This window comes from Pseudomonas sp. 01L34, assembly GCF_056400265.1.
Genome location: NZ_JBFTSX010000004.1, coordinates 688,146 through 744,747, shown reverse-complemented (window position 1 = coordinate 744,747; position 56,602 = coordinate 688,146). Strand labels below are relative to the sequence as shown.

Here is a 56,602-nt window from a genome sequence, read left to right as displayed (position 1 = left end):
AGCCCAAGCCGATGATCGAGATCGGTGGCAAGCCAATTCTTTGGCACATCATGAAACAGTACTCCGCCCACGGGATTCATGACTTCGTGATCTGCCTTGGCTACAAGGGCTATGCGATCAAGGACTTCTTCGCCAACTACTTCCTGCACACCTCCGACGTCACCTTCGACATGTGCAACAACCGTATGGACGTTCACCAGAATTACAGTGAGCCGTGGCGCGTCACGCTGATCGACACCGGTGAGGAAACCATGACTGGTGGTCGTTTGCGACGGGCCGGCCGCTATCTGGAAAACGAAGAAGCGTTCTGCTTTACCTACGGCGACGGCGTGTCTGACTTGAACATCAGCGCCCTGGTGGATTTTCACCTTTCCCACGGCAAGCTTGCCACGGTCACGGCGGTCCAGCCGCCCGGTCGTTATGGCGCCCTGGAGCGCGAAGGTTATCTGGTTCGCGGTTTCACTGAAAAACCTCGTGGGGACGGTGGCTGGATCAATGGTGGTTTCTTTGTGCTGTCGCCTAAGGTGCTGCCGCTGATTACCGCGGATGAGACGGTTTGGGAGTCCGAACCTTTGACCGGCCTGGCCAGCGATGGCCAGCTTGCTGCTTTCCAGCACGACGGCTTTTGGCACCCGATGGACACTCTGCGCGACAAGAACCACCTCGAAGCGCTGTGGCAGAGCGGGGAGGCCCCATGGAAGCAATGGGCCTGAGTCCGGAGTTCTGGCGTGGCAAACGGGTGCTGCTGACCGGCCACACCGGTTTCAAGGGCAGCTGGTTGACGTTGTGGCTGCAAAGCCTCGGGGCCGAGGTCAGCGGGTTTTCGCTCGATCCGTCCACCGAGCCGAGCCTGTTCGAACTGGCGCGGGTACACGAGGGCATCAACGATCAGCGTGGTGATCTGCGTGATCTGGGCGCCTTGCTGGAACTGATCGTCGAAACCCAGCCGCAAATCGTCCTGCACCTGGCGGCCCAACCGCTGGTGCGCGAAGGCTATCGCGATCCGCTCGGCACCTATTCCAGTAACGTCATGGGCACGCTCAATCTGCTCGAAGCGATCCGCCAGGTCGGCGGCGTGCGTGCCTGTGTGTTAGTGACCACCGACAAGGTCTACGCCAACAAGGAATGGCTGTGGCCGTACCGCGAAGACGAAGCCCTGGGCGGTCACGATCCTTACAGCAGCAGCAAGGCTTGCTGCGAATTGTTGGCGCAGTCTTATGCCGCATCGTTTTTCCCGGCCGACAAGTACGCCGAGCATGGCTTGGCGTTGGCCACCGCCCGTGCTGGCAATGTGCTGGGCGGCGGTGACTTTGCGCCGGAACGCCTGATTCCCGATGTGCTCAAGGCCTGGTCGGCCGACCAGCCAGTGACCCTGCGCTACCCGCAGGCCGTGCGCCCATGGCAGCACGCTCTTGAGCCTTTGGCAGGTTACCTGCAATTGGCTGCCGGTCTCTACGAACAAGGCCCACAGTTTGCCGGCGCGTGGAACTTCGGTCCGAGCGAAGCGGACATGTGCAGCGTCGGCGAAGTGGTCGAGTTGCTTGCCAGCCGCTGGCCGCAAGCACGCGGATTGCGCATCGAGCCGAGTGATTTGCACGAAGCCGGCCTGTTGCGCCTGGACAGCAGTCGCGCCCGTCAACGGTTGGCCTGGCAACCGCGCTGGTCGTTGCAGCAGTGCCTGACCCAGACCCTCGATTGGCATCTGGCGTGGCAGAACGGTGATGACATGCGTGAAGTCACCCTGAACCAGTTGAACCTGTACCGAGGCGCGTTGTGAGCGAGTTTCTGTTGAAAGCCTTGCCGCTGGCCGGTCTGTTCAGCGTGCAGCACAAACGCTTCGAAGATGATCGTGGGCATTTCGCCCGGCTGTTTTGCGAAGGCAGCCTGAGCGCTTTCGGCCAGCCGTTTCATATCCGCCAGATCAACCACTCCTGCACCCGTGCGCGGGGCAGTGTGCGCGGTCTGCATTATCAAAATTCCAATGCGCCGGAAGCCAAGTTGATTACCTGCCTGCGCGGCGAAGTCTGGGATGTGGCGGTGGACTTGCGCCCCGATTCCGAAACCTTTCTGCACTGGCACGCCGAGCACCTGAAGGCCGGTGACGGTCGCAGCTTGCTGATCCCGTCCGGGTTCGCCCACGGCTTCCAGACGCTGACCGATGACGCCGAATTGCTCTACCTGCACAGCGCTGATTACACGCCTGCGTACGAGGGCGGGTTGTCGGTGAACGATCCACGGCTGGCGATTGCCTGGCCGTTGCCTGTCAATAATCTGTCGGCCAGGGATTCCAGCCATCCCTTGCTCGATGAACACTTCGCTGGAGTGCGTCTATGAACTGCCGTGGTTGCGGTACTCCTCTGGCCTTGCCGCTGATCGATCTCGGCACCTCGCCGCCATCCAACGCCTATGTGCACGCCGATCGCCTGGAACAAGCCGAGCAATGGGTGCCATTGAAGGTCGCGGTGTGTCAGCAGTGCTGGCTGGTGCAGACCGAGGATTACACCAGCGCCGACAGTCTGTTCGACGCCGAGTATGCGTATTTCAGTTCGTTCTCCAGCACCTGGCTGGCCCATGCCGAGCGCTATGTCGCCGAGATGGTCGAACGCTTCGGCCTGACTGCCGACAGTCGCGTGGTGGAAATCGCCGCCAACGACGGTTACCTGTTGCAGTACGTTGCCGGGCGCGGCATCCCCTGCCTGGGCGTTGAACCAACCCGCAGCACCGCGCAAGCGGCGCGGGAAAAAGGCCTGGAGATTCGCGAACTGTTCTTCGGTCGCGACACCGCCGCGCAGCTGAAAAGCGAAGGCTGGGCCGCCGACCTGATGGCCGCCAACAACGTGTTGGCGCATGTGCCGGACATTAATGATTTTCTCGGTGGGTTCTCCACCTTGCTCAAGCCGACCGGTGTGGCGACGTTCGAATTTCCGCAACTGCTGACGCTGATGGCCGGGCAGCAATTCGACACGCTGTATCACGAGCACTATTCCTACCTGTCCCTGACCGCCGTGCAGACCTTGTGCGAGCGCAATGGCCTGGAAGTGTTCGATGTCAGCCAGTTGTCGACCCATGGCGGTTCGTTGCGGGTGTTCGTCCAGCGGGCCGACGGTGTTCGCCGTGAGGTGCAGCCAGCCGTTCAACAGCAGTTGCAGGCCGAGCTGGCAGCGGGAGTGAAAACCCCCGAGTACTACGCGACCCTGGCGCCAGCGGCCGAGGGCATCAAGCACGAACTGCTGCGTTTCCTGCTGCAAGCCAAGGCCGACGGCAAGCGCGTGGTCGGTTATGGTGCGGCAGCCAAGGGCAACACCTTGCTCAACTACGCCGGGGTCAAACCGGACCTGTTGGCCTGGGTGGCCGATGCCAACCCGCACAAGCAGGGCAAGTACTTGCCGGGCAGTCGAATCCCGGTGGTTTCGCCCGACCGCATCGATCTTGAAAAACCCGACTACATCCTGGTTTTGCCCTGGAACCTGTTGACTGAGATCACCCAACAATTCGCCTCGGTCAAAGTGTGGGGCGCGCGGTTTGTTGTCGCCGTTCCGGAGTTGAGCATTCAATGAGCAGAATTCATTACACCAAGCCGAGCGTGGGCGAGTTGGAAGCCCGGTATGCCCTGGACGCCGTTCAGAACGGTTGGGGCGCACGTTGCTACGAATATCTGACGCGTTTCGAGCATGGTTTTGCCGAGCATCTTGGCGCCACCTACGCCATCGCGACCTCCAGCTGTACTGGCGCCTTGCACATGGGGATGGCGGCGTTGGACATTGGTGCTGGCGATGAGGTGATCCTGGGCAACACTAACTGGATCGCGTCGGCGGCGCCCATTACCTACCTGGGTGCCACGCCGGTATTCGTCGATGTTCTGGCGGATAGCTGGTGCCTGGACCCGGAGCAGGTCAGGCGTGCAATTACCCCGCGAACCAAAGCCATTCTCGCAGTGCACCTCTACGGTAACCTGTGTGATATGGACGCCTTGCTGGCGATCGGTCGGGAACACAATATTCCGGTGATCGAAGACGCCGCTGAGGCCATCGGCTCGCAATGGCGTGGTCGGTCGGCCGGTTCTCTAGGCGCATTCGGTGCGTTCTCGTTTCATGGCACCAAGACCATGACCACCGGCGAGGGCGGGATTTTCGTCACCTCGGACAAAGCCTTGTACGAGCGCGTCCTGACCTTATCCAACCATGGCCGGGTCGCTGGCAGCACCAAACAGTTCTGGCCGGAGTTCATCGGCTTCAAATACAAGATGAGCAACCTGCAGGCCGCCGTCGGTTGCGCTCAGGTCGAGCGTATCGATGAGCTGATCAGTCGCAAGCGTGAGATTTTCGCCAATTACGCCCGCGCCCTGACATTACTGCCGGGTGTTTCCCTGAACCCTGAGCCTGAGCACTCGCGTAACGGCTACTGGATGCCGACAGTGGTGTTCGATGCGGAGACCGGGATTCGCCGGGATGAGTTGATCGCCGCTTTCCAGGCTGCCGATATCGATGCCAGGGTGTTCTTCTGGCCGTTGTCGTCGTTGCCGATGTTCAGCGAACACTCTGTCGACACACCGGTGGCTTTCGCCTTGCCGGAGCGCGCATTCAACCTGCCGAGTTATCACGATATGACCGACGCCGATCAGCAACGAGTGGTGGATGTCGTGCGTGCCCTGCTCGCAAAAAGGCAGCTGTCGTGAAGATTTATTTGCTGGGCGCGGCCAACCCCGAAGCGGTGCGCATGCTTCACGCGGTGAAGCGCAGCACCCCCAACGTCGAATTCGCCTTTCTGGATAACGACCCGAGTAAGCAGGGCACGCTGTTTTATGGGGTACCGGTGATCGGCGGCTCGGATCGGGTGAGCGAACTCAAAGGGCCTCAGGCGCGCTTCGTGAACCTGATCACCGGCAGTACCCGGCTGCGCTACGAGACCACCCGCCAACTGGTCGAGGCCGGCGCCACCCTGGGCCAATTCGTTCACCCGGGTATCGACCTGACCATGATTCGCATGGGGCAGGGCAGTTATCTACAGGAAGGCGTGCTCATGCAGGCCGAAGTAACGCTGGGCGACAACACCAGTATCAGTGCCGGCAGCGTGGTGGGGCATGAAGGACGGATCGGCCACTCGGTTTTCATGGCACCTGGGGTGTGTATCGCCGGTTGCGTGGAAATCGGCGACGGGACATTTATCGGTACCAACGCCACCATCCTGCCGCGCCTGCGCATCGGTCGCTGGGTCACCATCGGCGCCGGCGCCGTTGTCACCAAAGATGTTCCGGATTATTCGGTCGTGGCGGGCAATCCCGCCAGGATCATCAAGACCAACGCGGTGCCTTACCCCGACGGTAAGGTATTCAAGTAAGCCGTTTCCCTTTTTTTTTGGAGAGTTGCGATGAATCCCCATGAGCAGTTTCGTGAAGAAGTAAAAGGCAACATCGAAGGTTTGAAGAAAGACAAAGCGCTGCAGGCCGAGTCCCTGGACTGGGTCGGCACCACGGCCAAACACAAGTACACCTACAACTTCAGCTGGATGGGCCGCCCGATCATTCAGTTCCCCCAGGACATGGTGGCCATGCAGGAAATCATCTGGAACTTGCGCCCGGATGTGATCGTGGAAACCGGGATCGCCCACGGCGGGTCGTTGGTGTTTTACGCCTCGATGCTGGAGCTGATCGGCCATGGTGAAGTACTGGGTGTCGACATCGATATTCGCCAGCACAACCGCGAAGCGATCGAAGCCCATCCGATGAGCAAACGAATCCAGATGATTCAGGGTTCGAGCATCGACACCGGGATCGTCGATCAGGTGCGCGAGCGCATTCAGGGCAAGAAAGTGCTGGTGGTGCTGGACTCCAATCACACCCATCAACACGTGCTGGAAGAGTTGCGCCTGTATGCACCGATGGTCTCGGTCGGCAGCTACTGCGTGGTCATGGACACGGTCGTCGAAGACATGCCGGAAGACGCCTTTCCGGACCGTCCATGGGGCAAGGGTGATAACCCTAAAACCGCCGTTTGGGCGTACCTGGAAGAAAACCGGGATTTCGAGATCGATCAGGCGATTCACAGCAAACTGCTGATCACCGTCGCGCCGGATGGCTACCTGCGCCGGGTGCGTTAAACGACAACTTCATTCAAGTGTTCATCAGGCAATAGGTCTGTGGCGGGGAAGGATATGCAAGGCATTTACGGTTCTGAAAACACGTTGCCCCTGAGTGAGCTGTTCACTCTGGTGCTGATTACGCACAATCGTCCGGCGTTTTTGCGCAGGGCGTTGCAGTTCTACAGCACGCTGCCTTGCAGGATCCTGGTCCTTGATTCGTCAGCCGTTGCTCTGGATGGCGCGGCGACGGTTGCAGACACCATCGACTATCGGCATTTGCCGCAGTTCGGCTATTGGGGCATCCAGGCCAAGCTGGTATACGGTGTCGAACAGGTCACCACGCCGTACATGGTGTTCGCCTCCGACGATGATTTCCTGTTGCACGGTGCTCTCACCGAATCGGTGAACTTCCTCGAAGCCAACCCCGACTACGGTTTGTGCCACGGCTATTGCCTGATGTACCTGACCCACGCCAATTATGTGCAGTACTACCGTCGCGACAAGAAGGTGCAGGAGGATTACAACGCCGAACAAGGCCAGGACCGTGTACTCGATTACATGGGGCAGTACATTCCGCCGTTCTATGCCGTGCATCGGACCTCGTTGTTGCGTGACTGGTACGAAGCGATGCCGGAAGGCACGATCTTCCAGTGGCAGGAAATCGGCCACGTGTACTACATGCTGGCACGGGCCAAGGCGCGAATTCTCCCGGCACCCTATGTGGTACGTGAAGTCAATTACGGGCGTTCGGATCACAACACCGAAATCATGACGACCTTGAGTTTCAAGGACGCCCGCTCTGTCGCCGAGCGCGAGCGCTTTGCCGGGTTCCTGTCATCGCTGCCGACGGGTATCACCGGTCTCGACCAACAGCAGACCGCCCAGTTGGCCCTGCAAAGCTTCGCCGCTTTGGCCGACAGCCTGACTGCCCGCAACGCGCTGACCATCGAACCGATATTCGAGTCTTACTGGACCGATCCGACGGTCGGCCCGAAGCGTGTCTTCGGCCCGGAGCAATACGTCGAGATGCCGTTCTACAACAGCGCCTTCTTCGAGCAACTGGCGGAGTGCGAGTTTCTGCTCCATGCAATGCCGGCCGGCCGTTTGCAACTTGAGGAAATGGAAGGGACATTGCTCAAGCAGCAGACACTGCAGCGTACTTACTCCAATGACAGTCCGGCGACGATCCAGACGCGCCTGCTTCAAGCCGTGGAACTCGGCGCCTTCAACCGTCGAGTCGTGCAAAAGCTCGCTCAGCAACTGGTGGACATGGGGGAAACGGCTGATGCCCAAGTGTTGGCCGATTGGGTGCAGCGCCTGGACAGTGTGCCGACCCACGATAGTCGTCAGTTGCTCGACACGATGCCGTCGGGACGTCTGCTCAACTGGTTGCAGGCACGGGAGCCAAATGAGACTGCGGTGAGGAAAATCAACCAGTATCTGGCAGCCAATGACGGTGGACCCCAGTTCGGCATTTTGTTGCTGGACCTGGACGCAGACATGGACAAGCTTCAGGCCAGCTTCGATAGTCTGATGGAGAGCGCGTTCCGGGCCTTCAAAGTGGTGGTCTTCACCACCGGCGATCTGCCGGCAGTCACCACCGAACAAAACACCCTGCATTTCGTCAAGGTCACCACCAGCAACTATGTCGATAAGCTGAACCAGATTGCTCGCCAGTCGACCTCGGACTGGTTGCTGCTGGCCGAGGCGGGCGACGAGTTCACCGCGGCGGGTCTGTTGCGTGCCAGCCTGGAGTTGCAGAACGCCGAGGGTTGCCGTGCGGTGGCGGTGGACGAGATTCATCGTCAGGCCAATGGCACGCTGGTCGATGTCTTCCGTCCCGCCTTCAACCTCGATTTGTTGCAGAGCCTGCCGGCGCTGACTGCGCGGCATTGGCTGATCCGGCGTGAGGTGTTGGTGGAGGTCGGCGGTTTTGCTCGTGAGTTCACTTCGGCGCTCGAGTTCGACCTGTTGCTGCGCCTGATCGAAGCCGGCGGCCTGGCCGGGCTCGCGCATCTGGCAGAGCCTTTGCTGATCACCCAGGCACCGCTGCCGGGGCCTATTGAACACGAACGCCAGACTCTGGTTCGTCATCTGGCGACCCGCGGATATCAGGCCCAGGTCAGTGCCGAAGCGTCGGGAGGCTACCGTATCGACTACCGTCACGCCGATCGTCCGAAGGTTTCGATCATCGTTCACAGCCAGGACAACCTGGAGTGTTTGCAGCGCTGCCTGGTCAGCGTGTTGCAACGCACGCGCTATCAGAACAATGAGATCGTGATCGTCGACAATCACAGCCAGTCCGCCGAACTGCTCGCCTGGCTGGAAAGCCTGGAGCAGAACGGTCGTGGCCGGGTTCGTCTGGTCAGGGCAGAGCAGCGTCTGAGCACTTCGGCACTACTTAACCTGGCTGTAGAACAGGCTCAGGGCGAATACCTGGTGCTGCTGGCGGCGGACGCCGAGGTCGTTAACGCCAACTGGATCGAGGCACTGCTTAACCAGGCGCAGCGTCCTGAGGTAGGAGTGGTCGGGGCCAAACTGGTGGATGCCAATGGCAATGTGACGGGGGCCGGTTTGATTCTGGGCCTCAATGGCGGGGTCGCTTCACCTTTCGCAGGCGAGAAAAAAGATGCCCAGGGCTACATGCGTCGCTTGGTCGTCGAACAGAACTATCAGGCTGTCTCTGGTGCTTGTCTGATGATTCGCAAGCAAGTGTTTGATGACGTCGGTGGATTGGACCAAGAGCATTTCGACGAGGCTTACGCCGATGTCGATCTGTGCCTGAAAGTTGCCGACGCAGGTTTGCTGACGGTCTGGACACCACAAGTGCAGATTACGCACCCCGGGACTTTGCCGGACAATCCGCAGGCGGCAGCTGCCCTGCGTGACAAGTGGCCCGCCCGTTTCGAGCAGGACTCAGCCTACAACCAGAACCTGGCCTTGACTGGCAAGGGCTTTACCCTCGGCGAACCGACCAGCATTGACTGGGCGCAGTTGCTCGCATAAGCCTGGCTGACAGGTAAAAGGACTCAAGGCATGTTCAACGGTAAATCGATTTTCATCTCTGGCGGCACCGGTTCGTTCGGGCGCAACTTCATCCGCCGCTTGCTGGAGCAATACCAGCCCAAGCGGGTGGTGGTGTTTTCCCGCGATGAGCTCAAGCAGTACGAGATGCAGCAGACGTTCAACGCGCCGTGCATGCGTTACTTCATCGGTGATGTGCGCGACGCCGACCGTTTGCGTCAGGCCATGCGCGGTATCGATTACGTGGTGCACGCCGCGGCGCTGAAGCAAGTACCGGCGGCGGAATACAACCCCACCGAATGCATCCGCACCAACGTCAACGGCGCGGAAAACATCATCGCCGCGGCCATCGACAACGGCGTGAAAAAAGTTGTCGCGCTGTCCACCGACAAGGCTGCCAGCCCGATCAACTTGTACGGCGCGACCAAGCTGCTGTCGGACAAATTGTTCGTGGCTGCCAACAACATTGCCGGCGAGCAACAAACCCGGTTTGCCGTGGTGCGCTATGGCAACGTCGCTGGTTCACGGGGTTCGGTGGTGCCGTTCTTCAGCAAACTGATCGCCGAGGGCGCCAAAGAGCTGCCGATCACCGATGAGCGCATGACGCGGTTCTGGATCACCCTCGATCACGGCGTGAAGTTTGTGCTCGACAGCTTCGCCCGCATGCACGGTGGTGAAGTGTTTGTACCGAAGATCCCGTCGATTCGCATCGTCGATCTGGCGCAGGGCATGGCTGAACATTTGCCGCACAAACACGTCGGCATTCGTCCGGGGGAAAAACTCCATGAGCTGATGGTACCGCTGGACGACGCGCGCATGACCCTGGAGTTCGACGATCACTACACCATTCAGCCGTCGATCCGTTTCACCAGCGTCGACGTGGATTTTGCCATCGACAAACTGGGCGAGCAGGGCCGGCCGGTGGGCGAAGACTTCGAGTACCGTTCCGATACCAACCCGTACTTCTTGTCCGTCGGCCAGATCGCCGACCTGCACGCGGAACTGTCGGCATGATTCCCTACGGTCGGCAAAGCCTCGATCAGGCGGATATCGATGCGGTGGTCGCCGTGTTGCAGTCCGACTGGCTGACCCAAGGGCCGACCATCGAGCGTTTCGAACAGGCGATGGCCGAGCGTTGCCAGGCCGATTACGCGGTGGCGGTGTGCAATGCCACGGCGGCGTTGCACATTGCCTGCCTAGCGGCGGGCCTGGGGCCGGGCGATCGGTTGTGGACCACGCCGAACACCTTTCTGGCCTCGGCCAACTGCGGTCGCTACTGCGGCGCCGACGTCGATTTTGTCGACATCGACCCGCTGACCTGGAACCTCGACGCCTACACCTTAGCGTCGAAGCTTGAAATCGCCGAGCGCGACGGCAAGCTGCCGAAAGTGTTGGTGGCGGTAGCGTTCTCCGGGCAGAGCTGCGATATGCGCATGATCGCCGAACTGGCCGAGCGTTACGGTTTCACGGTGATCGAGGATGCCTCCCACGCGGTCGGCGCGTCCTATGCCGGGCGCCCGGTGGGTTGCGGTGAATTCGCGGCAATGACCGTGTTCAGTTTCCACCCGGTGAAGATCATCACCAGTGCCGAAGGCGGCATGGTGCTGACCAATCGCCCGGAACTGGCCGAGCGCTTGCAACGCCTGCGCAGCCACGGCATGACCCGTGACCCCGAACAGATGACCGAACCCAGCCACGGCCCCTGGTACTACCAGCAAGTGGAGCTGGGCTTCAATTACCGGATCACCGACCTGCAAGCGGCCCTCGGTCTGTCACAGCTGAACAAGCTCGATGGCTTTATTGAGCGTCGACGCGAACTGGCGGCGCGTTACGACCGGTTGCTGGCGTACTTGCCGCTGACCTTGCCCAGCACGCAGCCTGAAGCCGAATCGGCGTGGCATCTGTACGTGGTGCGCTTGCAGACGGAGCGGATCAACCTCAGTCATCGACAGGTGTTCGAAGGCTTGCGAGCGGCCGGTGTCGGGGTGAATCTGCACTATATTCCCGTGCACTTGCAGCCGTACTATCGCGACCTGGGTTTTGCCGAGGGTGATTTCCCCCAGGCCGAACGTTATTACGCCGAGGCCATCAGCCTGCCGCTGTTTCCTCTGCTGAGCGATGAACAACAGGACTATGTGGTCGAGCAATTGCGACGACTGATCCTTGAGGAGTAGTGACTCTTGAGCTGTGTTGCGATCATTCCGGCCCGTGGTGGCAGCAAGCGAATCCCGCGCAAGAACCTCAAGCCGTTCGACGGCGTGCCGATGATCGTCCGTTCGATTCGCACCGCGTTGGAGTCGCGCCTGTTCGACCAGGTGATCGTCAGTACCGACGATGAGGAAATCGCCGAAGTCGCACGAGCCAATGGCGCTCAGGTGCCGTTCATGCGGCCAGGGGCACTGGCTGACGATTTCACCGGGACTGCGGCAGTGATTGTGCATGCCTTGAATCAATTGCCACCGTTCGACCATGCCTGCTGCATCTATGCGACGGCGCCGTTGTTGCAAGCGCGTTATCTGCGTCAGGGGCATGAGTTGCTGGTGCAGCACCCGGACAAGTCTTTCGCGTTTTCAGTCACCGGTTTTGGTTTTCCGGTGCAGCGGGCCTTGACCCTCGACGCGCAGGGCGCCCTGACCTCGCTCTATCCGGAGTTTCGTGACACCCGCTCCCAGGACTTGCCCGAAGCCTTTCAAGACGCCGGCCAGTTCTACTGGGGACGCAGCGAGGCCTGGTTGCGTGGTGATGCACTGTTCTCGCCAGCGAGCCTGCCGGTGATTCTGCCGCGCTACCTGGTACAGGACATCGACACCCTTGAAGACTGGAAACGCGCCGAATACCTTTACGCCGCATTGAAGGCTGGTGGTGAGTTGCAATGAGGATACTGATCCGCGCTGACGCGTCGCCAACCATTGGCAGCGGCCATATCGCCCGCTGCCTGACCCTGGCCAGGGTGTTGCGCAAGCAGGGCACGCACGTTGCCTTCGCCTGTCGCCTGCTGCCGGGGCATCGACTGGACAGCCTGGCCAGCGAGGGCTTCGAGACCTTCGCGCTGCCGGCACGCTACCCCGATGAAGATCCGCAGCAGGCCATCGAATCGATGCTGCCCTGGCAGGCGGACATCGCCGCGCTGGCGCAAGCCCTGGAAAGCCATCCGGCTTTCGACTGGATCATCGTCGACCACTATGGCCTCGATCATCACTGGCAGACTGCGGCCCGTCGCTGGGCATCACGGATCGCCGCGGTGGATGACCTGGCCACTCGGCAGTACCGCGTCGATCTGCTGCTCAATCAAAATCTGTCGGGCACCCCAGAGGCTTATGCCTCGCTGCTGACGCCCGACTGCCAGACCTTGCTCGGTCCACGTTTTGCGATGTTGCGCGATGAGTTCTGCTGCCCGGCGGTCGAGATCAAGCCTCGGGCCAGGCGAGTATTGGTGAACTTCGGCGGCTTCGATGCGGCCATGCAGACCCACCACGCGATGTTGGCGCTGGCGGACCTTCATGAGCTGGAGGTCGATTTCGTGGCGGGGGCCGACAACCCGGCCTGGGAGCAGATGCAGGCGCTGGCGGCGTATCGTCCGAACTGGCGCCTGCACAGTTTTGTCAGCGATTTTTATCGGCTGATGACCGAGGCCGACCTGTTTATCGGTGCCGGTGGCGGCACCAGTTGGGAGCGGGCGGCCATGGGGCTGCCGACGATTTGCATTGCGGTCTCGAATAATCAGCAGGCCAACGGTGAGGTGATGGCAACCTCGGGGGCTCATGTGTTCCTGGGCAACCGCGAGCATGTCAGCGTCGAACAATTGCGTCAGGCCATTGGTTTTGTCGTAGGCAATCAAGGTTTTCGTCAAAGTATGGCCGAACGCTCACGGCAGTTGGTCGATGGCCGTGGCGCGCAGCGGGTGGCGGCAGCACTGGCGGGAGCGGTACTGCAGGTGCGTCGAGCCGATCCGGACGATGCGCAATTGTTGTTCGAGGGACGTAATGCCGAGGCGGTACGGCGCTGGTCGCTGGACACCCACGCCATCGATTGGCAGCGGCATCAGGTCTGGTTGGCCGCGAGCCTGAACAACCCTCAGCGACTGCTGTTGATTGCCGAGGCGGATGACGGCCCGGTCGGTATGCTGCGCTATGACCTTGACGGTACTCGGGCCGAAGTCTCGATCTATCTGTTCGAAGGCCGATTCGGCCTGGGCTGGGGCAGGGCGCTGCTGGCGCGGGGCGAAGCGTTCGTCACGGTGCATTGGCCACAACTTGAGGCCATCACCGCTCAGGTGCTGCCGGCCAATCAGCCATCGCTGAAGGTTTTCCGCGAGGGTGGTTTTACTCAGAGTGCTTGCGCGTTCACGCGCGTGTTGAAGGATCCAGAACAATGACCAGTTTCAAGATCGGTAATCGCTCGATCGGTGCCGATGCGCCACCGTTCATCATTGCCGAGATGAGCGGCAACCATAACCAGTCGCTGGACATGGCGATAAAAATCGTCGAAGCCGCAGCCAAGGCCGGCGCCCATGCCTTGAAGCTGCAAACCTACACCGCCGAGACCATGACTCTGGACTTGTCCGAAGGCGAGTTCTTCATCAAGGACCCCAACAGCTTGTGGGCCGGTTCTTCGCTGTATGCGCTGTACGAAAAGGCCCACACGCCGTGGGAATGGCACGCGCCGATTTTCGCCCGGGCCAAAGAGCTGGGCATGCTGGCGTTCTCCACACCGTTCGATGACACCGCGGTGGACTTCCTTGAAAGCCTCGATGTGCCGGCCTACAAGATCGCCAGCTTCGAGAACACTGATCTGCCGTTGATTCGTCGGGTTGCGGCCACCGGCAAGCCGCTGATCATTTCCACCGGCATGGCCAGCATCGCCGAGCTCGATGAAACCGTGCGTGCCGCCCGTGAGGCCGGTTGCAAGGATCTGGTGTTGCTCAAGTGCACCAGCACTTACCCGGCGACGCCCGCCAACAGCAACGTGCGCACGATTCCTCATCTGCGTGAGTTGTTTGGCTGTGAAGTCGGTTTGTCCGACCATTCGATGGGTGTCGGGGTGTCTGTCGCCGCCGTAGCGCTGGGGGCGACGGTGGTGGAAAAACACTTCACCCTCGACCGTGCCGCCGGAGGCGTGGATGCCAGTTTCTCCCTGGAACCGGCCGAACTCGCCAGCCTGGTGGTCGAAACCGAGCGCGCCTGGCAGGCCATGGGCCAGGTGCATTACGGCGTGACTGACGCCGAGCGCAAGTCCCTGGTGTACCGCCGGTCGCTGTATGTCACCCAGGACATGATCGCCGGTGAGCCTTTTACCGCCGCCAATCTGCGGGCCATCCGTCCGGGCCTGGGGCTGGCCCCGAAACACGCTGAAACCCTTCTGGGCCGCCGTGCCCGCCAGGCCATCAAGCGCGGAACGCCGCTGGACTGGTCGCTGGTCGAATAACCGCTTGTGGGGCTGATTCGGCAAAATAGCGTGACCTGCGAGTCATTACGCGCATCTTCACTGTATTGTATAAATAGGGAAGAGGGCGCCTGGCCTGCTTTTGGCTCAGTGATGGCCTTTTACTCTTCCCGCTGTCACCTCGTTGAGGGCGACGTTATTCGTTGTTTGTCGGCGCCCCTCGATTCCTTGCGAGCGGTGGTATTGGGCTGTTTATTATTGGGAAGCCGTAATGATTGGCATAAAGAGCATTGCGAGCTACGTTCCTGTAGCCGGCGTGGACAATTACGCACAAGGTGCAAAATTCGAGAAGGATGAAGAGTTCATCCTGGGCAAGATCGGTTCGGCCTTCCTGCCGCGCAAAGACGCCGGGCAAGAAACTTCGGACTTGTGTGTCGAAGCAGTCAACGCACTGTTCGCCAACAACCCTGAATTGAAGCGTGAAGCCATCGACGTGCTGATCGTCGTGACCCAGAACGGCGACGAAGAAGGCCTGCCGCACACCGCCGCCATCGTTCAGGACAAGCTGGGCCTGCCGACGACCGTGGCCGCGTTCGATATCTCCCTGGGCTGCTCCGGTTACGTCTACGGCATCTACGCCATCAAGGGCTTCATGGAAGCCGCAGGCCTGAAGAATGGCTTGCTGGTGACCGCCGATCCGTATTCGAAGATCGTCGATCCGGAAGACCGCAACACCACCATGTTGTTCGGCGATGCCGCCACCGCCACCTGGATGGGCGAAGACGCTCCATGGCAGTTGGGCAAGGCCAAGTTCGGCACCGACGGTTCCGGTGCGCCGCACCTGAAGGTCACCGATGGCGTGTTCTTCATGAATGGCCGTCAGGTCTTCAACTTCGCGCTGCTCAAAGTCCCTGCGCATTTGCACGAGCTGCTGGGCGACTCGGGCCTGACGGCCGACGATATCGATGCTTTCTGCATTCACCAGGGCAGCGCGGCGATTGTCGATGCCGTGGCGCGACGCTTCGAGGGCGAGCCCGAGAAGTTCCTCAAGGACATGGTCGAGACCGGTAACACCGTGTCGTCGAGCATTCCATTGCTGCTGGAAAAGCACGTGCTCGACTCCAAGTGGAAGCGTGTGGCACTCAGCGGTTTTGGTGTTGGTTTGTCCTGGGGTTCGGCGATCATCTATCGCCCTTGATCTTCTAAAAGCCGGACACAAAAAAAGCGCTCAAGGTGTAACCTTGAGCGCTATTTTTTTGCCCGAATCACAGCGAGGCGCCATGAGCGAGTTTTTTCAACCCAACGCCGAAATCATCCAGCGTCGCTGGCCGGCCGTGGCTGAGCGTCTGCTGTCTGAAGATCCGGGCCCGTTGCAGGCCGATCTGGTGGAAGGGCTCGGCTCGACCCTGAGCATCAACGGCATTCAGCTGACCAGTCGCCATGACCGTACCCGCGAAGCGCAGCTTCAAGCCGCAAGCCTGCCGGTCGACAGTCCGGTGTTGCACGTTTATGGCACAGGGCTGGGTGATCTGCAGCTGGAGCTGCTGCAGCGTTCGGGGCTGATTCAGTTACACGTACATATCCTTAACGGCGCAGTGTTTGCGCTGGTGTTGCAATTACTCGATCAGCAGCCGTGGCTCAGCGATTCGCGGGTCGAGCTGCACTACGCCGGTGATTTGGCTGAGATTTGTTTGCCGTTCTTTGCCCTGCCTTCGGAGCTGGTGCTGGCCGATGACTTCAACGCGAAGATTCGCGACCGCTTGGTCAGCGAAACCCATCTGACGTTCAACAACTGTGAGTTTGATCCGGACAATCCGGAAATCGCCGCGCGCTTGCTGGAAAGTGTCGAACAGATCCGCGTCGATAGCGACGCCGCACAATTGTTCGCCACACACGCTGGCCAGCCGATGTTCGTCATCGCCACCGGGCCGAGCCTGGAACAGCATTTCGTAACCTTGCGATCAATTCGCGGCCAGACCCAGCGACCGCTGTTCGTTTGTGTCGATACCGCTTACCGGCCGCTCATCGAGAACGGTATCAAACCGGATGTCGTCGTCACGATCGACCAGCGTATCTCGCAGCGCCATCTGCCGCCCGAGGACAGCGCAGACATTACGCTGGTCTACATGCCGCTGGTGGCTCCTGCGGTCTTGCAGGCCTGGCAAGGCAAACGCTATGTCGCCTACTCGGCAAGCCCGGTCTTTCGCGATCTGCGCAAGCAGCTCCCACGGGCAGGGTTGTTTGCAGGCGGCAGCGTGATTCATCCGGCGGTGGACCTGGCGGTGAAAATGGGTGCCAGTCAGATCACGCTGTTCGGGGCGGACTTCGCGTTCCCCAACAACAAAACCCATGCCGGTTGGGATGACGGCGACCTTGGCCCGCAATTGGTCGCGGCTCGTCATTGGGTGTTGGATGGGCATGGGCAGCGGGTCAAGACCCAGCTCAATTTCCGTAGTTACCTGTGTGAGCTGGAGCGCTATATCGCTGCGCATCCACACGTCGTCTTCTACAACAGCAGTCGAGCTGGGGCCATGATTGTCGGCACGACATTTCATCCGGAGTTCAGTCGATGAGCGAAGAGCTACTCGTTGATCAGGTCCGGCAATGTTCAGCGTTGTTTCGTCTGGGAAGGGATGTCGAGGCGGCGCTGGTCATGGTCGAGGTAGCGGAGCAGGTGCAGTCGCGGGTCGGCGGAGCAGACAGCCAGATCGCGGCCCGGTGGATGGCATTGCTGACAGGTATGCTGGATAGCCAGGAGCGACAGGACTGGCTGGCGCTCGCGGATTACCTTGAATACGAACTGGTTGATTTACTGATGGCTGTCAATTCCGCGTAATGCCGTGGCAGGTCAACGCAAGCGGGGCATAAGGAAGGGTTGTGGCAGTTCTCTGGCGTCATTTTTTGGTGGCTGGATCGTCGCTATGGCTTGGTTTTACAGGGGGTGGCAGTGTGATGGCAAAAAATTTCAAAAATCCCCTCAAGCAACCTGCATTCGCGACGATAACTATTACGAAGGTTCTCTAGGCCATACCGGGCGGTTGCCAGGGCCGGAAGCCGTAGTACCCAACCAACGAGGAATTCGTCATGGCTTTAACAGTAAACACCAACACTACATCTCTGGGTGTTCAGAAGAACCTGAACCGTGCTTCCGACGCACTGTCGACTTCGATGACTCGCTTGTCTTCCGGCCTGAAAATCAACAGCGCCAAAGACGACGCCGCCGGCCTGCAGATCGCTACCCGTATGACCTCGCAGATCCGTGGTCAGACCATGGCTATCAAAAACGCCAACGACGGTGTTTCGATCGCTCAGACCGCTGAAGGCGCTCTGCAAGAATCGACCAACATCCTGCAGCGTATGCGTGAAATCGCAGTTCAGTCGCGTAACGACTCCAACGGCACTGCTGACCGTACCGCTCTGGACAAAGAATACCAACAGTCGGTTGCTGAACTGACTCGTATCGCTCAGTCGACTAACCTGAACGGCAAGGCGCTGCTGGACGGTACCGCTGGTGCGATGGAGTTCCAGGTTGGTTCCAACACCACCTCCGACAACCAGATCACTCTGACCCTGGCTTCGAGCTTCGACTCCAGCGCCCTGGGCATGACCGGTACTACCATTTCCGGTACCTCCAACGCAGCCAACCACTCTGCTGTAGCGTCGGCTATCTCGGCTATCGACGCCGCTCTGTCGCGAATCAACAGCACTCGTGCTGACCTGGGTGCTGCACAAAACCGTTTCTCCAGCACCATCTCCAACCTGCAAAACATCAACGAAAACGCCAGTGCTGCACTGAGCCGCGTACAAGATACCGACTTCGCTGCTGAAACTGCACAGCTGACCAAGCAACAAACTCTGCAACAAGCTTCCACCGCAGTTCTGGCTCAGGCCAACCAACTGCCATCCGCTGTACTGAAACTGCTTCAGTAATAGCTGATGAGTTTTAGCGGGGGAGTGCGCTTGTCGCGCTCTCTCGCTTTTTACTTTAAGAGGTGATGGACATGGATATGAGCGTCAAGCTGAACTTGTCTTATCCTGCGGCCCAGCAGGCGACGACTGTTGCCGATAAGCCTGCGGAAAAGCCTCGAGCGGAAACTGCGCCAGTGGTTGCCGTCAAGGAAGAAGGTAAAAAAGACCAGACCGAGCAGGAAAAACTGAAGATGGCCGTTCAGGAAATCGAAAAGTTCGTTCAGTCGGTCAAGCGTAACCTGGAGTTCTCGATTGACGAGCCTTCAGGCAAAGTTGTGGTCAAAGTGATTGCCAGTGACTCCGGTGAGGTGATTCGTCAAATCCCCAACGAAGAAGTCCTTAAGCTGGCGAACAGTTTGAATGATGCAAGCAGTCTGTTGTTCAGCGCAAAAGTCTGACAACTGGCACGAATTTTGTTGCTATGTTCTTTTGGGCGTTGTAGTGGTCAAAAGGCCGGCGACACACTGAAGGGAGTTCCACATGGCAAGTCCAATTCTACCGGGCACGGGCTTAGGCTCCGGTATTAATACCGGTGATATCGTCAAGGCTCTGGTCAGCGCCGACAAGGCGGCCAAGCAGAATCAGATCGATCGTCAGACGACCACCAATACTGCGCAGATTTCCGGTATTGGTACTCTCAAAAGTGTCCTGGCGAACTTCCAGGCTGCAATCAAGAAGCTGCAAGATACGCAAGCTCCGCAGTTCCTGGGTTACAACGCCACGTCCGCCGACGCGAAAGTATTGACCGCTGTGGCGAGCAACACGGCTGTCAACGGTTCCTACGTGGTCAAGGTCAATAACCTTGCGACCTCGTCCAAAGTGGCCACCGCGGCCTTTGCCGGCGGTGCCAGCAGCGCCGTTGCGAGCGGCACGCTCAATATCACGCAAAATGGCGTATCCAGTTCTGTCACCATTCCGGCCGGCGCGACGTTGCAGTCGGTTCGCGATGCGATCAACACCCAGCAGGGCGCGAACGGTTTCAGCGCCAACATCGTGACCGACTCGTTTGGCTCACGTCTGGTGATGGGGTCCACGGCGACCGGTGCGGGCTCCGACATCACCCTCAGCGGTATCGCGGGTCTGGAGATCAATGCCGGCCAGCAAATGGGTGCAGCACCGACAGCGACTTCGGCGGGTGCCATCGGAGATTTCGCGGTGGACGCCAGTTTCACCGTGGACGGGCTCGCGCTGACTAGCAAAAGCAACAAGGTTGACTCGGCTATTTCCGGCTTGACCCTGAATTTGGTCGCCGGTGGTACCACGACGGTGACGGTTGGCCCGAACAGTGATGGCCTGAAAAAATCCATCCAAGCTTTCGTTGATGCTTATAACCAGGTTGTGACCAATGTCAATACGCTGACCAAGCCTTCCCTGGATAGCAATGGCAAGCCGACCGTTGCTGCAGCACTGACCGGTGACCCGTTGGCGCGCAGCGTTCTGGCATCGATTCGTACGCCGTTGGTCACAACGGGGGCGGGTGACAAACTCACTGTTCTGTCGCAATTGGGTATCACCACCAATCAGAAAACCGGTGCGCTGGATTTCGATAGCACCAAGTTCTCGACCGCGATGGATACCCAGAAGCTCGGTGGTGAAGTTCAGAAGCTGTTCCTGGGCGATCCGACGGCGACTGGCGATGCCTCCATGGGTCTGTTGACGCGCATGAACGATGCAATCACGCCTTACACGGTCACTGGCAGTGATGGGATCCTGGACACCCGTTCGACCAACCTGGCCAAGGCCAAGACGAATCTGGCCAGCCAGCAGGCAGCCCTGGATCGTCGGGTCGAGACGCTGACGGCGGTGTTGACCAAGAAGTACAACGATATGGATTCCCTTGTCGGCAAGCTGAAGGCAACGGCGAGCAATATTACTTCGATGTTCGATGCGATGAACGCACAGAAGAACGCTTCATAGCGCCTAAACGCCAAAAGCCCGGCAGCGGATTCCGCTTGTCGGGCTTTTTTAGTTTCGGATTAAAGATTTTTGACGCTATGTCGATAGCTTGATTATACGAATCACAGAGTTTTGGATGAGGTAAACATGAACCCGATGTTAGCCCTTCGGCAGTACCAGAAGATTGGCGCGCAAGCCCAGACTTCCGAGGCCAGTCCTCATCGTCTGGTGCAAATGCTCATGGAAGGCGGTCTGGATCGCATCGCTCAGGCCAAAGGTGCCATGGAGCGCAAGGATGTCGCCAATAAGGGTGTTTTTATCGGCAAGGCCATCGGCATTATCGGTGGTTTGCGAGAGGGGCTGGACCTGGAGAAACAGGCGGAGTCCGTCAGTGAGCTGGATAGTCTCTACGCTTACATGATGAAGCGTCTGGCGGAAGCCAACCTCAGGACCGATCCAAAAATCCTCGACGAAGTCGCCGACCTGCTTCGTACGGTCAAAGACGGTTGGGATGCCATTGGCGCACCTGCTCCCCAGTTTTAAGGAGATCACCATGAGTCTTGTATTGCAGCGAATCGAGCATACCCGGGACGCCCTGGTCGAGGCATTGGCCGAGCGTAACTGGGAAGCCATCGGTGAATTGGACCTGGCTTGCCGTTCCTGCATGGAAGACGTCTTGAGTGAAGCTACGGTGGACGAGACCGCGTTGCGCGAAAACCTGGAGGAGTTGCTGGGGGTGTATAAACAGCTCCTGGAAGCGGCGACGGGGGAGCGACAAGCGATAGTCGACGAGATGTCGCAGATCCACCAAGCACAGAACGCGGCAAAGGTTTACCATCTGTTTGGTTAATTAACCCTCAGTTAATCCAAACATAGTGCGCCATAAATTTGACTGTGCACGGTTTTTTGACTTAACTAGTGGCTGGTTCCAGATTTCAGGCGTCTACAGGCACAACGTGTCTGCAAGCGTCTAGCTTGCCCCTCATTTTGGGCATTGAGTTGACTAGGGAAGTTGCTATTGCATGTGGCGTGAAACCAAAATTCTGCTGATTGATGACGATAGCGTCCGCCGCCGCGATTTGGCGGTGATTTTAAATTTTCTCGGCGAAGAAAATTTACCCTGTGGCAGCCATGACTGGCAGCAGGCGGTCGGCTCTCTGTCATCAAGTCGTGAAGTAATCTGTGTCCTCATCGGGACGGTAAATGCTCCTGGTGCACTTTTGGGCCTGTTAAAGACACTCTCAACCTGGGATGAGTTCCTTCCAGTTTTGTTAATGGGCGATAATTCTTCCATTGACTTGCCGGAAGACCAGCGTCGCCGAGTGCTTTCGACGCTCGAAATGCCGCCCAGCTACAGCAAACTGCTCGATTCGTTGCACCGTGCCCAGGTCTATCGCGAGATGTATGACCAGGCCCGTGAGCGCGGTCGTCACCGTGAACCGAATCTTTTCCGCAGCCTTGTCGGCACCAGTCGGGCGATTCAACACGTCCGTCAGATGATGCAGCAAGTCGCCGACACCGACGCCAGCGTGCTGATCCTCGGTGAGTCCGGCACTGGCAAGGAAGTGGTCGCGCGCAATCTGCACTACCACTCCAAGCGTCGTGAAGCGCCGTTCGTTCCGGTCAACTGCGGGGCGATTCCGGCCGAGTTGCTGGAAAGCGAATTGTTCGGTCACGAGAAGGGTGCCTTCACCGGGGCGATCACCAGCCGTGCCGGGCGTTTCGAGCTGGCCAACGGCGGTACGCTGTTCCTCGACGAAATCGGCGACATGCCGTTGCCGATGCAGGTCAAGCTCTTGCGCGTCTTGCAGGAGCGCACGTTCGAGCGCGTGGGCAGCAACAAGACCCAAAGCGTCGATGTGCGGATCATCGCGGCAACCCACAAGAATCTCGAAAGCATGATCGAGATCGGCACGTTCCGCGAAGACCTCTACTATCGCCTGAACGTGTTCCCGATCGAGATGGCGCCGTTGCGTGAGCGCGTCGAAGACATCCCGTTGCTGATGAACGAGTTGATCTCGCGCATGGAGCACGAGAAGCGCGGGTCGATCCGGTTCAACTCGGCGGCGATCATGTCGCTGTGCCGTCACGGCTGGCCGGGCAACGTTCGCGAGCTGGCCAACCTGGTGGAGCGCATGGCGATCATGCACCCGTACGGGGTGATCGGCGTGGTCGAGTTGCCGAAGAAATTCCGCTACGTCGATGACGAAGACGAGCAGTTGGTCGACAGCCTGCGCAGTGATCTCGAAGAGCGGGTGGCCATCAACGGTCATACCCCGGACTTCACCGCCAATGCGCTGCTGCCGCCGGAAGGCCTGGACCTGAAAGACTACCTCGGCGGTCTGGAGCAAGGGTTGATTCAGCAGGCGCTGGATGACGCCAACGGCATTGTGGCGCGGGCGGCCGAACGGCTGCGTATTCGTCGCACGACCCTGGTGGAGAAGATGCGCAAGTACGGCATGAGTCGTCGAGATGGTGATGAACAGGCGGATGATTGACGCCTGTTTTTCAACCCCTTCATTTATAGGCAGTTTTTTTTAGGCACGGGTATTGCTATGTCCCTCGCAACGTTCCGTTTAACTGACGGTCACCACGCGAGAGAGCACAATGCCCCAAGCCGCCCAGATGTCTCCTGTCCCTGATGTTTCGGGGCAACCGTCGTCCGTAGAGCAGGCAAGCCGGCTTGGCCTTGAGCAGGCGTTTGCGCTGTTCAACCAGATGTCGAGCCAATTGACCGATTCCTACAGCATGCTCGAAGCCCGGGTCACCGAGCTCAAAGGTGAGCTGGCGGTGGTCAGCGCCCAGCGCATGCAGGAGTTGGCGGAAAAAGAGCGTCTGGCCAACCGGCTGCAAAACCTCCTCGATCTATTGCCCGGCGGCGTCATCGTCATCGACGCCCAAGGCATCGTGCGTGAAGCCAATCCCGCTGCGTGTGAGCTGCTCGGCTTACCCCTCGAAGGCGAGTTGTGGCGCCACGTCATTGCGCGATGCTTTGCGCCGCGCGAAGACGACGGTCACGAAATCTCCCTCAAGGACGGTCGGCGCCTGTCGATCGCTACCCGCTCGCTGGATGCCGAACCCGGTCAGTTGGTGTTGCTCAACGATCTGACTGAAACCCGTCATCTGCAAGATCAACTCGCCCGCCACGAACGCCTGTCGTCTCTGGGGCGGATGGTCGCCTCGTTGGCTCATCAGATTCGTACGCCGTTGTCCGCCGCGTTGCTCTATGCCAGTCATTTGACTGAGCAGGAACTACCGGTCGCCACGCAGCAGCGTTTTGCCGGCAGCCTGAAAGAGCGACTGCATGAGCTGGAACACCAGGTGCGCGACATGCTGGTGTTCGCTCGCGGTGAGCTGCCGTTGACCGATCGTGTCACTCCAAAAATGCTGATGCAGTCGCTGCAAGCGGCGGCGCTGACTCTTGTTCAGGATCTGCCGGTGCGCTGGCAATGCGACAGTCATGCCGGTGAGTTGCTGTGCAATCGCGATACGCTGGTCGGAGCGATCCTCAATCTAATCGAAAACGCCATTCAGGCCAGCGCCGGCGACGTCCGTTTGAAGGTTCACCTGTATACCCGCGACAACAACCTGCGCGTATCGGTCAGCGACAGCGGCAGTGGTATCGACACGAAGGTGTTGGCACGTTTGGGCGAGCCGTTTTTTACCACCAAAACTACCGGCACCGGTCTGGGTCTGACCGTGGTCAAGGCAGTGGCTCGTGCTCATCAGGGGGAGTTGCAGTTGCGTTCGCGGCCGGGTCGCGGCACTTGCGCGCAGGTGATCCTGCCGCTTTTTGCGGGTAAGCAGCCCAGCGCTCAGGGAGTGAAGTGAAGGATATGACCATCAAGGTTTTACTGGTCGAGGACGATCGCGCGCTACGGGAAGCACTGGCCGATACGCTGGTGCTTGCCGGACACGATTACAAGGCGGTCGGTTCGGCGGAAGAGGCGCTGGCTGCAGTGGGCGCCGAGGCATTTAGCCTGGTGGTCAGTGACGTCAACATGCCGGGCATGGACGGTCATCAGCTGCTTGGATTGCTGCGGGCTCGTCAGCCGCAACTGCCGGTGTTGTTGATGACCGCTCACGGTGCGGTCGAACGTGCGGTCGACGCCATGCGTCAGGGTGCGGCGGATTACCTGGTCAAGCCGTTCGAGCCCAAAGCCTTGCTCGACCTGGTGGCGCGTCACGCCTTGGGCAATCTCGGCGCGACCGAGAGCGAGGGGCCTGTAGCGTTCGAGCCGGCCAGTGCGCAATTGCTGGAATTGGCCGCGCGCGTGGCGCGCAGTGATTCCACGGTGTTGATCTCCGGTGAGTCCGGGACCGGCAAGGAAGTGCTGGCGCGTTACATCCATCAGCACTCCCATCGCGCCAGTCAGCCATTCATTGCGATCAACTGCGCAGCTATCCCGGACAACATGCTTGAAGCCACTTTGTTCGGTCACGAAAAAGGTTCGTTCACCGGCGCCATCGCGGCGCAGGCCGGCAAGTTCGAGCAGGCCGATGGCGGGACGATCCTGCTCGATGAAATTTCTGAAATGCCCCTCGGCCTGCAGGCCAAGTTACTGCGCGTATTGCAGGAGCGCGAAGTCGAACGAGTCGGCGCACGCAAGCCGATCACGCTGGATATTCGAGTGGTCGCTACCACTAACCGTGACCTGGCCGGTGAAGTGGCGGCGGGGCGTTTCCGCGAAGATCTTTACTATCGCCTGTCGGTGTTCCCGTTGGCCTGGCGTCCGCTGCGTGAGCGCACCGCCGACATCCTGCCGCTGGCCGAGCGCCTGCTGGCCAAACACGTCAATAAAATGAAGCATGCCGCGGCAAAGCTTTCGCCCGAGGCGCAGGCCTGCCTGATCGGCTATCCGTGGCCGGGCAACGTGCGTGAACTGGATAACGCGATCCAGCGGGCCTTGATTCTGCAGCAGGGCGGTTTGATCCAGCCGCAGGATTTTTGTCTGGCCGGGCCCGTGGCGTGTGCGCCATTGCCAGCATTGGCGCCGGCGCCTGCACGAGCTGTGGAAGTCGAAGGCGAATCGGCGGGCGCCCTCGGTGATGACCTGCGGCGCCGTGAGTTCCAAATGATCATCGACACCTTGCGCGCCGAGCGCGGCCGCCGCAAAGAAGCCGCCGAGCGACTGGGCATCAGCCCGCGCACCTTGCGCTACAAGCTGGCGCAGATGCGCGATGCCGGAATGGATGTGGAAGCGTATTTGTTCGCCACGTAACGGTCGGCAAACAAAAGCACAGGAGAGCTTTTGTTTAGAGCGGCCACGGAGCTGGCACCCTTGTTGCTAACACCTCACTACTCGCCGAGTGAGTGTCAAAAAATTGCGAGTAGCCAAAGAGAGCAGACCATGAGCCAAGGTATTGAATTCAACCGGTTGATGCTGGATATGCGCGCCATGCAAATGGATGCCATGTCTGCGCCGAAATCGACTGCCGCAGTCCCTGAAGTGGGTGGCAGCAGCTTTGCCGACATGCTCGGTCAGGCCGTCAATAAAGTGAACGACACCCAGCAGGCGTCCAATCAGTTGGCCAGTGCCTTCGAGATCGGTAAAAGCGGCGTCGACCTGACGGACGTGATGATTTCCTCACAGAAGGCCAGCGTGTCTTTTCAGGCACTGACCCAAGTGCGTAACAAGCTGGTTCAGGCTTACCAAGACATCATGCAGATGCCGGTTTAAGGACGAGATTGAGTCATGGCAGAAGCAATCGCCGATAATGTTCCGGCCAAGGCCACTCCAATAGACGGCAAACCGCCGCTGTTCGGGTTGTCTTTCCTGGAAAACCTCTCCGAGATGACCATGTTGCGTCAGGTGGGCCTGTTGGTCGGCCTGGCTGCGAGCGTGGCGATTGGTTTTGCCGTGGTGTTGTGGTCCCAGCAGCCGGACTACCGGCCTCTATACGGCAGCCTTGCCGGCATGGACGCCAAACAGGTCATGGAAACCCTGGCCGCCGCCGACATTCCCTATACCGTCGAACCGAATTCCGGTGCCTTGCTGGTCAAGGCCGATGACCTGTCCCGTGCGCGGCTCAAGCTCGCGGCCGCTGGTGTCACTCCCAGCGACGGCAATATCGGTTTCGAGATTCTCGACAAGGAGCAGGGGCTGGGTACCAGTCAGTTCATGGAGGCGACCCGCTATCGTCGCGGCCTCGAAGGCGAACTGGCCCGGACCATCTCCAGCCTGAACAACGTCAAGGGTGCCCGCGTGCACCTGGCGATTCCGAAAAGTTCGGTGTTCGTGCGTGACGAGCGCAAGCCAAGCGCTTCGGTTCTGGTTGAACTGTATTCCGGTCGCTCGCTGGAGCCGGGCCAGGTCGTCGCCATCATCAATCTGGTGGCGACCAGCGTTCCCGAACTGAGCAAATCGCAGATCACCGTTGTCGACCAGAAGGGCAACCTGCTGTCGGATCAGGCGGAAAACTCCGAGCTGACCATGGCCGGCAAGCAGTTCGATTACAGCCGTCGCATGGAAAGCATGCTGACTCAGCGCGTGCATAACATCCTGCAACCGGTGCTGGGCAACGACCGCTATAAAGCCGAAGTCTCGGCCGATGTGGATTTCAGCGCCGTCGAATCGACTTCCGAGCAGTTCAACCCGGATCAACCGGCGTTGCGCAGCGAGCAGTCGGTCAACGAACAACGTACCGCCAGCAATGGCCCGCAAGGTGTGCCGGGTGCCTTGAGCAACCAGCCGCCGTCGCCTGCCTCGGCGCCGCAAACCACTGGTGGCGCCACTGCGTCGGCCGGCATGGTGCAGCCAGGCCAGCCACTGCTTGATGCCAACGGTCAGCAGATCATGGACCCGGCCACTGGTCAGCCGATGCTGGCGCCGTACCCGGCCGACAAGCGTCAACAATCCACCAAGAACTTCGAGCTCGACCGTTCCATCAGCCACACCAAACAACAGCAGGGCCGTTTGAATCGCCTGTCGGTGTCGGTGGTGGTGGACGATCAGGTCAAGGTCAACGCAGCCAATGGCGAAACCACCCGTGCGCCGTGGAGCGCCGATGAATTGGCGCGCTTCACTCGCCTGGTGCAGGACGCGGTCGGTTTCGACGCCAGCCGTGGCGACAGCGTCAGCGTGATCAACATGCCGTTCTCTGCTGAGCGCGGTGAAGTGATCGCCGAGATTCCGTTCTACTCCCAGCCGTGGTTCTGGGACATCGTCAAGCAAGTGCTGGGGGTGTTGTTCATCCTGGTGCTGGTGTTCGGTGTGTTGCGTCCGGTGCTCAAGAACATCACCGGCGGGGGCAAAGACAAGCAACTCGCGGCCTTTGGCAGCGACGTGGAACTCGGCGGCATGGGCGGCCTGGACGGCGAACTGTCCAACGACCGCGTCAGCCTCGGTGGCCCGACCAGCATCCTGCTGCCGAGCCCGAGCGAAGGCTATGACGCACAGTTGAATGCAATCAAGAGTCTGGTGGCAGAAGATCCGGGTCGCGTGGCCCAGGTCGTGAAAGAGTGGATTAACGCAGATGAGTGATAACCGAGCCGCTGTCGCCAAACTGTCCCGGGTTGATAAAGCCGCGATCCTGCTGCTGTCCCTGGGTTCTACGGATGCCGCACAAGTGCTGCGCCACATGGGGCCCAAAGAGGTCCAGCGTGTGGGCGTGGCCATGGCCCAGATGGGTAACGTGCACCGCGAGCAGGTCGAACAGGTCATGAGCGAGTTCGTCGACATCGTCGGCGACCAGACCAGCCTGGGCGTCGGCTCCGATGACTACGTGCGCAAAATGCTCACCCAGGCCTTGGGCGAAGACAAGGCCAACGGCCTGATCGACCGGATCCTGCTGGGCGGCAACACCAGTGGCCTCGACAGTCTGAAGTGGATGGAACCGCGCGCCGTCGCCGACGTGATCCGCTACGAGCACCCGCAGATCCAGGCGATCGTAGTGGCGTACCTTGATCCGGACCAGGCCGGTGAAGTGCTGGGCAACTTCGACCATAAGGTGCGGCTGGACATCATCCTGCGGGTGTCTTCGCTGAACACCGTGCAGCCGGCGGCCCTGAAAGAGCTCAACCAGATTCTCGAGAAGCAGTTCTCCGGCAACTCGAATGCCTCGCGCACCACCCTGGGTGGCATCAAGCGCGCGGCAGACATCATGAACTTCCTCGACAGCTCGATCGAAGGTCAGTTGATGGACTCGATCCGCGAAGTCGACGAAGACTTGTCCGGTCAGATCGAAGACCTCATGTTCGTGTTCAACAACCTGTCCGATGTCGACGACCGCGGTATTCAGGCGCTGTTGCGCGAAGTGTCCTCGGACGTCCTGGTGCTGGCCCTCAAGGGCTCGGACGAAGGCGTCAAGGAAAAGATCTTCAAGAACATGTCCAAACGAGCGGCCGAACTGTTGCGCGACGACCTCGAGGCCAAAGGCCCGGTGCGTGTCAGCGACGTGGAAACGGCGCAGAAAGAAATCCTCACCATTGCCCGCCGTATGGCCGAAGCCGGAGAAATCGTTCTCGGCGGGAAGGGCGGCGAAGAGATGATCTAAGGTCACTATGTCGTCCAAACATGATGAGTCCCAGACCGACCTGATCCGTGGCAAGAACGTCGCAGGTTTCGATGTCTGGGCGCTGCCCAGCTTCGACCCGTTTGTGCCGGAACCCGAGCCGGAACCGGAACCCGAACCGCCGGAAATGGAAGAAGTGCCGCTGGAAGAAGTCCAGCCACTGACCCTCGAAGAGCTCGAAAGCATTCGCCAGGAGGCCTACAACGAAGGCTTCGCGGTTGGCGAGAAAGAAGGTTTCCATAGCACCACGCTCAAGGTCCGTCAGGAAGCCGAAGTGGCCCTGACGGCCAAGATCGCTGGCCTGGAACAGTTGATGGCCAACCTGTTCGAGCCCATTGCCGAGCAGGACACCCAGATCGAAAAGTCGCTGGTCGACCTTGTACAGCACATCACCAAACAGGTTATTCAGCGCGAGCTGGCCATCGACTCGACGCAGATCGAACACGTCATGCGTGAAGCGCTCAAGCTCTTGCCACTGGGCGTGGGCAATGTGCGGTTGTACGTCAACCCGCAGGATTTCGAACAGGTCAAAGCCCTGCGCGAGCGCCATGAAGAAACCTGGCGCATCGTCGAGGACGAGTCCTTGTTGCCGGGCGGTTGCCGGGTCGAGACCGAACACAGCCGTATCGATGCGACCATCGAAACCCGTGTGACCCAGGTCATGGCCAAGCTGTTCGACCAATTGCACGATCAGGCGTTGCACCCGGCCGCGCCGGACCTCAGCCTGGAATTGCCGATCGACAAGAAGCCTGCCGTCACCCCGGTCGAACCGGAACTGGACCATCCCGATGCGCCTTGATCGCACCAGCTTCGCCAAGCGCCTCGGCAGCTACGCCGAGGCCACGGAGCTGGCTGGCGCGCCGATCCTCGAAGGTCGCCTGTTGCGTATGGTCGGCCTGACCCTCGAAGCCGAAGGCTTGCGCGCCGCCATGGGCAGCCGCTGCATGGTCATCAACGATGACAGCTATCACCCGGTGCAGGTCGAAGCCGAAGTCATGGGCTTCTCCGGCAGCAAAGTGTTTCTGATGCCGGTCGGCAGCGTCGCCGGCATTGCGCCAGGCGCACGCGTGGTTCCCCTGGCGGACAACGGTCGCTTGCCGATGGGCATGAGCATGCTCGGGCGGGTACTCGATGGCGCCGGTCGTGCGCTGGATGGCAAGGGCGGGATGAAGGCTGAAGACTGGGTGCCAATGGACGGCCCGACCATCAACCCGCTCAAGCGTGACCCGATCAGCCAGCCGCTTGACGTCGGTATTCGCTGCATCAACGGTTTGTTGACGGTCGGTCGCGGTCAGCGCCTCGGGCTGTTCGCCGGTACCGGCGTCGGCAAGAGTGTGCTGTTGGGCATGATGACCCGTTTCACCGAGGCCGACATTATCGTGGTCGGGCTGATCGGTGAGCGGGGTCGAGAAGTTAAAGAGTTCATCGAGCACATCCTTGGTGAAGAAGGGCTCAAGCGTTCGGTGGTGGTGGCTTCGCCGGCGGACGATGCGCCGCTGATGCGTTTGCGCGCGGCCATGTACTGCACGCGGATCGCCGAGTATTTCCGCGACAAGGGCAAGAATGTCCTGTTGCTGATGGATTCCCTGACCCGTTTCGCTCAGGCCCAGCGGGAAATCGCCCTGGCCATCGGCGAACCGCCGGCGACCAAGGGCTATCCGCCGTCGGTGTTTGCCAAGTTGCCGAAACTGGTGGAGCGGGCCGGTAACGCCGAAAAGGGCGGCGGCTCGATCACCGCGTTCTACACGGTATTGTCTGAAGGCGATGACCAACAGGACCCGATCGCCGACTCGGCGCGGGGCGTGCTTGACGGGCACATCGTGCTGTCCCGGCGTCTGGCCGAGGAAGGGCATTACCCGGCTATCGACATCGAAGCGTCCATCAGTCGGGTCATGCCGTCGGTGGTCGGTATCAAACACCTGAACCACGCGCAGATGTTCAAGCAATACTGGTCGCGCTATCAGCAGAGCCGCGACCTGATCAGTGTCGGCGCCTACGTGCCCGGCGGTGACCGGGAAACCGACACAGCGATCAATCTGCAACCGGCCATGTCCCTGTACCTGCGCCAGGGCTTGAACGACAACATCAGCATGGGCGCCAGCGAAAACCATCTTGCTTCGGTCTTCGCGCCAGCGCCAGGCGGTTAACCGGTCATGGCCTCGAGTCGCGCGGCACGCCTGGCGCCTGTGGTGGACATGGCTGAAAAGGCCGAGAAAACCGCCGTCCAGCGCCTGGGGCACTTCCAGGGCCAGGTTCGTTTGGCGGAAAGCAAACTCGCCGACCTCGAAGCCTTCCGTCTCGACTACCAGGAACAATGGATCGTGCGCGGCAGTGGCGGCGTTTCGGGTCAGTGGCTGCTGGGCTATCAGGGTTTTCTCGCGCAATTGGGCACGGCCATCGACCAGCAGCACCAGAGCCTGAACTGGCATCAAAACAACCTGAACAAGGCCCGAGAAGCCTGGCAACAGGCATTTGCCCGGGTCGAAGGCTTGCGCAAACTGGTTCAGCGCTACATGGATGAGGCACGGCAACTGGAAGACAAGCGCGAGCAGAAGTTGCTGGATGAATTGTCCCAGCGGTTGCCGCGTCAGGATTCGTATTGAGTGTTGGTTTCAAAGGATTGCAGCCTACGGCAGCACCTGCACGGGTGCATGCAAACCTGATTCAGGAGACGCTGTCGAAGGCTGCGATCTTTTGACCTTGCCCCAGCCCCCGGCAAGTGCTAAACCTTGTACACGTACGTTCGCCAATGACAAGGAAGCCGTGAAATGTCAGTCGTTACAGAAGTATCCCCGGATGGGCAAAAGTTGACGATTTCGGTTAAGGGGCGATTCGATTTCGGTCGTCATCAGGAGTTTCGCGAGTCCTACGAGCGACTCAACCAGAAACCCGAGTCCATCGTCGTAGATCTGAAGGAAGCCACGTATCTCGACAGTTCGGCGCTGGGCATGTTGCTTTTGCTGCGCGATCACGCCGGTGGCGACAACTCCGATATTCGTGTCGTCAACAGCAGTAGCGATGTGAAGAAAATCCTCGCCATCTCCAACTTCGACAAGCTGTTCGACATCAGTTGACTGTCATGCAGCCGCTCGAGCCGCTGACGATTCTGATCGCCGAAGACAGTGCGGCCGATCGTATGCTGCTGTCGACTATCGTCCGTCGTCAGGGTCATGAAGTGCTGACAGCCAGTAATGGCGCCGAGGCGGTCGAGGCGTTTCGCTCGCAGCGGCCGCACCTGGTGCTGATGGACGCCATGATGCCGGTGATGGATGGCTTCGAGGCCGCGCAGCAGATCAAGGCGCTGGCCGGCGAAACCCTGGTGCCGATCATCTTTCTGACGTCGCTGACCGAAAGCGAAGCCCTGGCTCGTTGTCTGGAGGCCGGGGGCGACGACTTTCTGGCAAAGCCTTACAACCAGGTGATCCTCGCGGCCAAGATCAAGGCAATGGACCGCCTGCGGCGTTTGCAGGCCACGGTGCTGGAGCAGCGCGACCTGATCGCCAGGCACCATGATTACCTGCTCAACGAGCAGCGAGTGGCCAAAGCCGTGTTCGACAAGGTGGCCCACTCCGGTTGCCTGAATGCGCCGAACATCCGTTATCTGCAATCGCCCTATGCGCTGTTCAACGGTGATCTGTTGCTGGCCGCGTTTACCCCGGTCGGCGACATGCATGTGTTGCTCGGTGATTTCACCGGCCATGGTTTGCCGGCCGCTGTCGGTGCCATGCCGTTGGCCGAAGTTTTCTATGGCATGACCGCCAAGGGTTATGGCTTGTCCGAAACCCTGCGCGAGATGAACGCCAAACTCAAACGTATCCTGCCGGTCGACATGTTCTGCTGCGCGACCCTGCTGCGCCTGAGCTTTCAGCGAGGGTCGGTGGAGGTCTGGAACGGCGGGATGCCGGACGGCTATTTGCACAACGCCACCAGCGGCGAGCGTACAGCGCTCACGGCACGGCACTTGCCGCTGGGTGTGCTGAGCCCGCAAACCTTCGATGACCGCACCGAGGTGTTCCCGATGGCCGTCGGGGATCGGGTGTTCCTGTTGTCTGATGGAGTGATCGATACTTGCGATGCCAATGAACAGTTATTTGGCGTAGAGCGATTGGAGCAGGTGTTTGCAGCCAATCGTCAGCCCGATGCGCTGTTCGAAGAAATCGAGCAGGCCCTGCGGGACTTTCGCGGCGAGGCTCGCGATGACGTGAGCATGGTTGAGGTCAGCCTGTTGGATGCGGCGCAACTGAGCCCGCCAGCACCGGTATATTCCGACAGCGGTCAGTCCTGCCCGCTGGACTGGTCGGTGAGTTTCGAATTTCGCGCCGCCACCCTCAAACGCTTCAACCCGCTGCCGTACCTGTTGCAATTGCTGTTTGAGGTGCACGGCCTGCGCGCTCAAAGTGGTGCGCTCTACAGTGTGCTGGCAGAGCTTTACTCCAACGCCCTGGAGCATGGCGTGCTAGGTCTGGATTCGAGTCTCAAGCGCGATGCTTCGGGTTTTGCGCGTTATTATCAGCAGCGCAGTGCGCGCCTGGACGAATTGCAGGACGGCTATGTGCGGGTACATTTGCAGGTGACGCCAAAAGGCGAAGGTGGTTGCCTGACTGTTCGAGTCGAAGACAGTGGCAAGGGCTTCGATGTGGTGCGGGTGATGGAGCGTCCCGTCGATGATGTCCGTTTGTCGGGACGTGGAGTCAGTTTGATCCGACAGTTGAGTCATCATGCGAGCTGGTCCGATAATGGGCGCAGTGCTCGCGTGGAGTTTTTCTGGGAGGCTCAGGCATAATCCCGGGCATTCTTGATCAAAGGAGTGAACAAGTGGACAACACACATCTGGATCGTGACGTGCTGAGCGCGTTGCAAGAAGTTATGGAGGATGGGTATCCAGAATTGCTCGATACCTTTCTCAGCGATTCCGAAGAGCGATTGAGCTTGCTGCGCAAGGCTGACGATGCCGATCGGTTAGGTGCCACGGCGCACAGTTTCAAGGGCAGCAGCAGCAACATGGGCGCGACTCGGTTGGCTGAGCTGTGCCATGAGCTGGAGCAGCGAGCCAAAGAGAAAAAACTCGAAGGCATAGAAGCGCTGGTTGGAGAGATCGACGGCGAATTCGCGATTGTTCGACCGCTTTTTGAGGCAGAGCGCCAACGTTCCCTGGCTGAATAAGACAACCATCCAGCGCTTTTGGCGGCCAGCGAACAAAGCTGGCTCGACCCTTGCAGTCAACTCACTCAACTGTACCTACGATCCCAGTGCAGCGGAGACCGTTCCATGCCCGTTACCCCCAACATTCTTATTCAGGCCGCTGCTGCGGCCAAGACTCAAGCCGCGTCCGCCAATACACCGGCGTCGACGGTTGAGCCCGGGGACAAGGCGTCCAGCTTCGCTGAGGTCTACGCCAATCAAGCCCAGAACAAGCCTTCGGCTACGGCGGACGGATCGGCTAAACCTGTACGTGACAAAGCCTCGGACAACACTGGCAAAAAGGACGTGGGCAACGACTCGTCTGCCGCCCAGGAACCGACGGTTGCCGATAGCGGCAAATCCTTGCCCGCCGATAAACCGGCGCAGGCCGATGACAAGACCGCCAGCGATGACGCGCCGGATACCGCTGAGCCGACGACGCCGGTAGTCGATACCGCGCCTGTCGATCCAGCCCTCGATCCAGCCCTCGATCCGGCGTTGATGCAAGTGGTGCAGCCGGTGCTGCCAGCCCCTGTACCGGAAACCCCACCGGTTGTCGCCGCTGTGCAGTCAACCGTACAAGCACCCGTCGCGGCCGCCGTTACCGCAACAGCGACGCCGGCCGTTGCGACCACCGATCCTGATTTCGATCCCGAAGCCGATCCTCTTGATGCGCTGCCGGCCGTGCGTATGGCGTTGGAGCAGAGCGGGCACGTTTCGGCCGCCAGCCAGGCTCAGCCAAAAGCGGCGCCGACTCAGGCTCACGTCGACGGCGAGCTGACCTCGGCACAGAACTTTGCTGCAGGCATGGCGAGCATGCTCGACGTGCAGGCTGATCAGGACAGCACCAGCCAGGGCGGCGAGAAGGCGTTCAGTGGCCTGATCGATGACGGCCTCAAGGATCTCAAGTCCGCCAGCAGCGACACCCGTGTCGATGACTTCGCCAATCGTCTGGCGGCTCTGACCCAAGCGGCAACACCCAAGACTGCCAATGCATTGCCGGTGAACCAACCGATCGCCATGCATCAGAGCGGTTGGACCGAAGAGGTGGTCAACCGGGTCATGTACCTGTCCAGCGCCAATCTCAAGGCGGCGGATATCCAGTTGCAACCGGCCGAACTGGGACGCCTCGATATTCGGGTGAACATGGTTCCGGATCAGCAGACCCAAGTGACCTTCATGAGCGCTCACCCAAGCGTTCGCGAAGCACTCGACGGGCAAATGCATCGCCTGCGGGACATGTTCGCGCAGCAGGGCATGGGCCAGGTCGACGTCAACGTTTCCGATCAGTCCCGTGGCTGGCAGGGCCAGGGGCAGGAACAGGCTCAACAGGGGCAGGGCGGGCGCACCAATGCCAGTGGCGGTCGCCTCGATTCGATGGATGAAGAGCTTCCTGCGACGGTCGCTGATGTGGCCGCCAACACCACCAGCGTGATCGGCACCAGCGCGGTCGATTATTACGCCTGATAAATCAGGACGCCCCCTCAAAAGATCGCAGCCTTCGCCAGCTCCTTGTATCTACGGGTGTACACCATCCAAATGCAGGAGCTGCCGAAGGCTGCGATCTTTTGATTTTCGTTGCCTGCCTGCCGCCTCCACATAGCCCCAGACACTTCTGGCATAACACTTGCTCTTGCCTTGCCGTGCGACTGTGAAAACCCGAATAGTGACGGATTATTGGCATGGCGAAGAGTGAAGCAGTAGTAAAAGACCCCGCAACCAAAGGCAAAATCAAGCTGATCATTGTGATCGTCGTGGCCCTGCTGCTGGCGATCGGCTTGTCCGTGGGGGCGACCTGGTTCTTCATGCACGGCGCCCAGAGCAAGCCTGCCGCCGCGGCTGAAACCGCTGTGGTCGGCAAGCAGCCGGCGATCTTCGAGCCAATGGCTCCAGCCTTCGTGGCCAACTACACCCAGAACGGCCGTCAGCGCTACATGCAGGTGAGCATCACCATGCAGGGGCGTAATCAGGCTGATCTGGAGGCGCTCAAAGTCCACATGCCAGTGATCCGCAATAACCTGGTCATGCTGTTTTCCGGTCAGGATTTCGCCACGCTGGCGACCCCGGTTGGCCAGGAGATGTTGCGTCAGAAAGCCACGGCCAGCGTTCAGGAAGTGGCGCAGAAAGAGCTGGGCAAAGTGGTGATCGAACAGTTGCTTTTCACTAATTTCGTACTGCAGTAGGAACACGACATGGCCGTGCAGGACCTGCTGTCCCAGGATGAGATCGATGCGCTGTTGCATGGCGTCGACGATGGTCTGGTACAGACCGATAACGCTGCCGAGCCCGGCAGTGTCAAAAGCTACGACCTGACCAGCCAGGATCGCATCGTCCGTGGACGCATGCCGACGCTGGAAATGATCAACGAGCGTTTCGCCCGCTACACCCGCATCAGCATGTTCAACATGCTGCGCCGCTCGGCGGACGTTGCCGTCGGTGGCGTGCAGGTGATGAAGTTCGGTGAATACGTGCACTCGCTGTACGTGCCGACCAGCCTCAACCTGGTCAAGATCAAGCCGCTGCGCGGCACCGCGCTGTTCATCCTCGACGCCAAACTGGTGTTCAAGCTGGTGGACAACTTCTTCGGCGGCGACGGCCGTCACGCGAAGATCGAAGGGCGTGAATTCACCCCCACCGAACTGCGTGTGGTGCGCATGGTGCTGGAACAGGCTTTCGTCGATTTGAAGGAAGCCTGGCAGGCGATCATGGAAGTGAACTTCGAGTACATCAACTCGGAAGTGAACCCGGCCATGGCCAACATCGTCGGGCCGAGCGAAGCCATTGTGGTGTCGACGTTCCACATCGAACTCGATGGCGGTGGCGGCGACCTGCACGTGACCATGCCGTACTCGATGATCGAGCCGGTGCGCGAGATGCTCGATGCCGGCTTCCAGTCGGACCTCGACGATCAGGACGAGCGCTGGATCAACGCCTTGCGCCAGGACGTGCTGGACGTCGACGTACCGATCGGTGCCACCGTTGCCCGCCGCCAGCTGCGCCTTCGCGACATCCTGCACATGCAGCCCGGCGACGTGATCCCGGTCGAGATGCCGGAAGAAATGATCATGCGCGCCAACGGCGTGCCGGCCTTCAAGGTCAAGATGGGCTCGCACAAAGGCAACCTCGCGTTGCAAGTGATCGAGCCGATCGAGCGCCGCTGACCGGCGCTCGTACCCCCCCCTACGCATTTAACTGAATTGTTGCCCGCCGAGGACAAATGATGAACGACGATATGAACGCCCAGGACGACCAGGCACTGGCCGACGAATGGGCTGCGGCCCTGGAAGAGACCGGTGACGCCGGGCAGGCTGACATTGATGCGCTGCTGGCGGCCGATGCCGGTACGTCGGGCTCCAACCGTCTGCCGATGGAAGAGTTCGGCAGCGTGCCGAAGAACAACGATCCAGTGACGCTGGACGGTCCGAACCTGGACGTGATCCTCGATATCCCGGTGTCGATTTCCATGGAAGTCGGCAGCACCGACATCAACATCCGCAACCTGCTGCAACTCAACCAGGGTTCGGTGATCGAGCTCGATCGCCTGGCTGGCGAGCCGCTGGACGTGCTGGTCAACGGCACGCTCATCGCCCACGGCGAAGTGGTAGTGGTCAACGAAAAGTTCGGCATCCGCCTGACCGACGTGATCAGCCCAAGCGAACGCATCAAGAAGCTGCGCTGAGTGAACAAGGTTCTTGCGGTTCTGTTGGCCTTGCCATCCAGCGTGCTGGCGGCCGAGTCGGTGACGACTGCTGCGACAGCGGCCGCCGCGCCAGCTGTCAGCAGTGGTGTGGCCGGGCAATTGACGCAATTGGTGTTCGGCTTGCTGCTGGTGTTGGGGTTGATCTTCTTCCTCGCCTGGCTGCTACGCCGGGTTCAGCAGGCCGGCCCGGCGGGCAAGGGGCAAGTGATCGAGTTGATCGGTTCCCGAGCCCTCGGCCCCCGTGACCGCTTGATGCTGGTACAGGTCGGCAACGAACAGATTCTGCTCGGCCTGAGCCCCGGCACCATCACCGCGTTGCATGTGCTCAAGGAGCCGGTACAAGTGCCGGGCGCAACCGAGAAAGCGACTCCGGAGTTTGCCCAGCGTCTGTTGGAGATGCTTGGCAAGGATCAGAAGGATAAGAAGTAATGGGTGCGTTACGCATCGTCTTGACGCTGGCCCTGATGCTGGCTGCGCCACTGGCGTTCGCCGCCGATCCGTTGTCGATCCCGGCGATCACCCTGAGCACCAATGCCAATGGCGCCCAGGAATACTCGGTCAGCCTGCAAATCCTGCTGATCATGACGGCGCTGAGTTTCATCCCGGCGTTCGTCATGCTGATGACCAGTTTTACCCGGATCATCATCGTGTTCTCGATCCTGCGTCAGGCCCTGGGCTTGCAGCAGACACCGTCGAACCAGATCCTCACCGGCATGGCGCTGTTCCTCACCATGTTTATCATGGCGCCGGTGTTCGATCGGGTGAATCAGGATGCCTTGCAGCCGTATCTGGCGGAGAAACTCACCGCTCAGGATGCTGTCGCCAAGGCTCAGGTGCCGATCAAGGACTTCATGCTGGCCCAGACTCGCAGCAGCGATCTGGAGCTGTTCATGCGCCTGTCCAAGCGCACTGATATTGCTACGCCGGATCAGGCGCCGCTGACGATTCTGGTGCCGGCGTTCGTGACCTCGGAACTGAAAACCGCGTTCCAGATTGGCTTCATGATCTTCATTCCGTTCCTGATCATCGACCTGGTGGTGGCCAGTGTGCTGATGGCGATGGGTATGATGATGCTCTCGCCACTGATCATTTCCCTGCCGTTCAAAATCATGCTGTTCGTGCTGGTGGATGGCTGGGCGTTGATCATCGGCACGTTGGCCAGCAGCTTCGGCGGTGTTTCACCATGACGCCCGAAGTTGCCGTGGACATCTTTCGCGAAGCGCTGTGGCTGACCACCATGATGGTCGCCGTGCTGGTGATTCCGAGCTTGCTGGTGGGGTTGTTGGTGGCGATGTTCCAGGCGGCCACGCAGATCAACGAACAGACCCTGAGCTTCCTGCCGCGCCTGCTGGTGATGCTGGTGACGCTGATCGTTGCCGGCCCGTGGCTGGTGCAGACTTTCATGGAATACATTCTTCAGCTGTACCACAGCATTCCTCAGGTCATCGGTTAAGCCATGTCGCTGCTGCAACTGACCGATACCCAGATCAGCACCTGGGTGGCGACGTTCATGTTGCCGCTGTTTCGCATCGGCTCGTTGCTGATGGTCATGCCGATTTTCGGCACGACGCTGGTGCCCAAACGCGTGCGTTTGTACTTCGCGCTGGCGATCACTGTGGTCATCGCACCGGGTCTGCCGCCCATGCCCGCGGTCAACGCGCTGGACTTGAGTGCGATGCTGCTGATTGCCGAGCAGATCATCATCGGTGCGGTTCTCGGTTTCTCCTTGCAACTGTTCTTCCAGGCGTTCGTGGTCGCCGGACAAATTGTCGCGATCCAGATGGGCATGGGCTTCGCTTCGATGGTCGACCCTACGAACGGCGTGTCAGTGGCGGTGATCGGGCAGTTTTTCACCATGCTGGTGACGCTGTTGTTCATGTCGATGAACGGCCACTTGGTGGTGTTCGAAGTCCTCACTGAAAGCTTCACCACGCTGCCGGTCGGTGGCGGGTTGATGGTCAATCATTTCTGGGAACTGGCCGGCAAGCTTGGTTGGGTGCTTGGTGCGGCGCTGTTGCTGGTGCTGCCGGCGATCACCGCGTTGCTGGTGGTCAACATTGCGTTTGGCGTGATGACCCGGGCGGCGCCGCAGCTGAACATCTTCTCGATCGGTTTCCCGCTGACCCTGGTACTTGGACTGTTCATCGTCTGGGTCGGCCTGGCGGACATTCTCAATCAGTATCAACCGCTGGCCGCCGAGGCCTTGCAGTTGTTACGCGAACTGGCACAGGCGCGCTGAGTCATGGCTGAGAGCGAAAGCGGTCAGGACAAAACAGAAGACCCCACGGAGAAACGCAAAAAGGACTCCCGTGAGAAGGGTGAGATTGCGCGCTCCAAGGAGCTCAACACCCTGGCGGTCATGCTCGCCGGCGCCGGTGGGCTGCTGATTTTTGGTGGCGCCCTGGCCCAGGATTTGATGGAGCTGATGCGCATGAACTTCTCGCTCTCGCGAGAGGTGATTCTGGATCAGCGCTCCATGGCGACTTATCTGCTGCATTCGGGACAGATCGCCTTGTTCGCGATTCAGCCGGTGATGATCACCTTGCTGCTGGCCGCGCTGATCGGCCCGATTTCCCTGGGGGGCTGGCTGTTTGCGGCTGGCTCCATGGCGCCCAAGTTCAGTCGCATGAATCCCGCCGCAGGGCTGAAACGAATGTTCTCGGTCAAGGCGCTGGTGGAGCTGCTCAAGGCTCTGGCGAAGTTTTTCATCGTGTTGTTCGTGGCGTTGGCGGTCTTGTCGTCGGACATCGACGATCTGCTGCGCATCGCCCACGAGCCGCTGGACATGGCGATCATTCACAGCCTGCAAGTGGTCGGCTGGAGCACCTTGTGGATGGCTTGCGGGCTGATCATCATCGCGGCGGTCGACGTGCCGGTGCAGCTCTGGGAAAGCCACAATAAGCTGCTGATGACCAAGCAGGAAGTGCGTGACGAGCACAAGGATCAGGAGGGGCGGCCGGAGGTCAAACAGCGCATTCGCCAGTTGCAGCGCGAGATGTCGCAGCGGCGAATGATGGCCGCGATCCCCGACGCCGATGTGGTCATCACCAACCCGACCCACTACGCCGTGGCGCTCAAGTACGATCCGGAGAAGGGTGGTGCGCCGATGCTGATCGCCAAGGGTAGCGACTTCCTGGCCTTGAAGATCCGCGAAATCGCCGTGGCCAACCAAGTGCAGTTACTCGAATCGCCCGCCCTGGCGCGTTCGATTTACTACTCCACGGAACTGGATCAGGAAATTCCAGGCGGGCTGTATCTGGCGGTGGCTCAGGTATTGGCGTACGTCTATCAGATCCGCCAGTACCGCGCGGGCAAGGGTAAACGTCCGGATCCGTTGAAGGATGATTTGCCGATTCCGCCGGATCTGCGGCGCGATTCCTGATTGGGTCTACGGTTCTGAAATCAAAAAGATAGCCGCCTTCGACAGCGCCTACGGGCGCTGATGCCGCCTATTGGCTTTTTCATTGCCGGGCTCTTTCGCGATACTGTTTTCCTGTTTCTTCCTGTCGTCCTGTTGCTTGGGCGCAACCAGATCGAAGCCTTTGGCATCGTTGAATGACTTGACCGCTTTCTTGGGCATGATCGCTGCTCCGGCGCTTGGTATTACCAACGCTGATGATCACCATCCAATACCCATAAGGCCGTTTTGGCTACTATCAAAACTTACGGCTGTGCAGGTCTTTGGACGAATGGTGGGGCAGTGAACTTGAGCGATGTCATGTCCCGCCTCTGATCCACCTTGTTCGTAGCAGCTGCCGAGCTTGCGAGGCTGCGTTCGAGGACGCAGTCCTCGCAAAGGATTTGCGACTGCTGCGCAGCCGAACGCAGCCTCGCGCAGCTCGGCAGCTGCTACCCCGGGCTCAACAAATCTATCTATTTCCCTCCTTGGCAAAAGTTGGAAGGCTTCTTGCAATAGCCGCCCTGCGCCTGCTTCAGGCGTCAAAAGTTTGCTTTAAAGGAACGGGGAAAACCGGTGGATCGCTCTCAGTTAATCAACAGTGCCCGCACAAACGTCGCCGACCTCAGTCGGGGCAATCTGGGCGTGCCGCTGTTGCTGCTGGTCATGCTGGCCATGATGATGTTGCCGGTGCCGCCGTTCCTGCTGGACGTGTTTTTCACCTTCAACATTGCCTTGTCCATCGTCGTGTTGCTGGTCTGCGTGTACGCCTTGCGGCCGCTGGATTTTGCGGTGTTCCCGACCATTCTGCTGGTGGCGACATTGCTGCGACTGGCGCTGAACGTGGCCTCCACGCGGGTGGTGATGCTCCACGGTCAGGACGGCCATGCCGCCGCCGGTAAGGTGATCCAGGCCTTCGGTGAAGTGGTGATCGGCGGTAACTACGTGGTCGGTATCGTGGTCTTCGCGATTTTGATGATCATCAACTTCGTCGTGGTAACCAAGGGCGCCGGGCGGATTTCCGAGGTGAGCGCGCGTTTCACCCTCGACGCGATGCCCGGTAAACAGATGGCGATCGACGCCGACTTGAACGCCGGCCTGATCGATCAGAACCAGGCGAAACTGCGCCGGATGGAAGTCGCCCAGGAGGCCGAGTTCTACGGTTCCATGGACGGTGCCAGCAAATTCGTGCGCGGTGATGCCATCGCCGGTCTGCTGATTCTGTTCATCAACCTGATCGGCGGCATGGCGGTGGGTATCTTCCAGCACGGCATGAGCTTTGGTGATGCCGGCAAGGTTTATGCGCTGTTGACCATCGGTGACGGTTTGGTGGCGCAATTGCCATCACTGCTGTTGTCGACCGCTGCCGCGATCATGGTGACCCGTGCTTCCGGCTCAGAAGACATGGGTAAACAAATCAATCGTCAGATGTTCGCCTCGCCGAAAGCCTTGGCGGTGGCCGCAGGCTTGATGGCGGTGATGGGCCTGGTGCCCGGCATGCCACACGTCTCCTTTCTGTCCATGGCAGCCCTGGCGGCCGGTGGCGCTTACCTGTTCTGGAAGAAGCAGAACGCGGTCAAGGTTCAGGCCCTGCAAGAGGTCAAGCGTCAGCAGGAGTTGCTGCCGTCACCGGCCCGGGCTCAGGAAACCAAGGAGCTTGGCTGGGATGACGTGACGCCGATCGACATGATTGGCCTGGAAGTGGGCTACCGCCTGATTCCGCTGGTGGATCGCAACCAGGGTGGGCAGTTGCTGGCGCGGATCAAGGGGGTGCGTAAAAAGCTCTCCCAGGACCTGGGCTTCCTGATGCCGACTGTGCATATCCGTGACAACCTCGACCTGGCGCCTAGCGCCTATCGCCTGACTCTGATGGGCGTGATCCTGGCTGAAGCGGAGATTTACCCGGAGCGCGAACTGGCGATCAACCCGGGTCAGGTCTACGGCACGCTCAATGGCATCACCGCCAAAGATCCGGCTTTTGGCCTGGAAGCGGTGTGGATCGAAATCAGCCAGCGTGCCCAGGCGCAATCCCTCGGTTACACCGTGGTCGATGCCAGTACGGTGGTGGCGACCCACTTGAACCAGATTCTGTACAAGCACTCCAGCGAGCTGATCGGCCACGAAGAAGTCCAGCAACTCATGCAATTGCTGGCCAAAAGCTCACCGAAACTGGCCGAAGAACTGGTGCCGGGGGTGGTTTCGCTGTCGCAGCTGCTCAAAGTCTTGCAGGCGTTGCTGGCCGAACAGGTGCCGGTGCGGGACATCCGCAGCATCGCCGAAGCCATCGCGAACAACGCCGCCAAGAGTCAAGATACCGCCGCTTTGGTGGCCGCAGTGCGCGTCGGCGTATCCCGTGCAATCGTGCAAAGCATTGTAGGCACTGAGTCGGAGCTGCCTGTGATCACCTTGGAACCAAGGTTGGAACAAATATTGCTCAATAGTCTTCAGAAGGCAGGACAAGGCTCGGAAGAGGGTGTTCTGCTGGAGCCAAGCATGGCGGAAAAACTGCAACGCTCGTTGATCGATGCGGCGCAGCGTCAGGAAATGCAAGGTCAGCCGGTGATTCTGCTGGTGGCCGGTCCGGTTCGCGCGATGCTCTCGCGATTCGGTCGGCTGGCAGTGCCGGGTTTGCACGTGTTGGCTTACCAGGAAATTCCTGACAACAAGCAAGTGACCATCGTTGCGACAGTAGGGCCCAACGGCTGAGGTAGTGGTTTATGCAAGTTAAGCGTTTTTTCGCCGCCGATATGCGTCAGGCCATGAAACTGGTTCGTGATGAGCTGGGCGCTGATGCCGCCATCATTGGCAATCGCCGGATCGCCGGCGGTGTCGAGCTGACGGCTGCCCTGGATTACAAATTGTCGGCGCTGGCCCCGCGTGTTCCGAACATGGAACTCGAGGATGAGCTGCGCAAGACCCAGTCGCGGATCGTCACCGCCCAGGCCGAACTGAGCCTGCGCGGCGATGGCGAGAGCGACAAGACCACCAATCGCCAGTTGTTCGCCGGCCTGCCGTTGACCGCCGCCGAACCGCTGATCGAACCGGCGCTCGCCGAACCTCGGCGTCCGGCCCCCGCGCCTGCTGCGGCGACCGGTGTCGATCCGCGCGCATTCGATTCGATGCGTTTCGAGCTCAACAGCCTGCGTGAATTGATGGAAGTGCAGCTTGGCTCGCTGGCCTGGAATCAGCTGCAAGGCAGCCGTCCGGCCCAGGCCAACCTCTGGCGTCGCCTGCAACGCATCGGCCTGTCCGGCCCGTTGTCGCGCGATCTGCTGGCACTGATTACCGACATTGAAGAGCCTCGTCAGGCCTGGCGCATGTTGCTCGCGCACCTGGCGCGGATGATCGCTACCCCGGAAATCGAGCCGCTGGAAGAGGGTGGGGTGATTGCCATGGTCGGTCCGGCCGGCATGGGCAAGACCACCACACTGGCCAAGCTCGCGGCCCGTTACGTGCTCAAGTACGGCGCGCAGAACATCGCGCTGGTGAGCATGGACAGCTATCGCATTGGTGCCCAGGAACAGCTCAAGACGCTGGGCCGGATCCTTAACGTGTCGGTGACCCACGTCGATCCGGGTCAATCCCTGGTGCAGGCGCTGGAGCCCTTGCTGCGCAAACGCGTGGTGCTGATCGATACCGCCGGCCTTCAGGCCAGCGATCCGGCACTGCGGATGCAGCTCGAAAGCCTGGCCGGGCGCGGCATCAAATCAAAAAATTATCTGGTCCTGGCAACCACCAGCCAGAAACAGGTTCTAACTGCCGCTTATCACAGTTACAAACGCTGCGGCCTCGCCGGCTGCATCCTGACTAAACTGGATGAAACGGCAAGTCTGGGCGAGGTGTTGAGCCTGGCGATCAGTCATGAGTTGCCGGTGGCTTACCTGACCGATGGTCCACGGATTCCGGATGATCTGCATCTGCCACGTCGTCATCAGTTGGTCAGCCGCGCCGTTAGCGTACAAATGCAGGAAGAACCCAGCGAAGAAGCCATGGCTGACATGTTCGCTGATATTTACCACAGCCCGACCAAGCAGGTTGGCTGAGGTGTTAATGAACATTTTTTGTACCTACATCGATGGTCTGCCATGCATTGTTCCGATGGTGAACGCGCAGCCAGTAATGTGGCCTCCGTCTAAGTAAGACAAGGTAAAGAAATAACATGGGCAGCATGCATCCCGTACAGGTGATCGCGGTGACCGGCGGCAAAGGTGGCGTCGGGAAGACTAACGTGTCAGTGAACTTGTCCCTGGCTCTAGCTGAGCTCGGCCGGCGCGTCATGCTGCTGGATGCCGATCTGGGGCTGGCGAACGTCGACGTTCTGTTGGGACTGACACCCAAACGCACGCTGGCCGACGTGATCGAAGGCCGCTGTGAGCTGCGCGACGTGCTGTTGCAAGGGCCTGGCGGTATCCGCATCGTCCCGGCCGCCTCCGGCACCCAGAGCATGGTTCATCTGAGCCCGGCCCAGCATGCCGGCCTGATCCAGGCGTTCAGTGATATCGGCGACAACCTCGACGTATTGGTGATCGACACCGCTGCGGGCATTGGTGACTCGGTAGTCAGCTTCGTGCGCGCCGCGCAGGAAGTCTTGCTGGTGGTGTGCGACGAACCGACCTCGATCACCGACGCCTACGCGCTGATCAAACTGCTTAACCGCGACTACGGCATGAACCGCTTCCGCGTCCTGGCCAACATGGCGCAGAGCCCGCAGGAAGGCCGCAACCTGTTCGCCAAGTTGACCAAGGTCACGGATCGCTTCCTCGACGTCGCCTTACAATACGTCGGCGCAGTGCCTTACGACGAAAGCGTACGCAAGGCCGTGCAGAAGCAACGCGCGGTGTATGAAGCCTTTCCGCGTTCCAAGTGCGCCCTGGCGTTCAAGGCCATTGCGCAGAAAGTCGATACCTGGCCACTGCCGGCCAACCCTCGTGGACATCTGGAGTTTTTCGTCGAGCGCCTCGTGCAACAAACGGCAGGACCCGTGCTATGACAGCCAGCGGTTACAACCTCTACAAGCAGTCGGCACGTGACGCGCAGTACGAGCTGATCGAGCGTTACGCGCCACTGGTCAAACGCATTGCCTACCACTTGCTGGCGCGTCTGCCGGCCAGTGTCCAGGTCGAAGACCTGATCCAGGCCGGGATGATCGGCCTGCTTGAAGTATCAACCAAATACGACGCCAGCAAAGGCGCGAGTTTCGAGACGTACGCGGGCATTCGAATCCGCGGCGCGATGCTCGATGAAGTGCGCAAGGGGGACTGGGCGCCACGTTCGGTCCACCGCAATACCCGCATGGTCAGCGACGCGATTCGCTCGATTGAAGCTAAAACCGGCCGTGACGCTAAAGATCACGAAGTTGCGGCCGAACTCCAATTGAGTCTCGACGATTATTACGGGATTTTGAACGACACCCTGGGCAGCCGGTTATTCAGTTTCGACGATCTGTTGCAGGACGGCGAACACGAAGGGCTGCATGAGGATGGCGCGAGTGCTCATCTCGAGCCGTCACGCGATCTGGAAGATGAACGCTTCCAGGCGGCGCTGGCGGACGCGATTGCCAATTTGCCGGAGCGTGAGCGACTGGTGTTGGCGCTGTACTACGACGAAGAGTTGAATCTCAAGGAAATCGGTGAGGTCCTGGGGGTCAGCGAGTCGCGGGTCAGCCAGTTACACAGCCAGTGCGCGGCCCGTTTGCGGGGGCGTTTGGGGGAGTGGCGAGCGCGCTGAAGGCAGTGTGGGGACACTGCGAATGGAGCTGGTGTGGTGTTGAACCGTACCGGTCTCGATCTGTTGTGCTCCAGACAGTCATTGAGTGCTTTGCCGGATTGATTGAAATGGCGCGTCCAGGTGCTGGGCGCGTTTAAGACTGCTTGGAGGTCGAATTGGACAAGAACATGAAAATCCTCATCGTTGATGACTTCTCAACGATGCGGCGGATCATAAAAAACCTGTTGCGTGACCTTGGGTTCACCAACACCGCCGAAGCCGATGACGGGCTGACCGGGTTGCCGATGCTGCAAAGCGGTAACTTCGATTTTCTGGTTACCGACTGGAACATGCCCGGTATGACCGGCATCGACCTGCTTCGTGCGGTGCGCGCCGATGAAAGGCTCAAGCACCTGCCGGTGCTGATGGTGACCGCCGAAGCCAAGCGCGAGCAAATCATCGAAGCGGCCCAGGCCGGTGTTAACGGCTATGTGGTCAAACCCTTCACAGCCCAGGCGTTGAAAGAAAAAATCGAGAAGATTTTCGAACGCATCGGCTGATGTACTGCGCACGGGGGAGCTATGGAGCATAACGAATCTTCACAGGGCGATTTTGAGTCGACCCTGAAAAAACACGCGGTCGAACTGGTCGACAGCCTTGAAAAAGGCAAGTTTGGCGACGCTGTGCAACTGATCCATGAGCTCAACCAGACCCGTGACCGCGGCCTGTATCAGGAAGTGGGCAAGCTCACCCGCGAGCTGCATAGCGCGATCGTCAATTTCCAGATTGACCCGCACATGCCGCAAGCCGAGGAAGTGTCTCAGATCACGGATGCCACCGAGCGCCTGTCCTATGTGGTCAAGCTGACCGAGGCCGCGGCCAACCGCACCATGGACCTGGTGGAAAACGCCACGCCGCTGATCAACAGCCTGAGCGATGAAGCCCAGGCGCTGAGCACGGATTGGGGACGGTTCATGCGTCGCGAAGTCGGGGCTGAAGAGTTCCGCGAACTGGCCCGGCGGGTCGATGGTTTCCTGACACGCAGCAGTGAAGACAACCGCGTCGTGTCGAGCAACCTCAACGACATTCTGCTGGCCCAGGATTACCAGGACCTCACTGGTCAGGTGATCAAGCGTGTGACCCAATTGGTTACCGAAGTTGAAAGCAATCTGCTCAAGCTCGTGCTCATGGCCAGTCACGTAGACCGCTTTGCGGGTATCGAACACGACCGTGAGGCGATGCTTGCTGAAAAAGATCCACAAAAACATCTCTCTCAGGGTGAAGGTCCGCAGATTCATGCCGATAAAAGAGAAGACGTTGTGTCCGGTCAGGACGATGTGGACGATTTGTTATCCAGTCTTGGATTTTAGTTTTCTGGGTTTTTAGACCTGTAGGAGCACCCCCTTAATGAGCTTCGGCGCCGATGAAGAGATCCTTCAGGATTTCCTGGTTGAGGCCGGCGAGATTCTAGAGCAACTGTCCGAGCAGCTGGTCGAGCTGGAAAGCCGACCTGATGATGCGGACTTGCTCAATGCAATTTTTCGCGGTTTTCACACTGTAAAAGGGGGCGCCGGCTTCCTCCAGCTCAACGAGCTGGTGGAGTGCTGTCACATCGCCGAGAACGTGTTCGACATCCTGCGCAAGGGTGAGCGTCGCGTCGACTCGGAACTGATGGACGTGGTTCTCGAAGCGCTGGACGCGGTGAACAGCATGTTCAGCGAAGTCCGCGAACGCAGCCCGATCACGGCTGCCACGCCTGAATTACTCGCGGCGCTGGCCCGTCTGGCCGAGCCGCAAATGGAAGCTGCACCGGCGCCGGTCGCTGAAGTGGTTGAAGCACCGGTCGCCGAAAGCGAATCGGGCGACATTACCGATAACGAATTCGAACAACTGCTGGACTCGCTGAACGCCGTCAAGGCCCAGGCCGAGGCGCCCGTAGCGGCTGCGCAGCCTGTTTCGCAGCCTGCCGCCGATGCAGCCGCCAGTGACGAAATCACCGATGCCGAGTTCGAGTCGTTGCTCGATCAATTGCACGGCAAAGGCCAGTTCGCCGCCGATGCAGTAGCCGCTGCGCCTGCTGCGCCGGCTGCTCCGAAAGCCGCCGGCGACAGCTCCGACATCACCGACGACGAGTTCGAAGCACTGCTCGACCAGTTGCACGGCAAAGGCAACTTTGCGGTCGATGCGCTGGAATCGGCAATCGCTTCGGCGCCAGCCCCGGCTGCGCCAACCGCCGCTGCGGCCGGTAGCGATCTGATCTCCGATCATGAATTCGAATCGCTGCTCGACGAATTGCATGGCAAGGGCAAGTTCACTGAAGTGGGCACTGCGTCTGCTGTTGCTTCGGTAGCGACTCCGGTTGCCAAGGCACCAGCACCTGTGGCCAAGGCACCCGAGCCAAAAGCCCCCGAGCCCAAAGCAGAAGCACCGAAACCTGCTGCCGCCGCAGCGCCGGCTCCTGCTCGTGCCCCGGCCGCGCCGCCCGCGGAAAAGCCAACCAGCGAAGCCGAGACCACCGTGCGGGTCGACACCGCGCGTCTCGACGAAATCATGAACATGGTCGGCGAGCTGGTACTGGTTCGTAACCGCCTGGTTCGTCTGGGCCTCAACAGCGGCGACGAAGCCATGTCCAAGGCCGTGTCGAACCTCGACGTGGTCACGGCCGACCTGCAAACCGCGGTCATGAAGACCCGGATGCAACCAATCAAGAAAGTCTTCGGGCGCTTCCCGCGCCTGGTTCGCGACCTGGCTCGCCAGCTCAAGAAAGAGATCAACCTGGAACTGGTCGGCGAAGAAACCGACCTCGACAAGAACCTCGTCGAGGCCCTGGCCGACCCGTTGGTCCACTTGGTGCGCAACTCGGTCGACCACGGTATCGAAGAGCCGGCTGATCGCGAAGCGATGGGCAAGCCTCGCAGCGGCAAAGTGATTCTGTCCGCTGAACAGGAAGGCGACCACATCCTGCTGTCCATCTCCGATGACGGCAAGGGCATGGACGCTGACGTTTTGCGCGGTATCGCCGTGAAAAAAGGTTTGATGGACAAGGATGCGGCGGACCGTCTCAGCGAGTCCGATTGCTTCAACCTGATCTTCGCGCCGGGCTTCTCGACCAAGACCGAGATCTCCGACGTGTCCGGTCGTGGCGTGGGCATGGACGTGGTGAAAACCAAGATCGCCCAGCTCAACGGCACCATCAATATCTACTCGACCAAGGGCAAAGGCTCGAAGATCGTCATCAAGGTCCCGTTGACCCTGGCGATCATGCCGACGCTGATGGTCATGCTCGGCAACCAGGCGTTCGCGTTCCCGCTGGTGAACGTCAACGAGATCTTCCACCTCGACCTGTCGCGCACCAACGTGGTGGACGGCCAGGAAGTGGTGATCGTGCGGGACAAGGCGCTGCCCTTGTTCTACCTCAAGCGCTGGCTGGTCAGCTCCGCCGCTCACGAAGAGCAGCGCGAGGGCCATGTGGTGATCCTTTCGGTGGGCACTCAACGGATCGGCTTCGTCGTCGATCAGTTGGTGGGCCAGGAAGAAGTGGTCATCAAGCCATTGGGCAAAATGCTCCAGGGAACCCCGGGCATGTCCGGTGCCACCATCACCGGTGACGGCCGCATTGCTCTGATTCTCGATGTTCCGAGCATGCTCAAGCGTTACGCCGCACGGCGTATTTGATTCTGGGGGAGCGGGGCGCCAGAGCCTCGCCCCGTCTAACGGAGTGTTTATGGTAGTCAAAGTCCTGGTGGTGGACGATTCGGGGTTTTTCCGCCGCCGCGTCTCGGAAATTCTTGCAGCGGATTCAAACATCCAGGTCGTCGGTACGGCGACCAACGGAAAAGAGGCGATCGATCAGGCCCTGGCCCTCAAGCCAGACGTGATCACCATGGACTACGAGATGCCAATGATGGATGGCATCACGGCGGTGCGGCACATCATGCAGCGCTGCCCAACCCCGGTGTTGATGTTCTCCTCGCTGACCCACGAAGGCGCCCGGGTCACCCTCGATGCGCTGGACGCCGGCGCGGTGGACTTCCTGCCGAAGAATTTCGAAGACATCTCCCGTAACCCGGAGAAGGTCAAGCAACTGCTGTGCGAGAAGATTCTCAGCATCTCGCGCAGTAACCGTCGTGTCAGCGCCTACACCCCTCCGGCACCGGTCGCTGCGCCAGCCCCGACGCCTGCGCCTTCGAGCGTCGGCAGCTACGGCAGCAGCGCGCCTGCGCGTCCGGCACCGGCACCGATTGCGGCGCGCCCCCATGCAGCGGCTCCGTCATCTCCCGCGCCGAAACGCAAAGCCTACAAATTGGTCGCCATCGGTACCTCCACCGGTGGCCCGGTTGCGCTGCAACGGGTTCTGACACAGTTGCCGGCCAACTTCCCGGCACCCATCGTGTTGATCCAGCACATGCCGGCAGCCTTCACCAAGGCCTTCGCCGAGCGCCTGGACAAGCTGTGCCGCATCAGTGTCAAGGAAGCCGAGGATGGCGACATCCTGCGTCCGGGCCTGGCGCTGCTCGCACCGGGTGGCAAGCAGATGATGATCGACGGCCGTGGCGCGGTGAAAATCCTGCCGGGCGACGAACGTCTGAACTACAAGCCGTGCGTGGACATTACCTTCGGTTCCGCGGCCAAGTCCTACGGCGACAAAGTTCTGGCGGTGGTACTGACCGGCATGGGCGCCGACGGTCGCGAAGGCGCGCGTCTGCTCAAGCAGGGTGGCAGTGCGATCTGGGCTCAGGATGAAGCCAGTTGTGTGATCTACGGCATGCCAATGGCCATCGTCAAAGCCGAACTCGCGGACGCGGTGTACAGCCTCGACGACATCGGTCGGCACCTGGTTGAGGCTTGCATCTGATGGATGTGCTCAGCCTTATCGGGATCATCATGGCGTTCGTCGCCATCATCGGCGGCAACTACCTTGAAGGCGGTCACCTCGGCGCACTGGCCAACGGCCCGGCGGCGTTGATCGTACTCGGTGGCACCATCGGTGCCGCGCTGCTGCAATCGCCGATGAGTGCCTTCAAGCGTGCCATCCAGATTCTCGCCTGGATTCTGTTTCCGCCTCGCGTGGACCTGGCCGGCGGCATTGATCGCGTGGTGAACTGGAGTCTGACCGCTCGCAAGGAAGGTTTGCTCGGGCTGGAAGGGGTGGCCGACGCCGAACCTGACAGCTACTCGCGTAAAGGCCTGCAATTGCTGGTCGACGGTGCCGAGCCGGAAGCGATCCGCAGCATTCTGGAAGTGGATTTCTACACCCAGGAAAGCCGCGACATCGAAGCCGCCAAAGTCTTTGAAAGCATGGGCGGCTACGCGCCGACCATCGGTATCATCGGTGCGGTGATGGGCCTGATCCACGTCATGGGCAACCTGGGCGACCCATCGCAACTGGGCAGTGGCATCGCCGTCGCCTTCGTCGCTACCATCTACGGCGTGGCCAGTGCCAACCTGGTGCTGTTGCCGATTGCCGCCAAGCTCAAGTCCATCGCGTTACGGCAGTCGCGCTATCGCGAAATGTTGCTGGAAGGGATCCTGTCGATCGCCGAAGGTGAAAACCCTCGCTCTATTGAGTTGAAGCTTCAGGGCTTCATGGATTGATGGGGGAAATGGATCATGGCTCGTCGCAGGCAACATGAAGAACATGTGAACCATGAACGTTGGCTGGTTTCCTACGCCGACTTCATCACCTTGCTGTTCGCGTTCTTCGTGGTGATGTACTCGATCTCGTCGATCAACGAAGGCAAGTACAAGATCATTTCCGAGGCGTTGATCGGGGTGTTTACCGACTCTGACCGCGCCCTCAAGCCGATCCCCATTGGCGAAGAGAGACCGAAGACCGTGACCCCGGCCAAACCGCTGGTCAAGGACAGCGAGCAGATCGACGCCGGCATCGCCCAGGCCGCCAACGATCCACTCAAAAGCATCGCCGATGACATCAGCGCGGCGTTCGGCGACTTGATCAGTTCCAACCAGATGACCGTGCGCGGCAACGAGTTGTGGGTCGAGATCGAACTCAATTCCAGCCTGTTGTTCGGCAGCGGCGACGCCATGCCCAGCGACATTGCGTTCAACATCATCGACAAGGTCGCTGCGATCCTCCGGCCGTTCGACAACCCGATCCACGTCGAAGGTTTCACCGACGATCAACCGATCCGCACCGCGCAATACCCAACCAACTGGGAACTGTCCTCGGCACGTTCGGCGAGCATCGTGCGGATGCTGGCGATGCAGGGCGTGAACCCTGGTCGCCTGGCATCGGTGGGTTATGGCGAATTCCAGCCAGTGGCCAACAACGCCACCGCCGAAGGCCGTGCGCGCAACCGTCGGGTGGTGCTGGTGGTGTCACGCAATCTTGATGTACGCCGTAGCCTCACCGGTACCGGAACGGCTCATGCACAACCGGATGCCGCATTGAAGCGGGCTGGCACACAAACTGCACCGACCCCGGTCAAGTCGCCGGGACGCGAGAGTGCCGTCAATTCTCCGTCACCCGCATTAATACGTTGAGCTATTTCTCGGTCGACGTTTTCGACCGGGAGGAACAATCTGAATGAGAGTCTGGGCAGTTGCCAATCAAAAGGGTGGTGTCGGTAAAACCACTTCCTCCATTGCTTTAGCCGGTTTACTGGCGGAGGCGGGCAAGCGCGTGGTTGTGGTCGATCTCGACCCCCACGGCTCCATGACCAGCTACTTCGGTTACGACCCCGACAGCCTGGAGCACAGCAGCTACGACCTGTTTCTGCACAAGGGCAACGTGCCGCAAGGCTTGCCCGGTCAGTTGTTGATGCCCACCAGCGACGAACGAATTTCCCTGTTGCCATCGAGCACCGCGCTGGCCACCCTTGAGCGCCAGTCGCCGGGCCAGAGCGGTTTGGGCCTGGTGATCGCCAAGAGTCTGGCGCAGTTGTGGCAAGACTTCGATTACGCCGTGATCGACAGCCCGCCGTTGCTCGGCGTGCTGATGGTCAATGCCTTGGCGGCCAGCCAGCAGTTGGTGATTCCGGTGCAGACCGAGCACCTGGCGGTCAAAGGCCTGGAACGCATGGTCAACACGCTGGCGATGATCAACCGCTCGCGCAAACTGGCGTTGCCGTTCAACATCGTGCCGACCCTGTTCGACCGCCGCACCCAGGCTTCGCTTGGCACTCTGCGCGTGCTGCGCGACAAGTACCCGGAAGAAATCTGGCAAGGCTACATCCCGATCGACACCCGCTTGCGTGACGCGAGCCGGGCAGGGCTGACGCCGTCGCAATTCGATGGCAAGAGTCGCGGCGTTCTCGCCTACCGCGCACTGCTCAAGCATCTGTTGGCCCAGCAACTTGTTCCGCAGGTGGCTTGAGATGAGCCTGATTCCTACGATGGTATTCGCATGACCCGGCCGGTGAAGATCACCTCGCGCCCGCAATTGGCCCTTCAGTCTTATCTGGATGGCTTGCTGCAGGACGCGACCGAAGAGCTGTTGCCTGAAGTCGAGGCGCTGCCTGAGGTTGTCGAGGCTGAAGCTGCCCTGGACGAGTTCCAGGCGGCGGTGCTCGAAGAGCAGGCGCGCGATGCGCAGAAGCCGGCAGTGGTCGCGGCCCCCGTTGTTACGCCAGTGGCGAAGGCACCGGTGGCCTTGATCGAAGCGCCGGCACCGATTCTGGCGTCCGTGTCGACGATTGCGCCGTTGCTGCAAGCGTTGGTGCCGCCGGTGGTGGAAGTTCATCTGCCGCCGAGCAACACGCCGCCTCCGGTGGAAAACGACGATCGTCCGGCCTGGGCGGCCGAGCCGTTCGAATGCCTGTTGTTCGATGTCGCCGGGTTGACCCTCGCGGTGCCGCTGGTGTGCCTGGGTTCGATTTATTCCCTGGCCGGCCACGAGCTGACGCCGTTGTTCGGTCAGCCGGAATGGTTCCTCGGGATCCTGCCAAGCCAGGCCGGCAACCTGAAGGTGCTGGATACCGCACGCTGGGTCATGCCGGACCGCTACCGCGACGATTTCCGCCAGGGCCTGCAATACGTTATTTCGGTCCAGGGCTATGAGTGGGGGCTGGCGGTGCATCAGGTCAGCCGCTCGTTGCGCCTGGACCCGAATGAAATCAAATGGAGAAGTCACTGGGGGCAGCGGCCATGGCTCGCCGGCACGGTGATTGAACACATGTGCGCTTTGCTCGATGTCGCCGCACTGGCCGAATTGATCGCCAGCGGCGGGGCGAAGCACATGGGCGGCAGTAAGCCGAACCACAAACCGACATAAAAAACACGCATCGGCATTCAAGTGCCGGTGCACTGAATACACACCGCTAGGGCGGTTTTTCGAGGGGTCAGGGTATGAATGACAAGGCGACGGCGGCAAAAGGTTCCGAAGATCCGATCCTGCAATGGGTCACCTTCAAGCTGGACAATGAAACCTACGGCATTAACGTGATGCGCGTTCAGGAAGTCCTGCGCTACACCGAAATCGCTCCGGTACCGGGTGCCCCGAGCTACGTGCTGGGTATCATCAACCTGCGCGGCAACGTGGTCACCGTGATCGACACCCGTCAGCGTTTCGGCCTGGGCACGGTCGACGTCAGCGACAACACCCGCATCGTCATCATCGAAGCCGACAAGCAAGTGGTCGGGATCATGGTCGACAGCGTGGCTGAAGTGGTTTATCTGCGTCAGTCGGAAATCGAGACCGCACCGAACGTCGGTAACGAAGAGTCCGCCAAGTTCATTCAAGGCGTGTGCAACAAGAACAATGAACTGCTGATCCTGGTCGAGCTGGACAAGATGATGAGCGAAGAAGAATGGTCGGAACTGGAGAGTATCTGATTGATTCTTGAGGTGGCTGTGATTGTCCTGTTCCTTTTGTGGGCAGGCACGCTGGCGATGTTCCTGGCGTACATCCGCGCTCAAAGGCAGGTCGCCGCACAACAGGCTCAGGGCGATGCGCTGCGCGATCAGCGCATCAAGGACCTGGCCAAGCGCGTCGACGACTACCAGAACGGCAACGTGCGCATGGGTGAAGACCTGCACGAACTGCGCGCGGTGGTCGGGCCGTTGCCGGACAAACTGGCGCAGTTGGAACAGCGTGATCCATCGAGCCTTTCATTCGCCCAGGCCGCGCGTCTGGTGGGGATGGGGGCCAGCGTCGATGAACTGACTCAGTCTTGCGGGTTGACCCAGGCTGAGGCGGAGTTGATGAGCAAGTTGCACAGAAACTGAGAAGAGCAAAAGATCGCAGCCTCGTTTCACTCGACAGCTCCTACATTGGGATGGTGTACGCCCTGTAGGAGCTGTCGAGTGAAACGGGGCTGCGATCTTTTTACATTCAACAAAGATTCAATAATCATCCCCGCGCTCGGTGACGTCCTTCTCCACCGTCACCGCATGCGGATCATGCCCCGCCGGAAACTTGCCTTTCAGATTCCAGGCAAACGCAATGATCTCGGCAATCGTGCGGTACAACTCCTCGGGAATACTCTCGCCCAATTCCATCCGCGCCAGCAGTTTCACCAGTTCGGCGTTCTCGTAAATCGGCACTTCGTAGTCACGGGCAATCCGTAGAATTTCTTCAGCCAGTTCTTCGTCACCTTTGGCCGTAAGGGTAGGGGCGTGGCTGCCGTCGTATTTGAGGGCGATGGCCTGGCGCGGTGCGGTGGATTCGTTCATGCGGTTTCGTCGACCCAGCGTTGTTCGAGACGGGTTTGAGGGCCTTGTGGCGGTGTGCCGAGGTGGCAATCCAGATCGCCGACGTTCAGCCCGGAATCCAGCAGGCGCTGGCGCAGCGCGGC

Annotated in this window: 59 protein-coding genes (2 of these 59 only partly in view); 56 read left to right on the top strand and 3 right to left on the bottom strand. The window is 60.0% G+C overall.

The window, feature by feature from the left end:
• The 42 genes from rfbF to flhB all read left to right on the top strand — a co-directional run.
• Window positions 1–713 carry the 3' portion of a glucose-1-phosphate cytidylyltransferase gene (gene rfbF, locus AC1DQM_RS15460; RefSeq protein ID WP_018925018.1) on the top strand. Its footprint begins 61 nt before the window's first position, so only the last 713 of its 774 coding nucleotides appear in the window; the start codon falls outside the window, past its left edge; the stop codon is at window positions 711–713.
• Window positions 695–1,777: a CDP-glucose 4,6-dehydratase gene (rfbG, locus tag AC1DQM_RS15455; protein WP_026286325.1), complete on the top strand. Its 1,083-nt coding sequence runs from the start codon at window positions 695–697 to the stop codon at window positions 1,775–1,777. Before rfbF ends, rfbG begins: the two co-directional genes overlap by 19 nt.
• Window positions 1,774–2,334: a dTDP-4-dehydrorhamnose 3,5-epimerase family protein gene (locus AC1DQM_RS15450; protein WP_018925020.1), complete on the top strand. Its 561-nt coding sequence runs from the start codon at window positions 1,774–1,776 to the stop codon at window positions 2,332–2,334. The genes rfbG and AC1DQM_RS15450 overlap by 4 nt, the downstream gene beginning before the upstream one ends.
• Window positions 2,331–3,557, top strand: coding sequence for a class I SAM-dependent methyltransferase (locus AC1DQM_RS15445; protein WP_018925021.1), 1,227 nt, complete (start codon window positions 2,331–2,333; stop codon window positions 3,555–3,557). Before AC1DQM_RS15450 ends, AC1DQM_RS15445 begins: the two co-directional genes overlap by 4 nt.
• Window positions 3,554–4,675, top strand: a complete 1,122-nt coding sequence (locus AC1DQM_RS15440) for a DegT/DnrJ/EryC1/StrS family aminotransferase (RefSeq protein ID WP_477746452.1) — start codon at window positions 3,554–3,556, stop codon at window positions 4,673–4,675. Before AC1DQM_RS15445 ends, AC1DQM_RS15440 begins: the two co-directional genes overlap by 4 nt.
• A complete protein-coding gene (locus tag AC1DQM_RS15435; RefSeq protein ID WP_018925023.1) occupies window positions 4,672–5,337 on the top strand; it encodes an acetyltransferase in 666 nt (221 codons plus the stop codon). The genes AC1DQM_RS15440 and AC1DQM_RS15435 overlap by 4 nt, the downstream gene beginning before the upstream one ends.
• Window positions 5,338–5,367: 30 nt before the next feature.
• Window positions 5,368–6,096, top strand: a complete 729-nt coding sequence (locus tag AC1DQM_RS15430) for a cephalosporin hydroxylase family protein (RefSeq protein ID WP_477746451.1) — start codon at window positions 5,368–5,370, stop codon at window positions 6,094–6,096.
• 54 nt (window positions 6,097–6,150) lie between these two features.
• Window positions 6,151–9,084: a TIGR00180 family glycosyltransferase gene (locus AC1DQM_RS15425; protein WP_477746450.1), complete on the top strand. Its 2,934-nt coding sequence runs from the start codon at window positions 6,151–6,153 to the stop codon at window positions 9,082–9,084.
• A gap of 30 nt (window positions 9,085–9,114) precedes the next feature.
• Window positions 9,115–10,116 carry a UDP-N-acetylglucosamine 4,6-dehydratase (inverting) gene (gene pseB / locus AC1DQM_RS15420; RefSeq protein ID WP_018925026.1) on the top strand — a complete coding sequence of 334 codons (1,002 nt, stop codon included), beginning with the start codon at window positions 9,115–9,117 and terminating at the stop codon, window positions 10,114–10,116.
• Window positions 10,113–11,276 carry a UDP-4-amino-4,6-dideoxy-N-acetyl-beta-L-altrosamine transaminase gene (gene pseC, locus AC1DQM_RS15415; protein ID WP_428635594.1) on the top strand — a complete coding sequence of 388 codons (1,164 nt, stop codon included), beginning with the start codon at window positions 10,113–10,115 and terminating at the stop codon, window positions 11,274–11,276. Before pseB ends, pseC begins: the two co-directional genes overlap by 4 nt.
• A 6-nt stretch (window positions 11,277–11,282) precedes the next feature.
• Window positions 11,283–11,978, top strand: coding sequence for a pseudaminic acid cytidylyltransferase (pseF, locus tag AC1DQM_RS15410; protein ID WP_477746449.1), 696 nt, complete (start codon window positions 11,283–11,285; stop codon window positions 11,976–11,978).
• A complete protein-coding gene (gene pseG, locus AC1DQM_RS15405) occupies window positions 11,975–13,477 on the top strand; it encodes a UDP-2,4-diacetamido-2,4,6-trideoxy-beta-L-altropyranose hydrolase (protein ID WP_477746448.1) in 1,503 nt (500 codons plus the stop codon). The genes pseF and pseG overlap by 4 nt, the downstream gene beginning before the upstream one ends.
• Window positions 13,474–14,526, top strand: a complete 1,053-nt coding sequence (gene pseI, locus AC1DQM_RS15400) for a pseudaminic acid synthase (RefSeq protein WP_064619507.1) — start codon at window positions 13,474–13,476, stop codon at window positions 14,524–14,526. Before pseG ends, pseI begins: the two co-directional genes overlap by 4 nt.
• 229 nt (window positions 14,527–14,755) lie before the next feature.
• Window positions 14,756–15,682 carry a ketoacyl-ACP synthase III gene (locus AC1DQM_RS15395; protein WP_018925031.1) on the top strand — a complete coding sequence of 309 codons (927 nt, stop codon included), beginning with the start codon at window positions 14,756–14,758 and terminating at the stop codon, window positions 15,680–15,682.
• A gap of 82 nt (window positions 15,683–15,764) precedes the next feature.
• The gene (locus AC1DQM_RS15390) at window positions 15,765–17,057 is read left to right on the top strand and encodes a motility associated factor glycosyltransferase family protein (RefSeq protein ID WP_018925032.1); all 1,293 of its coding nucleotides are present in this window, start codon (window positions 15,765–15,767) and stop codon (window positions 17,055–17,057) included.
• Window positions 17,054–17,320 (top strand): hypothetical protein, encoded by a 267-nt coding sequence (locus tag AC1DQM_RS15385; protein WP_018925033.1) that lies wholly within the window; start codon window positions 17,054–17,056, stop codon window positions 17,318–17,320. The genes AC1DQM_RS15390 and AC1DQM_RS15385 overlap by 4 nt, the downstream gene beginning before the upstream one ends.
• A gap of 248 nt (window positions 17,321–17,568) precedes the next feature.
• Window positions 17,569–18,414, top strand: coding sequence for a flagellin domain-containing protein (locus tag AC1DQM_RS15380; protein ID WP_018925034.1), 846 nt, complete (start codon window positions 17,569–17,571; stop codon window positions 18,412–18,414).
• Window positions 18,415–18,485: 71 nt separating this feature from the next.
• Complete coding sequence (locus tag AC1DQM_RS15375; protein ID WP_026286326.1) at window positions 18,486–18,851, top strand: flagellar protein FlaG; 366 nt, start codon at window positions 18,486–18,488, stop codon at window positions 18,849–18,851.
• A gap of 82 nt (window positions 18,852–18,933) precedes the next feature.
• Complete coding sequence (gene fliD / locus AC1DQM_RS15370) at window positions 18,934–20,370, top strand: flagellar filament capping protein FliD (protein WP_477746447.1); 1,437 nt, start codon at window positions 18,934–18,936, stop codon at window positions 20,368–20,370.
• Window positions 20,371–20,496: 126 nt separating this feature from the next.
• Window positions 20,497–20,892: a flagellar export chaperone FliS gene (gene fliS / locus AC1DQM_RS15365; RefSeq protein ID WP_018925037.1), complete on the top strand. Its 396-nt coding sequence runs from the start codon at window positions 20,497–20,499 to the stop codon at window positions 20,890–20,892.
• Window positions 20,893–20,902: 10 nt separating this feature from the next.
• On the top strand, window positions 20,903–21,199 hold the full coding sequence (fliT, locus tag AC1DQM_RS15360) for a flagellar protein FliT (protein WP_018925038.1): 297 nt from the start codon (window positions 20,903–20,905) through the stop codon (window positions 21,197–21,199).
• Window positions 21,200–21,371: 172 nt separating this feature from the next.
• Window positions 21,372–22,847: a sigma-54 dependent transcriptional regulator gene (locus AC1DQM_RS15355; RefSeq protein WP_026345697.1), complete on the top strand. Its 1,476-nt coding sequence runs from the start codon at window positions 21,372–21,374 to the stop codon at window positions 22,845–22,847.
• A 127-nt stretch (window positions 22,848–22,974) separates the two neighbouring features.
• A complete protein-coding gene (locus AC1DQM_RS15350; RefSeq protein ID WP_477746463.1) occupies window positions 22,975–24,180 on the top strand; it encodes a sensor histidine kinase in 1,206 nt (401 codons plus the stop codon).
• A 5-nt stretch (window positions 24,181–24,185) separates the two neighbouring features.
• Complete coding sequence (locus AC1DQM_RS15345) at window positions 24,186–25,571, top strand: sigma-54-dependent transcriptional regulator (RefSeq protein WP_477746446.1); 1,386 nt, start codon at window positions 24,186–24,188, stop codon at window positions 25,569–25,571.
• 129 nt (window positions 25,572–25,700) lie between these two features.
• Window positions 25,701–26,030 carry a flagellar hook-basal body complex protein FliE gene (gene fliE, locus AC1DQM_RS15340; protein WP_018925042.1) on the top strand — a complete coding sequence of 110 codons (330 nt, stop codon included), beginning with the start codon at window positions 25,701–25,703 and terminating at the stop codon, window positions 26,028–26,030.
• A 15-nt stretch (window positions 26,031–26,045) separates the two neighbouring features.
• Window positions 26,046–27,833, top strand: a complete 1,788-nt coding sequence (gene fliF / locus AC1DQM_RS15335; protein ID WP_477746445.1) for a flagellar basal-body MS-ring/collar protein FliF — start codon at window positions 26,046–26,048, stop codon at window positions 27,831–27,833.
• Window positions 27,826–28,845 carry a flagellar motor switch protein FliG gene (gene fliG / locus AC1DQM_RS15330; protein ID WP_003184041.1) on the top strand — a complete coding sequence of 340 codons (1,020 nt, stop codon included), beginning with the start codon at window positions 27,826–27,828 and terminating at the stop codon, window positions 28,843–28,845. The genes fliF and fliG overlap by 8 nt, the downstream gene beginning before the upstream one ends.
• Before the next feature lie 7 nt (window positions 28,846–28,852).
• Window positions 28,853–29,662, top strand: a complete 810-nt coding sequence (gene fliH / locus AC1DQM_RS15325; RefSeq protein WP_138866119.1) for a flagellar assembly protein FliH — start codon at window positions 28,853–28,855, stop codon at window positions 29,660–29,662.
• The gene (fliI, locus tag AC1DQM_RS15320) at window positions 29,652–31,010 is read left to right on the top strand and encodes a flagellar protein export ATPase FliI (protein WP_018925045.1); all 1,359 of its coding nucleotides are present in this window, start codon (window positions 29,652–29,654) and stop codon (window positions 31,008–31,010) included. Before fliH ends, fliI begins: the two co-directional genes overlap by 11 nt.
• A gap of 6 nt (window positions 31,011–31,016) precedes the next feature.
• Window positions 31,017–31,466: a flagellar export protein FliJ gene (gene fliJ / locus AC1DQM_RS15315; protein ID WP_477746444.1), complete on the top strand. Its 450-nt coding sequence runs from the start codon at window positions 31,017–31,019 to the stop codon at window positions 31,464–31,466.
• A 165-nt stretch (window positions 31,467–31,631) separates the two neighbouring features.
• Window positions 31,632–31,937 (top strand): STAS domain-containing protein, encoded by a 306-nt coding sequence (locus tag AC1DQM_RS15310; RefSeq protein WP_019648106.1) that lies wholly within the window; start codon window positions 31,632–31,634, stop codon window positions 31,935–31,937.
• 5 nt (window positions 31,938–31,942) lie between these two features.
• Window positions 31,943–33,646 (top strand): ATP-binding SpoIIE family protein phosphatase, encoded by a 1,704-nt coding sequence (locus tag AC1DQM_RS15305; RefSeq protein ID WP_064619470.1) that lies wholly within the window; start codon window positions 31,943–31,945, stop codon window positions 33,644–33,646.
• Window positions 33,647–33,678: 32 nt separating this feature from the next.
• Complete coding sequence (locus tag AC1DQM_RS15300) at window positions 33,679–34,026, top strand: Hpt domain-containing protein (protein ID WP_018925049.1); 348 nt, start codon at window positions 33,679–33,681, stop codon at window positions 34,024–34,026.
• Between the two features lie 105 nt (window positions 34,027–34,131).
• Complete coding sequence (locus AC1DQM_RS15295) at window positions 34,132–35,511, top strand: flagellar hook-length control protein FliK (protein WP_477746443.1); 1,380 nt, start codon at window positions 34,132–34,134, stop codon at window positions 35,509–35,511.
• Between the two features lie 215 nt (window positions 35,512–35,726).
• Entirely contained in the window at window positions 35,727–36,227 is a 501-nt protein-coding gene (fliL, locus tag AC1DQM_RS15290) for a flagellar basal body-associated protein FliL (RefSeq protein ID WP_019648109.1), read from the top strand.
• 9 nt (window positions 36,228–36,236) lie between these two features.
• Window positions 36,237–37,205 (top strand): flagellar motor switch protein FliM, encoded by a 969-nt coding sequence (gene fliM, locus AC1DQM_RS15285; RefSeq protein ID WP_007938639.1) that lies wholly within the window; start codon window positions 36,237–36,239, stop codon window positions 37,203–37,205.
• 59 nt (window positions 37,206–37,264) lie between these two features.
• Window positions 37,265–37,723 carry a flagellar motor switch protein FliN gene (gene fliN, locus AC1DQM_RS15280; RefSeq protein WP_007938642.1) on the top strand — a complete coding sequence of 153 codons (459 nt, stop codon included), beginning with the start codon at window positions 37,265–37,267 and terminating at the stop codon, window positions 37,721–37,723.
• The gene (gene fliO / locus AC1DQM_RS15275) at window positions 37,724–38,173 is read left to right on the top strand and encodes a flagellar biosynthetic protein FliO (RefSeq protein ID WP_018925053.1); all 450 of its coding nucleotides are present in this window, start codon (window positions 37,724–37,726) and stop codon (window positions 38,171–38,173) included.
• Window positions 38,173–38,931 (top strand): flagellar type III secretion system pore protein FliP, encoded by a 759-nt coding sequence (gene fliP, locus AC1DQM_RS15270; protein ID WP_477746442.1) that lies wholly within the window; start codon window positions 38,173–38,175, stop codon window positions 38,929–38,931. Before fliO ends, fliP begins: the two co-directional genes overlap by 1 nt.
• Entirely contained in the window at window positions 38,928–39,197 is a 270-nt protein-coding gene (fliQ, locus tag AC1DQM_RS15265; RefSeq protein WP_007938648.1) for a flagellar biosynthesis protein FliQ, read from the top strand. Before fliP ends, fliQ begins: the two co-directional genes overlap by 4 nt.
• Window positions 39,198–39,200: 3 nt before the next feature.
• Complete coding sequence (gene fliR / locus AC1DQM_RS15260; protein WP_086945861.1) at window positions 39,201–39,983, top strand: flagellar biosynthetic protein FliR; 783 nt, start codon at window positions 39,201–39,203, stop codon at window positions 39,981–39,983.
• Between the two features lie 3 nt (window positions 39,984–39,986).
• Entirely contained in the window at window positions 39,987–41,126 is a 1,140-nt protein-coding gene (gene flhB, locus AC1DQM_RS15255) for a flagellar biosynthesis protein FlhB (protein WP_086945860.1), read from the top strand.
• 48 nt (window positions 41,127–41,174) lie between these two features.
• On the opposite strand, the gene AC1DQM_RS15250 is transcribed toward flhB, so the two are convergent.
• The gene (locus AC1DQM_RS15250; protein WP_019648112.1) at window positions 41,175–41,324 is read right to left on the bottom strand and encodes a hypothetical protein; all 150 of its coding nucleotides are present in this window, start codon (window positions 41,322–41,324) and stop codon (window positions 41,175–41,177) included.
• A gap of 393 nt (window positions 41,325–41,717) precedes the next feature.
• Between AC1DQM_RS15250 and flhA the strand changes: the two genes are divergently transcribed.
• The 14 genes from flhA to AC1DQM_RS15180 all read left to right on the top strand — a co-directional run bounded on the left by flhA (window position 41,718) and on the right by AC1DQM_RS15180 (window position 56,033).
• Complete coding sequence (gene flhA, locus AC1DQM_RS15245; protein ID WP_007938653.1) at window positions 41,718–43,847, top strand: flagellar biosynthesis protein FlhA; 2,130 nt, start codon at window positions 41,718–41,720, stop codon at window positions 43,845–43,847.
• Window positions 43,848–43,858: 11 nt separating this feature from the next.
• A complete protein-coding gene (flhF, locus tag AC1DQM_RS15240) occupies window positions 43,859–45,184 on the top strand; it encodes a flagellar biosynthesis GTPase FlhF (protein ID WP_064619461.1) in 1,326 nt (441 codons plus the stop codon).
• A 116-nt stretch (window positions 45,185–45,300) separates the two neighbouring features.
• Complete coding sequence (fleN, locus tag AC1DQM_RS15235; protein WP_003222917.1) at window positions 45,301–46,131, top strand: flagellar synthesis regulator FleN; 831 nt, start codon at window positions 45,301–45,303, stop codon at window positions 46,129–46,131.
• Window positions 46,128–46,868, top strand: a complete 741-nt coding sequence (fliA, locus tag AC1DQM_RS15230) for an RNA polymerase sigma factor FliA (protein ID WP_018925059.1) — start codon at window positions 46,128–46,130, stop codon at window positions 46,866–46,868. The genes fleN and fliA overlap by 4 nt, the downstream gene beginning before the upstream one ends.
• 167 nt (window positions 46,869–47,035) lie before the next feature.
• Entirely contained in the window at window positions 47,036–47,407 is a 372-nt protein-coding gene (locus AC1DQM_RS15225) for a chemotaxis response regulator CheY (protein ID WP_167331167.1), read from the top strand.
• Window positions 47,408–47,428: 21 nt separating this feature from the next.
• Window positions 47,429–48,217 carry a protein phosphatase CheZ gene (locus AC1DQM_RS15220; protein WP_018925061.1) on the top strand — a complete coding sequence of 263 codons (789 nt, stop codon included), beginning with the start codon at window positions 47,429–47,431 and terminating at the stop codon, window positions 48,215–48,217.
• Window positions 48,218–48,254: 37 nt separating this feature from the next.
• Window positions 48,255–50,522, top strand: coding sequence for a chemotaxis protein CheA (locus tag AC1DQM_RS15215; RefSeq protein ID WP_086945859.1), 2,268 nt, complete (start codon window positions 48,255–48,257; stop codon window positions 50,520–50,522).
• Between the two features lie 49 nt (window positions 50,523–50,571).
• Window positions 50,572–51,702, top strand: coding sequence for a protein-glutamate methylesterase/protein-glutamine glutaminase (locus tag AC1DQM_RS15210; RefSeq protein ID WP_018925063.1), 1,131 nt, complete (start codon window positions 50,572–50,574; stop codon window positions 51,700–51,702).
• Complete coding sequence (locus AC1DQM_RS15205; RefSeq protein WP_018925064.1) at window positions 51,702–52,442, top strand: flagellar motor protein; 741 nt, start codon at window positions 51,702–51,704, stop codon at window positions 52,440–52,442. The genes AC1DQM_RS15210 and AC1DQM_RS15205 overlap by 1 nt, the downstream gene beginning before the upstream one ends.
• 15 nt (window positions 52,443–52,457) lie before the next feature.
• Entirely contained in the window at window positions 52,458–53,351 is an 894-nt protein-coding gene (gene motD / locus AC1DQM_RS15200; protein ID WP_018925065.1) for a flagellar motor protein MotD, read from the top strand.
• A gap of 43 nt (window positions 53,352–53,394) precedes the next feature.
• Window positions 53,395–54,183 (top strand): ParA family protein, encoded by a 789-nt coding sequence (locus AC1DQM_RS15195; protein WP_018925066.1) that lies wholly within the window; start codon window positions 53,395–53,397, stop codon window positions 54,181–54,183.
• Window positions 54,184–54,213: 30 nt separating this feature from the next.
• Window positions 54,214–55,080, top strand: a complete 867-nt coding sequence (locus AC1DQM_RS15190) for a CheW domain-containing protein (RefSeq protein WP_477746441.1) — start codon at window positions 54,214–54,216, stop codon at window positions 55,078–55,080.
• A 74-nt stretch (window positions 55,081–55,154) separates the two neighbouring features.
• Entirely contained in the window at window positions 55,155–55,640 is a 486-nt protein-coding gene (locus AC1DQM_RS15185; protein ID WP_007938663.1) for a chemotaxis protein CheW, read from the top strand.
• Entirely contained in the window at window positions 55,641–56,033 is a 393-nt protein-coding gene (locus AC1DQM_RS15180) for a DUF2802 domain-containing protein (protein WP_018925068.1), read from the top strand.
• Window positions 56,034–56,150: 117 nt separating this feature from the next.
• On the opposite strand, the gene AC1DQM_RS15175 is transcribed toward AC1DQM_RS15180, so the two are convergent.
• Window positions 56,151–56,480: an EscU/YscU/HrcU family type III secretion system export apparatus switch protein gene (locus AC1DQM_RS15175; RefSeq protein ID WP_018925069.1), complete on the bottom strand. Its 330-nt coding sequence runs from the start codon at window positions 56,478–56,480 to the stop codon at window positions 56,151–56,153.
• Window positions 56,477–56,602: the 3' end of a flagellar hook-length control protein FliK gene (gene fliK, locus AC1DQM_RS15170; protein WP_477746440.1), read on the bottom strand. The gene runs 1,449 nt beyond the window's last position; only the last 126 of its 1,575 coding nucleotides appear in the window; its start codon lies beyond the right edge, outside the window; the stop codon is at window positions 56,477–56,479. Before fliK ends, AC1DQM_RS15175 begins: the two co-directional genes overlap by 4 nt.

Bases quoted from the DNA above. Each gene is read 5' to 3' on its own strand.
- rfbG (WP_026286325.1), top strand. From the start codon at position 695: ATGGAAGCAATGGGCCTGAGTCCGGAGTTCTGGCGTGGCAAACGGGTG.
- AC1DQM_RS15445 (WP_018925021.1), top strand. From the start codon at position 2,331: ATGAACTGCCGTGGTTGCGGTACTCCTCTGGCCTTGCCGCTGATCGAT.
- AC1DQM_RS15440 (WP_477746452.1), top strand. From the start codon at position 3,554: ATGAGCAGAATTCATTACACCAAGCCGAGCGTGGGCGAGTTGGAAGCC.
- AC1DQM_RS15430 (WP_477746451.1), top strand. From the start codon at position 5,368: ATGAATCCCCATGAGCAGTTTCGTGAAGAAGTAAAAGGCAACATCGAA.
- AC1DQM_RS15425 (WP_477746450.1), top strand. From the start codon at position 6,151: ATGCAAGGCATTTACGGTTCTGAAAACACGTTGCCCCTGAGTGAGCTG.
- pseB (WP_018925026.1), top strand. From the start codon at position 9,115: ATGTTCAACGGTAAATCGATTTTCATCTCTGGCGGCACCGGTTCGTTC.
- pseC (WP_428635594.1), top strand. From the start codon at position 10,113: ATGATTCCCTACGGTCGGCAAAGCCTCGATCAGGCGGATATCGATGCG.
- pseG (WP_477746448.1), top strand. From the start codon at position 11,975: ATGAGGATACTGATCCGCGCTGACGCGTCGCCAACCATTGGCAGCGGC.
- pseI (WP_064619507.1), top strand. From the start codon at position 13,474: ATGACCAGTTTCAAGATCGGTAATCGCTCGATCGGTGCCGATGCGCCA.
- AC1DQM_RS15395 (WP_018925031.1), top strand. From the start codon at position 14,756: ATGATTGGCATAAAGAGCATTGCGAGCTACGTTCCTGTAGCCGGCGTG.
- AC1DQM_RS15390 (WP_018925032.1), top strand. From the start codon at position 15,765: ATGAGCGAGTTTTTTCAACCCAACGCCGAAATCATCCAGCGTCGCTGG.
- AC1DQM_RS15385 (WP_018925033.1), top strand. From the start codon at position 17,054: ATGAGCGAAGAGCTACTCGTTGATCAGGTCCGGCAATGTTCAGCGTTG.
- AC1DQM_RS15380 (WP_018925034.1), top strand. From the start codon at position 17,569: ATGGCTTTAACAGTAAACACCAACACTACATCTCTGGGTGTTCAGAAG.
- AC1DQM_RS15375 (WP_026286326.1), top strand. From the start codon at position 18,486: ATGGATATGAGCGTCAAGCTGAACTTGTCTTATCCTGCGGCCCAGCAG.
- fliD (WP_477746447.1), top strand. From the start codon at position 18,934: ATGGCAAGTCCAATTCTACCGGGCACGGGCTTAGGCTCCGGTATTAAT.
- fliS (WP_018925037.1), top strand. From the start codon at position 20,497: ATGAACCCGATGTTAGCCCTTCGGCAGTACCAGAAGATTGGCGCGCAA.
- fliT (WP_018925038.1), top strand. From the start codon at position 20,903: ATGAGTCTTGTATTGCAGCGAATCGAGCATACCCGGGACGCCCTGGTC.
- AC1DQM_RS15355 (WP_026345697.1), top strand. From the start codon at position 21,372: ATGTGGCGTGAAACCAAAATTCTGCTGATTGATGACGATAGCGTCCGC.
- AC1DQM_RS15350 (WP_477746463.1), top strand. From the start codon at position 22,975: ATGTCTCCTGTCCCTGATGTTTCGGGGCAACCGTCGTCCGTAGAGCAG.
- AC1DQM_RS15345 (WP_477746446.1), top strand. From the start codon at position 24,186: ATGACCATCAAGGTTTTACTGGTCGAGGACGATCGCGCGCTACGGGAA.
- fliE (WP_018925042.1), top strand. From the start codon at position 25,701: ATGAGCCAAGGTATTGAATTCAACCGGTTGATGCTGGATATGCGCGCC.
- fliF (WP_477746445.1), top strand. From the start codon at position 26,046: ATGGCAGAAGCAATCGCCGATAATGTTCCGGCCAAGGCCACTCCAATA.
- fliG (WP_003184041.1), top strand. From the start codon at position 27,826: ATGAGTGATAACCGAGCCGCTGTCGCCAAACTGTCCCGGGTTGATAAA.
- fliH (WP_138866119.1), top strand. From the start codon at position 28,853: ATGTCGTCCAAACATGATGAGTCCCAGACCGACCTGATCCGTGGCAAG.
- fliI (WP_018925045.1), top strand. From the start codon at position 29,652: ATGCGCCTTGATCGCACCAGCTTCGCCAAGCGCCTCGGCAGCTACGCC.
- fliJ (WP_477746444.1), top strand. From the start codon at position 31,017: ATGGCCTCGAGTCGCGCGGCACGCCTGGCGCCTGTGGTGGACATGGCT.
- AC1DQM_RS15310 (WP_019648106.1), top strand. From the start codon at position 31,632: ATGTCAGTCGTTACAGAAGTATCCCCGGATGGGCAAAAGTTGACGATT.
- AC1DQM_RS15305 (WP_064619470.1), top strand. From the start codon at position 31,943: ATGCAGCCGCTCGAGCCGCTGACGATTCTGATCGCCGAAGACAGTGCG.
- AC1DQM_RS15295 (WP_477746443.1), top strand. From the start codon at position 34,132: ATGCCCGTTACCCCCAACATTCTTATTCAGGCCGCTGCTGCGGCCAAG.
- fliL (WP_019648109.1), top strand. From the start codon at position 35,727: ATGGCGAAGAGTGAAGCAGTAGTAAAAGACCCCGCAACCAAAGGCAAA.
- fliM (WP_007938639.1), top strand. From the start codon at position 36,237: ATGGCCGTGCAGGACCTGCTGTCCCAGGATGAGATCGATGCGCTGTTG.
- fliN (WP_007938642.1), top strand. From the start codon at position 37,265: ATGAACGACGATATGAACGCCCAGGACGACCAGGCACTGGCCGACGAA.
- fliP (WP_477746442.1), top strand. From the start codon at position 38,173: ATGGGTGCGTTACGCATCGTCTTGACGCTGGCCCTGATGCTGGCTGCG.
- fliQ (WP_007938648.1), top strand. From the start codon at position 38,928: ATGACGCCCGAAGTTGCCGTGGACATCTTTCGCGAAGCGCTGTGGCTG.
- fliR (WP_086945861.1), top strand. From the start codon at position 39,201: ATGTCGCTGCTGCAACTGACCGATACCCAGATCAGCACCTGGGTGGCG.
- flhB (WP_086945860.1), top strand. From the start codon at position 39,987: ATGGCTGAGAGCGAAAGCGGTCAGGACAAAACAGAAGACCCCACGGAG.
- AC1DQM_RS15250 (WP_019648112.1), bottom strand. From the start codon at position 41,324: ATGCCCAAGAAAGCGGTCAAGTCATTCAACGATGCCAAAGGCTTCGAT.
- flhF (WP_064619461.1), top strand. From the start codon at position 43,859: ATGCAAGTTAAGCGTTTTTTCGCCGCCGATATGCGTCAGGCCATGAAA.
- fleN (WP_003222917.1), top strand. From the start codon at position 45,301: ATGGGCAGCATGCATCCCGTACAGGTGATCGCGGTGACCGGCGGCAAA.
- fliA (WP_018925059.1), top strand. From the start codon at position 46,128: ATGACAGCCAGCGGTTACAACCTCTACAAGCAGTCGGCACGTGACGCG.
- AC1DQM_RS15225 (WP_167331167.1), top strand. From the start codon at position 47,036: ATGAAAATCCTCATCGTTGATGACTTCTCAACGATGCGGCGGATCATA.
- AC1DQM_RS15220 (WP_018925061.1), top strand. From the start codon at position 47,429: ATGGAGCATAACGAATCTTCACAGGGCGATTTTGAGTCGACCCTGAAA.
- AC1DQM_RS15215 (WP_086945859.1), top strand. From the start codon at position 48,255: ATGAGCTTCGGCGCCGATGAAGAGATCCTTCAGGATTTCCTGGTTGAG.
- AC1DQM_RS15210 (WP_018925063.1), top strand. From the start codon at position 50,572: ATGGTAGTCAAAGTCCTGGTGGTGGACGATTCGGGGTTTTTCCGCCGC.
- AC1DQM_RS15205 (WP_018925064.1), top strand. From the start codon at position 51,702: ATGGATGTGCTCAGCCTTATCGGGATCATCATGGCGTTCGTCGCCATC.
- motD (WP_018925065.1), top strand. From the start codon at position 52,458: ATGGCTCGTCGCAGGCAACATGAAGAACATGTGAACCATGAACGTTGG.
- AC1DQM_RS15195 (WP_018925066.1), top strand. From the start codon at position 53,395: ATGAGAGTCTGGGCAGTTGCCAATCAAAAGGGTGGTGTCGGTAAAACC.
- AC1DQM_RS15190 (WP_477746441.1), top strand. From the start codon at position 54,214: ATGACCCGGCCGGTGAAGATCACCTCGCGCCCGCAATTGGCCCTTCAG.
- AC1DQM_RS15185 (WP_007938663.1), top strand. From the start codon at position 55,155: ATGAATGACAAGGCGACGGCGGCAAAAGGTTCCGAAGATCCGATCCTG.
- AC1DQM_RS15175 (WP_018925069.1), bottom strand. From the start codon at position 56,480: ATGAACGAATCCACCGCACCGCGCCAGGCCATCGCCCTCAAATACGAC.